The organism is Yoonia sp. BS5-3 (genome assembly GCF_038069655.2).
In the GTDB taxonomy this organism is placed as follows: Bacteria; Pseudomonadota; Alphaproteobacteria; order Rhodobacterales; family Rhodobacteraceae; genus Yoonia; species Yoonia phaeophyticola.
On record NZ_CP150951.2, the window covers coordinates 1446893 to 1503019 of the forward strand.

Annotated in this window: 57 protein-coding genes (2 of these 57 only partly in view); 26 read left to right on the top strand and 31 right to left on the bottom strand. The window is 55.4% G+C overall.

From position 1 onward, the window contains the following. From AABB29_RS07370 to AABB29_RS07385, 4 genes are all read left to right on the top strand, one after another. A protein-coding gene (locus AABB29_RS07370) for a redoxin domain-containing protein (protein ID WP_341367553.1) crosses the window boundary here: on the top strand, window positions 1-39 show its end. 480 nt of this gene lie to the left of the window's left edge; the window shows 39 of its 519 coding nt (coding positions 481-519); the start codon falls outside the window, past its left edge; it ends in the stop codon at window positions 37-39. A gap of 282 nt (window positions 40-321) precedes the next feature. Next, on the top strand, window positions 322-1305 hold the full coding sequence (locus tag AABB29_RS07375) for a TRAP transporter substrate-binding protein (RefSeq protein WP_341367552.1): 984 nt from the start codon (window positions 322-324) through the stop codon (window positions 1303-1305). 92 nt (window positions 1306-1397) lie between these two features. Then, the gene (locus tag AABB29_RS07380) at window positions 1398-1940 is read left to right on the top strand and encodes a TRAP transporter small permease (protein WP_341367551.1); all 543 of its coding nucleotides are present in this window, start codon (window positions 1398-1400) and stop codon (window positions 1938-1940) included. 1 nt (window position 1941) lies between these two features. Then, complete coding sequence (locus tag AABB29_RS07385) at window positions 1942-3225, top strand: TRAP transporter large permease (RefSeq protein WP_341367550.1); 1284 nt, start codon at window positions 1942-1944, stop codon at window positions 3223-3225. A gap of 35 nt (window positions 3226-3260) precedes the next feature. On the opposite strand, the gene AABB29_RS07390 is transcribed toward AABB29_RS07385, so the two are convergent. The 9 genes from AABB29_RS07390 to AABB29_RS07430 all read right to left on the bottom strand — a co-directional run bounded on the left by AABB29_RS07390 (window position 3261) and on the right by AABB29_RS07430 (window position 13988). Beyond that, window positions 3261-4691: a mannitol dehydrogenase family protein gene (locus tag AABB29_RS07390; RefSeq protein WP_373636851.1), complete on the bottom strand. Its 1431-nt coding sequence runs from the start codon at window positions 4689-4691 to the stop codon at window positions 3261-3263. Between the two features lie 42 nt (window positions 4692-4733). Continuing rightward, window positions 4734-6140, bottom strand: coding sequence for a glucuronate isomerase (gene uxaC, locus AABB29_RS07395; RefSeq protein WP_341367547.1), 1407 nt, complete (start codon window positions 6138-6140; stop codon window positions 4734-4736). Between the two features lie 149 nt (window positions 6141-6289). Beyond that, a complete protein-coding gene (locus AABB29_RS07400) occupies window positions 6290-7435 on the bottom strand; it encodes an iron-containing alcohol dehydrogenase (RefSeq protein WP_341367546.1) in 1146 nt (381 codons plus the stop codon). Between the two features lie 3 nt (window positions 7436-7438). Next, on the bottom strand, window positions 7439-8806 hold the full coding sequence (locus tag AABB29_RS07405; RefSeq protein ID WP_341367545.1) for an aldehyde dehydrogenase family protein: 1368 nt from the start codon (window positions 8804-8806) through the stop codon (window positions 7439-7441). A gap of 3 nt (window positions 8807-8809) precedes the next feature. Continuing rightward, complete coding sequence (locus AABB29_RS07410) at window positions 8810-10174, bottom strand: glutamine synthetase family protein (RefSeq protein ID WP_341367544.1); 1365 nt, start codon at window positions 10172-10174, stop codon at window positions 8810-8812. A gap of 102 nt (window positions 10175-10276) precedes the next feature. Then, the gene (locus AABB29_RS07415) at window positions 10277-11308 is read right to left on the bottom strand and encodes a TRAP transporter substrate-binding protein (protein ID WP_341367543.1); all 1032 of its coding nucleotides are present in this window, start codon (window positions 11306-11308) and stop codon (window positions 10277-10279) included. Between the two features lie 45 nt (window positions 11309-11353). After that, entirely contained in the window at window positions 11354-12679 is a 1326-nt protein-coding gene (locus tag AABB29_RS07420) for a TRAP transporter large permease subunit (RefSeq protein ID WP_341367542.1), read from the bottom strand. Further along, window positions 12679-13248 (bottom strand): TRAP transporter small permease subunit, encoded by a 570-nt coding sequence (locus tag AABB29_RS07425; protein ID WP_373636852.1) that lies wholly within the window; start codon window positions 13246-13248, stop codon window positions 12679-12681. The genes AABB29_RS07420 and AABB29_RS07425 overlap by 1 nt, the downstream gene beginning before the upstream one ends. Further along, a complete protein-coding gene (locus AABB29_RS07430) occupies window positions 13236-13988 on the bottom strand; it encodes an N-formylglutamate amidohydrolase (RefSeq protein WP_341367540.1) in 753 nt (250 codons plus the stop codon). Before AABB29_RS07430 ends, AABB29_RS07425 begins: the two co-directional genes overlap by 13 nt. Before the next feature lie 114 nt (window positions 13989-14102). Between AABB29_RS07430 and AABB29_RS07435 the strand changes: the two genes are divergently transcribed. The 5 genes from AABB29_RS07435 (at window position 14103) to AABB29_RS07455 (ending at window position 19081) form a co-directional block, all read left to right on the top strand. Then, complete coding sequence (locus AABB29_RS07435; protein ID WP_341367539.1) at window positions 14103-14975, top strand: MurR/RpiR family transcriptional regulator; 873 nt, start codon at window positions 14103-14105, stop codon at window positions 14973-14975. 151 nt (window positions 14976-15126) lie between these two features. Further along, window positions 15127-16188: an extracellular solute-binding protein gene (locus tag AABB29_RS07440; RefSeq protein WP_341367538.1), complete on the top strand. Its 1062-nt coding sequence runs from the start codon at window positions 15127-15129 to the stop codon at window positions 16186-16188. Window positions 16189-16248: 60 nt separating this feature from the next. Continuing rightward, window positions 16249-17367: an ABC transporter ATP-binding protein gene (locus tag AABB29_RS07445; protein ID WP_373636853.1), complete on the top strand. Its 1119-nt coding sequence runs from the start codon at window positions 16249-16251 to the stop codon at window positions 17365-17367. Then, a complete protein-coding gene (locus AABB29_RS07450; protein WP_341367537.1) occupies window positions 17367-18233 on the top strand; it encodes an ABC transporter permease in 867 nt (288 codons plus the stop codon). Before AABB29_RS07445 ends, AABB29_RS07450 begins: the two co-directional genes overlap by 1 nt. Continuing rightward, window positions 18230-19081, top strand: a complete 852-nt coding sequence (locus AABB29_RS07455) for an ABC transporter permease (protein WP_341367536.1) — start codon at window positions 18230-18232, stop codon at window positions 19079-19081. The genes AABB29_RS07450 and AABB29_RS07455 overlap by 4 nt, the downstream gene beginning before the upstream one ends. A gap of 10 nt (window positions 19082-19091) precedes the next feature. Here the strand turns inward: AABB29_RS07455 and AABB29_RS07460 are convergent, their stop codons facing one another. Then, window positions 19092-19871 carry a metallophosphoesterase gene (locus AABB29_RS07460; RefSeq protein ID WP_341367535.1) on the bottom strand — a complete coding sequence of 260 codons (780 nt, stop codon included), beginning with the start codon at window positions 19869-19871 and terminating at the stop codon, window positions 19092-19094. A gap of 92 nt (window positions 19872-19963) precedes the next feature. On the opposite strand from AABB29_RS07460, the gene AABB29_RS07465 reads away from it, so the two are divergent. The 5 genes from AABB29_RS07465 (at window position 19964) to AABB29_RS07485 (ending at window position 24277) form a co-directional block, all read left to right on the top strand. Further along, on the top strand, window positions 19964-21031 hold the full coding sequence (locus AABB29_RS07465) for an alcohol dehydrogenase family protein (protein WP_341367534.1): 1068 nt from the start codon (window positions 19964-19966) through the stop codon (window positions 21029-21031). Between the two features lie 45 nt (window positions 21032-21076). Then, window positions 21077-22312 carry an Hsp70 family protein gene (locus tag AABB29_RS07470; RefSeq protein WP_341367533.1) on the top strand — a complete coding sequence of 412 codons (1236 nt, stop codon included), beginning with the start codon at window positions 21077-21079 and terminating at the stop codon, window positions 22310-22312. Between the two features lie 37 nt (window positions 22313-22349). Beyond that, window positions 22350-23258: a rhodanese-related sulfurtransferase gene (locus tag AABB29_RS07475; protein WP_341367532.1), complete on the top strand. Its 909-nt coding sequence runs from the start codon at window positions 22350-22352 to the stop codon at window positions 23256-23258. After that, window positions 23255-23656 (top strand): NUDIX domain-containing protein, encoded by a 402-nt coding sequence (locus AABB29_RS07480; RefSeq protein WP_341367531.1) that lies wholly within the window; start codon window positions 23255-23257, stop codon window positions 23654-23656. Before AABB29_RS07475 ends, AABB29_RS07480 begins: the two co-directional genes overlap by 4 nt. 348 nt (window positions 23657-24004) lie before the next feature. Further along, a complete protein-coding gene (locus tag AABB29_RS07485; protein WP_341367530.1) occupies window positions 24005-24277 on the top strand; it encodes a hypothetical protein in 273 nt (90 codons plus the stop codon). Window positions 24278-24312: 35 nt separating this feature from the next. Here AABB29_RS07485 and AABB29_RS07490 read toward each other — a convergent pair whose 3' ends face one another. Beyond that, window positions 24313-25044: a class I SAM-dependent methyltransferase gene (locus AABB29_RS07490; protein ID WP_341367529.1), complete on the bottom strand. Its 732-nt coding sequence runs from the start codon at window positions 25042-25044 to the stop codon at window positions 24313-24315. A gap of 60 nt (window positions 25045-25104) precedes the next feature. On the opposite strand from AABB29_RS07490, the gene AABB29_RS07495 reads away from it, so the two are divergent. Together AABB29_RS07495 and AABB29_RS07500 are read left to right on the top strand one after the other, a co-directional pair. Beyond that, window positions 25105-26148, top strand: a complete 1044-nt coding sequence (locus tag AABB29_RS07495) for an AbrB family transcriptional regulator (RefSeq protein WP_341367528.1) — start codon at window positions 25105-25107, stop codon at window positions 26146-26148. 24 nt (window positions 26149-26172) lie between these two features. Beyond that, on the top strand, window positions 26173-28275 hold the full coding sequence (locus AABB29_RS07500; RefSeq protein WP_341367527.1) for a S9 family peptidase: 2103 nt from the start codon (window positions 26173-26175) through the stop codon (window positions 28273-28275). Window positions 28276-28361: 86 nt separating this feature from the next. Here the strand turns inward: AABB29_RS07500 and AABB29_RS07505 are convergent, their stop codons facing one another. The 3 genes from AABB29_RS07505 to AABB29_RS07515 all read right to left on the bottom strand — a co-directional run bounded on the left by AABB29_RS07505 (window position 28362) and on the right by AABB29_RS07515 (window position 32422). Next, complete coding sequence (locus tag AABB29_RS07505; protein ID WP_341367526.1) at window positions 28362-29153, bottom strand: RDD family protein; 792 nt, start codon at window positions 29151-29153, stop codon at window positions 28362-28364. A 168-nt stretch (window positions 29154-29321) separates the two neighbouring features. Next, complete coding sequence (gyrB, locus tag AABB29_RS07510) at window positions 29322-31736, bottom strand: DNA topoisomerase (ATP-hydrolyzing) subunit B (RefSeq protein ID WP_341367525.1); 2415 nt, start codon at window positions 31734-31736, stop codon at window positions 29322-29324. A 95-nt stretch (window positions 31737-31831) separates the two neighbouring features. Beyond that, complete coding sequence (locus AABB29_RS07515; RefSeq protein ID WP_373636907.1) at window positions 31832-32422, bottom strand: NAD(P)H-dependent oxidoreductase; 591 nt, start codon at window positions 32420-32422, stop codon at window positions 31832-31834. An 80-nt stretch (window positions 32423-32502) separates the two neighbouring features. On the opposite strand from AABB29_RS07515, the gene AABB29_RS07520 reads away from it, so the two are divergent. Then, window positions 32503-33117, top strand: a complete 615-nt coding sequence (locus AABB29_RS07520) for a TetR/AcrR family transcriptional regulator (RefSeq protein ID WP_341367523.1) — start codon at window positions 32503-32505, stop codon at window positions 33115-33117. On the opposite strand, the gene AABB29_RS07525 is transcribed toward AABB29_RS07520, so the two are convergent. From AABB29_RS07525 to mutM, 8 genes are all read right to left on the bottom strand, one after another. Then, window positions 33110-33730 carry a LysE family translocator gene (locus AABB29_RS07525; protein WP_341367522.1) on the bottom strand — a complete coding sequence of 207 codons (621 nt, stop codon included), beginning with the start codon at window positions 33728-33730 and terminating at the stop codon, window positions 33110-33112. The genes AABB29_RS07520 and AABB29_RS07525 overlap by 8 nt on opposite strands. Further along, window positions 33727-34158 (bottom strand): VOC family protein, encoded by a 432-nt coding sequence (locus tag AABB29_RS07530; RefSeq protein ID WP_341367521.1) that lies wholly within the window; start codon window positions 34156-34158, stop codon window positions 33727-33729. The genes AABB29_RS07525 and AABB29_RS07530 overlap by 4 nt, the downstream gene beginning before the upstream one ends. Further along, window positions 34155-35255, bottom strand: coding sequence for a DNA replication/repair protein RecF (gene recF, locus AABB29_RS07535; protein ID WP_341367520.1), 1101 nt, complete (start codon window positions 35253-35255; stop codon window positions 34155-34157). The genes AABB29_RS07530 and recF overlap by 4 nt, the downstream gene beginning before the upstream one ends. Window positions 35256-35316: 61 nt before the next feature. Further along, entirely contained in the window at window positions 35317-36435 is a 1119-nt protein-coding gene (gene dnaN, locus AABB29_RS07540) for a DNA polymerase III subunit beta (RefSeq protein WP_341367519.1), read from the bottom strand. A 125-nt stretch (window positions 36436-36560) separates the two neighbouring features. Beyond that, complete coding sequence (dnaA, locus tag AABB29_RS07545) at window positions 36561-37907, bottom strand: chromosomal replication initiator protein DnaA (RefSeq protein WP_341367518.1); 1347 nt, start codon at window positions 37905-37907, stop codon at window positions 36561-36563. Window positions 37908-38500: 593 nt separating this feature from the next. Further along, window positions 38501-38764 carry a 30S ribosomal protein S20 gene (gene rpsT, locus AABB29_RS07550; protein WP_341367517.1) on the bottom strand — a complete coding sequence of 88 codons (264 nt, stop codon included), beginning with the start codon at window positions 38762-38764 and terminating at the stop codon, window positions 38501-38503. Between the two features lie 169 nt (window positions 38765-38933). Continuing rightward, window positions 38934-39710 (bottom strand): enoyl-CoA hydratase, encoded by a 777-nt coding sequence (locus AABB29_RS07555; RefSeq protein WP_341367516.1) that lies wholly within the window; start codon window positions 39708-39710, stop codon window positions 38934-38936. Window positions 39711-39773: 63 nt separating this feature from the next. After that, window positions 39774-40625: a bifunctional DNA-formamidopyrimidine glycosylase/DNA-(apurinic or apyrimidinic site) lyase gene (gene mutM / locus AABB29_RS07560; RefSeq protein ID WP_341367515.1), complete on the bottom strand. Its 852-nt coding sequence runs from the start codon at window positions 40623-40625 to the stop codon at window positions 39774-39776. A gap of 179 nt (window positions 40626-40804) precedes the next feature. Here mutM and ubiE point away from each other — a divergent pair, with 179 nt between their 5' ends. Together ubiE and ubiB are read left to right on the top strand one after the other, a co-directional pair. Next, window positions 40805-41557, top strand: coding sequence for a bifunctional demethylmenaquinone methyltransferase/2-methoxy-6-polyprenyl-1,4-benzoquinol methylase UbiE (ubiE, locus tag AABB29_RS07565; protein ID WP_373636855.1), 753 nt, complete (start codon window positions 40805-40807; stop codon window positions 41555-41557). Between the two features lies 1 nt (window position 41558). Next, window positions 41559-43088, top strand: a complete 1530-nt coding sequence (gene ubiB, locus AABB29_RS07570; protein ID WP_341367514.1) for a 2-polyprenylphenol 6-hydroxylase — start codon at window positions 41559-41561, stop codon at window positions 43086-43088. 39 nt (window positions 43089-43127) lie between these two features. On the opposite strand, the gene AABB29_RS07575 is transcribed toward ubiB, so the two are convergent. The 3 genes from AABB29_RS07575 to AABB29_RS07585 all read right to left on the bottom strand — a co-directional run bounded on the left by AABB29_RS07575 (window position 43128) and on the right by AABB29_RS07585 (window position 45751). Next, a complete protein-coding gene (locus AABB29_RS07575) occupies window positions 43128-43538 on the bottom strand; it encodes a 1-deoxy-D-xylulose-5-phosphate synthase (RefSeq protein WP_341367513.1) in 411 nt (136 codons plus the stop codon). A gap of 151 nt (window positions 43539-43689) precedes the next feature. Beyond that, window positions 43690-44352 carry a flagellar hook capping FlgD N-terminal domain-containing protein gene (locus tag AABB29_RS07580; protein ID WP_373636856.1) on the bottom strand — a complete coding sequence of 221 codons (663 nt, stop codon included), beginning with the start codon at window positions 44350-44352 and terminating at the stop codon, window positions 43690-43692. Between the two features lie 10 nt (window positions 44353-44362). Beyond that, window positions 44363-45751, bottom strand: a complete 1389-nt coding sequence (locus AABB29_RS07585) for a flagellar hook-length control protein FliK (protein ID WP_341367510.1) — start codon at window positions 45749-45751, stop codon at window positions 44363-44365. A 16-nt stretch (window positions 45752-45767) separates the two neighbouring features. Between AABB29_RS07585 and AABB29_RS07590 the strand changes: the two genes are divergently transcribed. From AABB29_RS07590 to AABB29_RS07615, 6 genes are all read left to right on the top strand, one after another. Continuing rightward, window positions 45768-46061 (top strand): rod-binding protein, encoded by a 294-nt coding sequence (locus AABB29_RS07590; protein WP_341367509.1) that lies wholly within the window; start codon window positions 45768-45770, stop codon window positions 46059-46061. Further along, window positions 46054-46395 carry a hypothetical protein gene (locus AABB29_RS07595; protein WP_341367508.1) on the top strand — a complete coding sequence of 114 codons (342 nt, stop codon included), beginning with the start codon at window positions 46054-46056 and terminating at the stop codon, window positions 46393-46395. The genes AABB29_RS07590 and AABB29_RS07595 overlap by 8 nt, the downstream gene beginning before the upstream one ends. Before the next feature lie 204 nt (window positions 46396-46599). Beyond that, window positions 46600-48156, top strand: a complete 1557-nt coding sequence (locus tag AABB29_RS07600; RefSeq protein ID WP_341367507.1) for a flagellin — start codon at window positions 46600-46602, stop codon at window positions 48154-48156. Between the two features lie 91 nt (window positions 48157-48247). Beyond that, window positions 48248-48622, top strand: coding sequence for a flagellar biosynthesis regulator FlaF (flaF, locus tag AABB29_RS07605; RefSeq protein WP_341367506.1), 375 nt, complete (start codon window positions 48248-48250; stop codon window positions 48620-48622). Next, window positions 48622-49026, top strand: a complete 405-nt coding sequence (flbT, locus tag AABB29_RS07610) for a flagellar biosynthesis repressor FlbT (protein ID WP_341367505.1) — start codon at window positions 48622-48624, stop codon at window positions 49024-49026. Before flaF ends, flbT begins: the two co-directional genes overlap by 1 nt. Next, complete coding sequence (locus AABB29_RS07615; RefSeq protein ID WP_341367504.1) at window positions 49023-49817, top strand: DUF1217 domain-containing protein; 795 nt, start codon at window positions 49023-49025, stop codon at window positions 49815-49817. Before flbT ends, AABB29_RS07615 begins: the two co-directional genes overlap by 4 nt. A gap of 664 nt (window positions 49818-50481) precedes the next feature. Here AABB29_RS07615 and AABB29_RS07620 read toward each other — a convergent pair. The 3 genes from AABB29_RS07620 to AABB29_RS07630 all read right to left on the bottom strand — a co-directional run bounded on the left by AABB29_RS07620 (window position 50482) and on the right by AABB29_RS07630 (window position 53549). Then, window positions 50482-51615: a TRAP transporter substrate-binding protein gene (locus AABB29_RS07620; protein WP_373636857.1), complete on the bottom strand. Its 1134-nt coding sequence runs from the start codon at window positions 51613-51615 to the stop codon at window positions 50482-50484. Window positions 51616-51816: 201 nt separating this feature from the next. Continuing rightward, window positions 51817-52371 (bottom strand): hypothetical protein, encoded by a 555-nt coding sequence (locus AABB29_RS07625; protein WP_341367502.1) that lies wholly within the window; start codon window positions 52369-52371, stop codon window positions 51817-51819. A gap of 104 nt (window positions 52372-52475) precedes the next feature. Beyond that, window positions 52476-53549, bottom strand: coding sequence for a LysM peptidoglycan-binding domain-containing protein (locus AABB29_RS07630; protein ID WP_373636858.1), 1074 nt, complete (start codon window positions 53547-53549; stop codon window positions 52476-52478). 342 nt (window positions 53550-53891) lie between these two features. On the opposite strand from AABB29_RS07630, the gene AABB29_RS07635 reads away from it, so the two are divergent. Next, entirely contained in the window at window positions 53892-54776 is an 885-nt protein-coding gene (locus tag AABB29_RS07635; protein ID WP_341367500.1) for a helix-turn-helix domain-containing protein, read from the top strand. Between the two features lie 18 nt (window positions 54777-54794). On the opposite strand, the gene fliP is transcribed toward AABB29_RS07635, so the two are convergent. The 3 genes in view from fliP to AABB29_RS07650 are tightly spaced (at most 1 nt apart) and all read right to left on the bottom strand, a layout consistent with a single transcriptional unit that may run on beyond the window. After that, entirely contained in the window at window positions 54795-55523 is a 729-nt protein-coding gene (gene fliP, locus AABB29_RS07640) for a flagellar type III secretion system pore protein FliP (protein ID WP_341367499.1), read from the bottom strand. 1 nt (window position 55524) lies between these two features. Beyond that, window positions 55525-55818 carry a FliM/FliN family flagellar motor C-terminal domain-containing protein gene (locus AABB29_RS07645; protein ID WP_341367498.1) on the bottom strand — a complete coding sequence of 98 codons (294 nt, stop codon included), beginning with the start codon at window positions 55816-55818 and terminating at the stop codon, window positions 55525-55527. Further along, window positions 55811-56127: the 3' portion of a hypothetical protein gene (locus AABB29_RS07650; protein ID WP_341367497.1), read on the bottom strand. The gene runs 244 nt beyond the window's last position; 317 of the gene's 561 nt are visible here — the last part of the coding sequence; its start codon lies beyond the right edge, outside the window — the gene reads right to left on this strand; it ends in the stop codon at window positions 55811-55813. Before AABB29_RS07650 ends, AABB29_RS07645 begins: the two co-directional genes overlap by 8 nt.

The window sequence follows — 56127 nt, forward strand, 5'->3', positions numbered from 1 at the left end:
ACCAAAAACAATGATCGACCACCACGCGGCACCGTCTAAATGAACAGCGCTCCGGCCCATTTTGACCATGGGCCGGGCGAATTTGGAAAAATTTGTAAATCCTTAAAGAATCGTTAAAGTGATTTTTGCCTGTCCTTTTGGCAAAAATGCTGCGCAAAATTTACAGCGAAATCAAAGGCAAAGTTAATTTTTTGTGCAGTGCAGAAATCACAGGTTTGACAGGTCGCGGCCGGGTGAATACTAGTATACCGGTTAGCGATCTTTTCCAGATGATTGATCTGGGCTGAGGAACGCGATTTTATATGTATCTGGGAGGATCAAATGAAACATACATTCACGATGCGCGGTGCGCTTGTTGGCGCCTGCATGGCCGTTGCGGCGGCCCCTGCGGCAGCTGAAGAACTGCGCGGCTGGAACATTCACGTCGAAGACTACCCATTGTCCATCGCAATGGAATCTTTCGCAGAAGAAATCGCTGAAAAGACAAATGGCGAGTATACGCTGCAGGTTTTCCACAACGGCGTTCTCGGCTCTCAGCCCGACGCGATTGAGCAGGTTCGCCTGGGCGTGCTGGACATTGGCGGCTTCACATTGGGCCAGATGGGTACATCTATCCCCGAGACCAACGTCGTTTCCCTTCCATTCATCTTCAGCAGCATCCCACAGATGTATGAGCTGATGGACGGCGAAGTTGGCGAAGCGATTGGTGAAGGCATGAAAGCCCGCGGTATCGTGCCTTTGGGCTGGTATGACGCCGGCGCACGTTCGTTCTACAACTCTGTGCGTCCGATCAACACGCCTGCCGATGTTGAAGGTCTGAAAATCCGCGTCATGAACAACAACCTGTTCGTGGACATGGTTGAATCGATGGACGGTAACGCCACACCAATGGCATTTGCCGAAGTCTATCAATCGATCCAGACTGGCGTTGTGGACGGTGCGGAAAATAACCCGCCATCCTACGAATCCACAAGCCACTTTGAAGTTGCAAACTACTACTCACTGACAGAGCACCTGATCATTCCAGAGTGCCTGTGCATGAGCGTTGCAGCTTGGGACAAGCTGACACCAGAGCAGCAGGACATCTTCAAAGAAGCTGGCCGCAATAGCGCTAACCTGCAGCGCGAGCTGTGGCAGGCCCGTGAAGCTGCCAGCATGGAAGTGGTTCAGGCCGGTGGTACAGTTGTAAACACCATCGCTGACAAAGGACCTTTCCAGGCTGCTATGACACCTGTTTACGAAGGCTTCCTGGCTGAAAACCCAGAGCTGACTGACCTGGTCAACATGATCCGCAACGCGGAATAAGCCAGCCCATACAATCTGATCGCCCGAGTGCTTGTGTCGCTCGGGCGGTTTTACAAACTGCCCCCCTTAAATTGTAGTTTAACGAGGCCCCCATGAGCGGTCGCAACGCCCTGATCCATTGGATCGAAAAAACGCTTGATGCCATCCGCACCGCTTGCATCCTTGTCGGGTCCATTGGCGTCATTGTCCTGATCGTCACCCATGGTTGGCTGGTCTTTGGCCGCTACGTGATGAACGACACGCCAACCTGGGTTGAGCGGCTTGGCCTTCTGCTGATCTTCTATGTCGTCTTTTTGGGGGCCGCTGCGGGTGTTCGCGAAGAATCACATCTGGGCGTGACCATGTTCCGCGACATGCTGCCCGCACCTCTGCAGAAAGTCGGGATCATTCTGATCGATCTGATTATGGCCGGCTTTGGCGCCATCATGTTCCTTGCCGGGGTTGAGCTGGTGCAATTTGGATGGGACTCGCAAGTGCCCATGCTGAATATCCCCGAAAGTTTCCGCACCCTGCCGATTACGATCTTTTGCGCTCTGGTCTGCCTGATCTGCAGCGCACGCGCGCTGGTGCGCGTTCTGACCTTTGTTGAATGGGATCCGAACGCCACCGCCAAACAACCAATCGAGGAAAGCTAAGATGGGCCTGACTCTTCTTCTTTGCGTCTTTGCAGGCGCAGTTGTCGTCGGCCTGCCCGTTGCCTTTGCGATGGGGATCGCCGCTGGCGTGGCGTTCTGGTACGAAGGCTTCCCCGCACTGATTACCGTGCAGCGAACCCTTGGCGGCATCGACGTTCAGTCGCTGTTGGCGATCCCTTTCTTTGTTTTCGCCGGTGAAATCATGCTGCATGGCGGGATCGCCCGGCGTCTGGTGCGTCTGGCCTCTGCCCTTGTGGGGCACTTCAAGGGTGGCCTGGCGATGGTAAACATCTTCTCAAGTATGCTGTTCGGCGGCATATCGGGTTCTGCTGTTGCGGATATCTCGGCGCTGGGCTCAATCCTTGTGCCTGTGATGAAAGAGCGCGGCTATCGCCCAGACTTTGCGGTGAACGTTACGGTTACGTCGTCCATCGCTGGAATCGTCATTCCACCAAGCCATAACATGATTATCTTTGCCGTTGTTGCCGGTTCGGGCATCTCGGTTTCGGGTCTGTTTTTGGCGGGGGTTATTCCCGGTATTCTGATGTGTTGCAGCCTTGCCGTGGCCGCCTATATCCTGTCGGTCAAACACAACTACCCCGCCGAGCCTTTCCCAGGGTGGGGCACCGTCGCCCGCGCCTCAGCCGAAGCGATCCCGGGCTTCATGACCGCTGTGATCATCGTGGGCGGAACCTTGTCGGGCATCTTTACAGTCACTGAATCCGGTGCCTTCGGCGCGATCTATGCGGTGATCCTGACCTCGGTCTTTTACCGCAGCCTCAGCTGGAAGTCCTTTATCACAGCCGTGGCCGGGACCGTGCGCACCACCTCAATGGTGATGATCCTGATCGCCTTCGCCGGTGCCTTTGCCTATCTGTTGGCCTTTTATCAGGTACCTGCAAAACTAAGCGCGGCACTGGTGACTGTGTCAGAGAACCCGATCATCATCCTCTTGATGATCAACATCATCCTGCTGATCCTGGGCATGATCATGGATATGGCTGCGCTGATCCTGATCTGCACACCAATCTTCCTGCCAATCGCCATTGGGCTGGGCATGGACCCGACGCAATTCGGGATCATGATGCTGATGAACCTTGGGCTGGGCCTGTGCACCCCGCCGGTGGGCACCTGCCTGTTTGTCGGCTGCGCGGTCGGCAAAATCAGGATCGAAGAAGCGCTGAAATCGATCTGGCCGTTCTATCTGGCGATGTTCTCAGCCTTGATCTTGGTCACATATGTACCAGCGATCTCGCTTTGGTTGCCATCGATCCTGGCGAACTAAGGTATACGGGGCGGCACACTGTGCCGCCCTTCACCTTACAGGACAGCCTTTCGAACAGCGGCCATCGCCCCTTCCGACATCAGCATCGCGTAAGCATCCTTCACCGCACGGCTGAATTCAGGATTTTGTGCAAGCGCCGGATCAAAGACATCCCGGACGGCCAGCAAGCCAGTGACTTGATCCTCGGTATCAGCAGCGGCCTTCAGCTGCTGCGCCAAGGGATCACGCACATCAATCACCGCGCCCTTTTCATCAACGCCCTGCACGTAGCGCATCCACCCAGCCACAGCCAGCGCAAGACAAGGAAACGCGCGGCCTGCTTCAAGACAATCAGCAATTGTGCCAAGCAGCCGCTGCGGCACTTTTTGCGAGCCATCCATGGCAATTTGCCATGTGCGATGCTGGATCGCCGGATTTGCAAAACGGAGGTTCAAATCGTCGCAATAACTTGCAAGGTCTGTGCCTTCTGGCGGCGGGATCGTCGGCAGGACCTCTTGCGTCCAAAGGGCGCGGATGAACCGGGCAAAGCCTTCATCGGCAACGGATTGCGAAATGGTCTCAAACCCCGCCAGATAGCCTAGATAGGCCAGCGCCGAATGGGCGCCGTTCAGGCAGCGCAGTTTCATGCTTTCAAAGGCGGCGACATCAGTCACAAATTGCGCCCCTGCTGTATCCCAGCCAGGGCGTAAACTACCGACAAAGGTATCTTCGATAACCCATTGCCGGAATGGCTCATGCATGACGCAAGCCCTATCCAGATAGCCCTGCCGTGCGGCTAAGGCATCGATATCGGCGTCAGTCGTGGCCGGGGTGATCCGGTCAACCATTGTGCTGGGAAAGGCCCCGTATTGGGCGATCCAATCCGCCAGGTCGGGCGATACCTGCCGGGCAAAGGCCAAAACGACCTTTCGGGTCAGCGCCCCGTTATCCGGCAGGTTATCGCAAGGCAGCACAGTAAAGGGCGGGTGCCCCGCAATTCGTCTGCGCGCCAAGGCAAGCACAAGAAACCCAAGCGCACTTCGGGGGGCGTCAGGATTTGCCAGATCATGGATGATATCCGGATGATCAGCCCGCAAATCGCCCGTCGCCGGATTATGGCAATATCCTTTTTCCGTGATCGTCATGGAAACGATTTTCACCGCAGGATCTGCCATCGCGACCAGCACAGCATTGGGGTTTTCGGGGGCAACTAAGACACTGTTGATCACCTCAACCACGGTGTCTTTCGGCCCCTCAGGGCCAAGCATCACGGATGTGTAAGCGCAATCCTGTGGGCCTAACTGGTCCCGGACAGAGGGGCTGCGCAGACTGACCGCGCAAACGCCCCAATCACCACCCCCAGCTTGCATCGCATCAGCTGTATATGTCCCGCAAAACGCTCGAAAGAAGGCACCGGGCCCTAGATGAACGATACCGGTCTTGGGGCGGGGGGCAGGTGATCTGCGCAGGCGCGGTGTATCGGGCAAATCAGCCTTCCTTAGATGATCAGCAATAAGCGCTGGCGTGCGTCACAACCGATAGGCCTGCTTGGCCAGACGGTAGGTCAGATCATAGGCGACCTCATGCGCTTCGGCCAAGCCAAGCCGCCCGGTGGCGACCAGATTGGCAAGATAGGCACAGTCTGACCGACGGGCCACATCGTGCCGTGCGGGGATCGAACAGAACGCGCGTGTGTCATCATTGAAGCCAACGGTGTTGTAAAAGCCGCAGGTCTCGGTCGTGGCTTCGCGGAACCGCTTGATGCCTTCGTGACTGTCAAAGAACCACCAAGGCGGGCCAAGGCGCAACGCAGGATAAACCCCGGCCAGCGGTGCCAGTTCGCGGCTATAGCTTGTCTCATCCAAGGTGAAGAGGATGATCGTCAGGTCAGGTTCCATCCCGACCGCATCCAGCATTGGCTTGAGCGCTGAAACATATGAGGTCGGCGATGGGATATCAAAGCCCTTGTCCCGCCCATGCGATGCAAAAACCTTGGCCGAGTGATTGCGCCGACTGCCCGCATGGATTTGCAAAACCAGACCGTCATCAAGGCTCATCTTGGCCATCTCGGTCAGCATTTGGGCGCGGAATACCTCAGCCTCGGCAGTAGTGCAGGCGCCGCTACGGACTTTGGCATAAAGGGCGGCGGCGTCGGCCTTGTCCAAATCTTCGGTCCGGGCCGTTGGGTGGCCGTGATCGGTGGCAGTGGCCCCATATTTCTTGAAATAGGCACGGCGAATGCGATGCGCCTTCAAATAGCCCGCCCATGTCGTGGTATCTTCGCCGGTGACCTTGCCGAAGGCTGCCAGATTATCGCGGAATCCTTCATATTCGGGATCAACAACGGCATCGGGCCGATAGGTTGTAATCACACGGCCGGTCCACCCGCTGGCCGCGATTTCCCGGTGGCAGCTCATGTCATCCATCGGGCCTTCGGTGGTTGCCAAGACCTCAACATTGAACCGATCATAAAGGGCGCGGGGCAGGTAGGCATCCTGGGCCAATTTCGCGTCGATATGATCATATATCGCATCGGCCGTATCGGCGTTCAGCCGTTCATTGACGCCAAAGACATGCTCAAAGGAATGATCTAGCCACATTGCAGACGGGGTGGCGCGGAACAGATGGTAGTGCTCGGCAAAGCGGCGCCAGATATCGCGGGGGTCTGTGTCAGGGACACTGCCATCAGCGCGGGGAATGCCCAGATCGTCCATTGATACGCCCTGCGACACAAGCATCCGAAACACATAGTGATCAGGCACCACGAAAAGCTGCGCAGGATCGGGAAAGCGGGTGTTTTTGGCAAACCAGCTGGCGTCGCAATGGCCATGCGGACTGATGATCGGCAACTCCGCAATCGGTTCATAAAGCGCGCGCGCCAGGAACCGAATACGGGGTTCTGCAGGAAAAAGCCGATCAGGGTCCGTTAACTTCATGTAACTTCCTTGCCGAAAATGATCTGTAACCACAGCAGTTCTAACATCAATTAAACGTACGTTCATATGCCTTTAAGACGCCGCCGCGACATTGTCTATCAGACGGCTGCCAAGACGGATTTTCCCTGCCGATGCCAGGCTAAAACCCCTTAAAGACACGCCTCCAACAGCGCTGTTGTATTCTCTTTGTTCATTTCAACAGGGTTGCCACCAGTGCTCGGGTCGGCAAGCGCGCCAGTGACGATACGATCAATGTCGGGATTTTCCACGCCAAGCGCGGTTAGCGTTTTCGGCACCCCAAGACGGGCATTCAGGTCATCCACATAGGCGCAAAACCCGTCAAACCCACCGGAAATTCCCAGATAATTGGCGGCATCAGCCAAAACCGCCGTGATCGCCGGTTTGTTGAATTGTAGGACTGCAGGCATGCAAACCGCGTTCGTTGTGCCGTGATGGGTGTGATACATCGCGCCAATCGGATGGGACAGCGCATGGATCGCACCAAGGCCCTTTTGAAACGCAGTTGCCCCCATCGCGGCGGCGGACATCATATGGGCGCGCGCCTCAAGGTCTGTGCCGTCATCATATGCGCGTGGCAGATATTCCTTTACCAGCCGCATCCCTTCAAGCGCCATGCCTTGCGACATCGGGTGGTAATGGGGCGAACAATAAGCCTCGACACAATGGGCAAAGGCATCAAGCCCGGTGCCCGCCGTGATGAACTTGGGCATCCCAACCGTCAGCTCGGGGTCGCAGATCACGACAGTTGGCAGAAATTTGGGATGGAAGATGATCTTTTTCTCTTCCGTTTCGGAATTGGTGATGACGCTGGCGCGCCCCACCTCGGATCCGGTTCCGGCCGTGGTGGGCACGGCTACGATGGGGGCAATGGCATCGGCATCGGCGCGGGTCCACCAATCGCCGATATCTTCAAAATCCCACAAAGGCCGGGTTTGCCCGGCCAGGAACGCCACCAGCTTGCCCAGATCAAGCCCCGATCCACCGCCAAAGGCCACGACACCGTCATGCCCGCCTTCCTTGAAGGCCTGCACACCCGCGGCGGCATTCTTTTCATTGGGGTTGGGATCCACATCCGCAAAGATGGCGCGGCCCAGACCAGCGGTCTCCAGCAGGTCCAGCGTTTTGGTGGTGATCGCCATGTCGGCCAAACCGCGATCTGTAATCAAAAGCGGTTTCTTGATCCCAGCAGCAGCGCAGGCATCCGCGATTTCGGCAATGCGTCCTGCGCCAAAGCGCACGGCAGTTGGATAAGACCAATTGGCAGTCAGGGTCATGTGTCAGGCCTTCTTCAGGTGGTATGATTTTGGACGGGTCAGATTGTGATAGCCGATTACAGACAAACCGCCGCCGCGCCCGGTATCCTTGCAGCCGGTCCAGCACAGGCCCGGATCAAGATAATCTGCGCGGTTCATAAAGACAGTGCCGGTTTCGATCTGGTCGGCGATGGCCTCTGCCCGGGCGACATCCTGGGTCCAGACCGAGGCCGTCAGACCAAAATCGCTATCATTCATCATGGCAATGGCTTCGGCGTCATCCTTGACGGGCATAATCCCGACGACAGGCCCAAAGCTCTCTTCGCGCATTACGCGCATATCATGGGTGACATTGGTCAGGATTTGCGGGGTCAGATAGGCACCGCCATCGTCGGCTGCAAAAGGGGCGATATGGGCCGTGGCCCCAGCTGCAACCGCATCAGCGATCTGGCCGCGCACCTCATCGGCAAAACGTTTATGGGCCATGGGGCCCAGCGTCGTTTCGGGGTCGAGGGGGTTGCCGAGCTTATATCCCTTCACAATCGCGACCGCCTTTTCGACAAAGGCGTCAAAATGCTGTTCGGCCACGTAAATCCGTTCAATCCCGCAGCAGCATTGGCCCGAATTGAACATCGCGCCATCGATCAGTGTCTCAACGGCGACGTCCAAATCGGCGTCATCGCAGACATAGCCGGGGTCTTTGCCGCCCAATTCCAGCCCAATGCCCGTAAACGTGCCCGCCGCCGCGGTTTCCATCGCGCGCCCGCCGCCGACAGAGCCGGTGAAATTGACAAAACCAAAGCTCTTGGCTGCGATCAGGTCGGACGTGGTTTGATGGTCCAAAAAGACGTTCTGGAAAACGTCCGCCGGAATGCCCGCGCTATGAAAGGCTTCGGCCAGATGTTCGCCCACAAGGGGCGTCTGGCTGGCATGTTTTAGCATAACGGTATTCCCGGCGATCAACGCTGGGGCGACCGTGTTGATTGCGGTCATATAAGGATAGTTCCAGGGGGCAACGACCAGCACCACACCATGAGGGACACGCTTGATAACGCGACGAAAGGCAGTGCTGTCTTCCACAACGATATCAGCCAGGGCATCTGCCGCAATATCGGCCATATGGCTTGCACGCTCATTAAAGCCGCCGAACTCGCCACCATAACGGATGGGACGGCCCATCTGGCGGGCAAGGTCGGGCACAATCTGGTCGTTCATAGCACCGATTTGGGCAACACCTTCGCGAACCAACGCGATACGCTCGGCCAGCGGGCGGGCCGCCCAATCGGCCTGCGCGGCCTTGGCGCGCGACACGGCATCCTTCGCGGCGGCAGGGGTCAGCACGGCGCGTTCGGCAAAGACCGAACCGTCGATAGGTGAAATACAGCGGATCATTCCTTAAGCCCTTTCAAAACCGCGCGCGATTTCCCAATCGGTGACAACGCGGTCAAATTCTTCTTGTTCCCATTCGGCGCAGCGGGTGTAGTGATCGATCACATCATCGCCCATCGCGGCACGCAGAAATGCAGAGTTGCGCAGCGTCTCAGTCGCCGCGCGCAGGGTCTGCGGGATGTCCTGTGCCTTGGCGTCTTCATAGACGTCACCCCTCGTTGGTGGGGCAAGTTCCATCTTATCCTCAATTCCCTTGATGCCAGCGGCCAGCATCGCGGCCTGTGCCAGATAGGGGTTCAGATCAGACCCGCCGATGCGGCATTCGACCCGAACGCCCTTGGTGCCATCCCCACAAAGGCGAAAGCCCGCCGTGCGGTTATCGACAGACCAGACGGTTTTTGTGGGGGCGAAGGTCCCCTTTGCAAAGCGCTTGTAGCTGTTGACATAGGGGGCCAGGAAAAAGGTGTAATCGGGCGAGTAAGCGATTAGCCCGGCCATGTAATGTTTCATCAACGTGGACATGCCCAGATCGGCATCGGGGTCAAAAAAGGCGGGATTGCCATCCACCCAAAGCGATTGATGGACATGAGATGAGCTGCCTACCTTGTCATGGTGCCACTTGGGCAGGAAAGTCGCAGCATGGCCCTGCTGCCAGGCGATTTCCTTAATGGCATTTTTGGCAATCGTATGATGGTCCGCGCAATCGATGGCGGCGGCATAGCGAATGTTCAGCTCTTCCTGACCTGTTTCGGCCTCACCCTTTGAGTTTTCGATGGGCAGACCCGCGGCAAACAAATGATTGCGGATCGGGCGCATGACGCCTTCTTCCTTGGTGGTCTGCAGAATGGCATAGTCTTCATTATAGCCGCTGATCGGGGTGAGATCACGAAAGCCCGACCGGCGGATATCATCAAATGACTTTTCAAACAGGAAAAATTCCAGCTCAGTGGCCATCATGGCGTCAAAGCCCAGCGCCTTTAGCCGATCGACCTGGCGTTTCAGCACCTGACGTGGCGCATGCGGCACCGGTTCATGTGTGTGGTGGTCCAGAATATCGCAAAGCACCATCGCGGTGCCCTCAAGCCAGGGTAATTCGCGGATCGTGGCAAGATCGGGGGCCATGATGTAATCGCCATAGCCCTTTTCCCAACTGCTGGATGCGTAACCATCCGGGGTGGCCATCTCAAGATCGGTGGCCAGCAGATAGTTGCAGCAATGGGTTTCTTTGAATGAGGTCTCGACAAAGTTCACGGCGTGAAACCGTTTCCCCATCAAACGGCCCTGCATGTCGGGAAATACAGTCAGAACCGTGTCAATTGATCCCTCTGCGACACGGGCTTTGAGGTCATCGAAGGTCAGCAATCCGGGCATTTCGGTTTCCTTTATCGTGACGGCGCCCCGGACGTGATCCGGGGCCTCCAATTGCGTTCTGTTTGAGGTCCCGGGTCAAGCCCGGGACTGCGTCGCGCGGTATTAGCCGTAGCGATATGGCCGGCCAGCTTTGACCATGTCGGCATTGTATTTCTTGAAGATATCAACAACCCGGCGCTTGGTGTCGCTTTCGGCTGCGATTTCTTCCCAGAAGACTTGCGCCGCATCTTCGACCTGGGCCCATTCTTCATCTGGGATGGTTGTCAGCTCCATCTTGGTGCCGTTGACACGCAGGTCAGCCTCGCCGCCCCAATACCAATGCTGGCGGTAGTAATGCGATTGCTCGCAGCAGACCTGGAAAAGCTTTTGCAGATCTTCGGGCAATTCGTTCCAGCGGTCCATATTAGCAAAGAAGTGTCCAATCCACGCGCCTGAGATATTGTTTGTCAGGAAGTAGTTGGTCACATCGGCCCAGCCCACGGTGTAGTCTTCGGTGATCCCCGACCAGGCAATCCCGTCCAGTTCACCTGTTTGCACGGCGACTTCAATGTCTTCCCAAGGCAGGTTCACCGGGACGACCCCGAATTGCGACAGGAACCGGCCCGCAGTTGGGAAGGTAAAGATGCGCTTGCCTTCCAGATCAGCAAGGCTGCGGATCGGGTCTTTGGTGGCGAAATGGCATGGGTCCCAGGCACCTGCGCTGACATGCTTGACGCCAACGGCTTCATATTCTTCGGCCCAAATCTCGTTCAGCCCGTAGCGGTTGAACAGCACAGGAACATCCAGCGAATAGCGCGACCCAAACGGGAAATAGCCGCCGAACACGGTAACCTCGGTGGGTGAGGCCATGCTGTCATCATCAGATTGCACGGCGTCAATTGTGCCGCGCTGCAAGGCCTGGAACAGCTCGCCCGTGGGGACAAGCTGGTCTGCATAGAACAGCTCAATCTGCATCCGGTCGCCCGCGATGGCGTTGAACATTTCAATGGCCGGGTCGATCACCTCTGCGGCCAAAGCTGCACCCGCATAGGTCTGCATCCGCCACGTGATCGTGCTTTGGGCCAGCGCCGGGGCAGCCAGGGTGGCGGGTGCGGCAACAGCGGCACCCTGGATAAACTTACGTCTCGTCGTCATTTGTTTTCTCCTTGTTGGTTGATGCCGGTTACCCCGGCTATTGCTTTAATTTCCGTAGACATAACTGGGCAACCAGGTGGCGAGGCCGGGAAAGATCATCACCAACGCCAGGGCCAGAACCATGACCAGCACAAATGGTGTGATTGAACCATAGATGTCGCGTAGTGAAATCTCGGGCGGGGCCATCGCGCGCATCAGGAACAGGTTGTAGCCAAATGGCGGGGTCATGTAGGCGATCTGCGTCGTGATCGTATAAAGGATCCCATACCAGATCAGATCAAAGCCCAGCGCACCGACCAAGGGGACGTAAAGCGGGGCAACAATGACCAGCATGGCCGTGTCATCCAAAAAAGTGCCCATCACGATAAAGCTCAGCTGCATCAAGATCAGGATCATCCAGGGGCTGAGCGACAAACGCTCAGTAAAGAGCCCCTCAATCGCTTTCACGGCGCCCAACCCGTCAAACACCGCGCCAAAGGCCAGTGCGGCCAGAATGATCCACATGAACATGCATGTAATGCCCAGCGTGTTACGGACCGAGTTCTCGAACACCTCGCGGGTCATCCGTCCTTTTAGAACCGCTGCCAAAAAGGCCGCCAGCGCCCCAATGGCCGAGCTTTCGACCAGCGATGTCCAGCCATTCACAAAGGGCACCATCATGGTGGCAAAGATAATCAATGGCAAAAGGCCCGCCCGCAAAAGGCGCAGCTTTTCGGCGCGGGGCAGGTTGCGGTCTTTGTCGCTTAGGATGGGGCCCAGATCGGGGTTCATCCGGCAGCGGATCACGATATAGGCCACAAACATCGCGGCCATCATCAGCCCCGGCACGATCCCAGCCAGCCAAAGCTGGCCGACAGGCTGGCGGGCGATCATCGCATAAAGCACCAGCACAACAGAGGGCGGCACCAGGATCCCCAGCGATGACCCGGCCTGGATCACGCCGGTGACCATCCGCTTGTCATAACCGCGCTTCAGCAGCTCTGGCAGCGCAATCGTGGCTCCGATGGCCATGCCTGCGACGGATAACCCGTTCATTGCGGAAATCAGGACCATCAGACCAATTGTTCCGATCGCCAAACCACCGCGCAGCCCACCCATCCAGACATGGAACATGCGGTACAGATCATCGGCAATCTTCGATTCCGATAGGACATAGCCCATGAAAATGAACATCGGCAAGGTCAGCAGCGGATACCAGTTCATCAGCTTCATTGCCGCGGAAAACCCGATATCGTAGCCGCCCCGATCTCCCCAAAGCAAAAGCGCCGCAATCACCGCAATAAACCCAATCGCGCCAAAGACACGTTGCCCGGTCAAAAGCATCAGCATCATGGTCGAAAACATCAATGTGGCGATCATTTCGTAAGGCATCAGATATCCGTCCCCTTCAGGCGCAGAATGTCCTTGAACAGCTCCGAGATGCATTGCAGCAGCATCAAAAAGAAGCCGACAATCATGACCGCTTTGATAGGCCACATATAGGGGCGCCAAGCAGAAGACGATTGTTCGAGGCGGCCGACGTCTTCTGTGCCCAGGATGACACCAAACAAGTATGAAATGGGCGCGTCCCGCCAATAGCCCAGTGAATAGGCGGTCGATGCAATCGCCCCGTATAGCAAAACGCCCAGATAGAAGATCAGGAACAGGACCGTGAAGGCGTCAAACCAGGCTTTGCGCCGGACGGACCAGCCACCATAAAGCAAATCCATCCGCACGTTTGACCCAAGCTGCAATGAATAGGGCCCGCCCAGAATGTAATAGCCAACCATTACGAATTGGGCCATTTCCAGGGTCCAAAGGGATGGCAGGAAAAACGTCTTGCTGATTGAGGACCACAGCAAAATCCCCATCAAAACAAAGATGCCATACATCATCACCCGGCCCAGCCGGTAATTCACTGCGTCAACGACGCGGATATATCCGCGCATCACCGCTTGCATGGGTCTGCCATGGTTTTCTGTAAGGCCTGGGCAACCCAATCAGCCAGTTTCTGACCCATGGCCAGCTGGGCGGCCTCGGTTTGGATCAGATCATTGCGAATCTCTATCATGACATTCAGATGGCCATGCGAAATAGCATGCAGACGCAGGGTATGCGTCACACCATCTTCGGGGCCATAGGGGGCGTTGCGCTGCACATTAAACCCGTCGGCCACGTCCAAAAGAACATCGGCAAAGCGTTGGTCGGTATCGTGCAAAATTCCGATTTCCACGTCACGCTTGGCGCCATGATAAATGGGGGTAAAGCTGTGAATGGTCACGATGACGGCTTTGTCCTTACGGGCGATTTCACCGGACAGGGTTTTGCGAAAGGGCTCGTAATACTGGCTGACACGGGCCTGGCGCGACGCATCGGACAATGCGACATTGCCGGGCACTTCAAAGGCCTCGCTCTTGGCAGGCATGGCGTCGGGGGCCTCGGGCGGGCGGTTGCAGTCATAGACAAGACGCGACACCGAGGCGGCTACAAGCGTGGCATCCAGGACCTCTGACATGGCACGGGCAACACCCAATGCGCCGGGGTCCCAGGCAATATGGCTAAAGCGGGCCTCATCGCTCAGTCCCAGTGTACCCAATTCCGTTGGAATATGATGGGCCGCATGTTCGCACACCAGGACCACGGGCGAGAGCCCGTTTTGCCGCGAAACACGCGTAATGCTATCTTGGTTTTGTTGTTCCATGCACATCCTTCGCAACAAATAGCTTGCCAAAACTGTGCGATGTCAACAGTATTGTGAAAAATTCATAACAGCGCTGGGCGCGTTGATAATTTTTTGAACAACTCGGGTGACAAGATGACGGAAGTGGAAAAAACGATCTCAGATCGCATCCATGATATGTTGGATAGCTTTACCCGTGCGGAACGCCAACTGGCGCTATCTGTACTTGAAAATTACCCCGCTTCGGGGCTGGGACCGTTGACCGCGCTTGCCAAAGATGCCGAAGTTTCGGTGCCCACCGTGGCCCGTATGGTGCAAAAGCTGGGCTTTAACGGTTATCCTGAATTTCAGGCCGGTATCCGGGATGAGCTTAGCGCGCAAATCAAAACCCCCATCGCCAAACATGACACCTGGGCCGAGGCGGCACCGTCGGAACATATCCTGAACAGGTTCACCCAGGCCGTGATGGAAAACGTGCGGCTGACATTGGGGCATATCGACCCCGATGATTTTGATCAGGCCTGCGCATTGATGGCCGATGAAAAGCGGCATCTTTACATTGTCGGGGGGCGGATCACCCATACGCTTGCGGAATATATGTTTCTGCATATGCAGGTCATCCGGCGGAACCTGACGCAGGTGCAATCTTCGGCCAATACATGGCCGCATTACCTGTTGAACGCGCAAGAAGGCGATGTCTTTTTGATCTTTGATGTGCGGCGTTATGAAAACAACACGCTGAAATTGGCCGATATGGCGCGCGAACGCGGGGCGCGGATTATTCTGATGACGGATCAGTGGCGCTCGCCCATTCATCAAATCGCCGAGGTCTGTTTTTGCAATCGGATCGTGGCGCCGTCGGCTTGGGATTCGATGGCAACCGCGCTCTTGCTGCTTGAGACGATGATTTCAGCGGTGCAGACGCTCAATTGGGGCGAAACGCGCGAACGCGTGGAAGAGCTTGAAGGCATGTTTGATCAAACCAAACTGTTCCGGAAATTCACATGATGGGTGCTTTGCATTCAACATCCGGTTGCGCGTCCGGCTGGCTTGGCAAGGCCAGGGCGCAAATGACCACAGGCGCGGCACCGCGACTTAATACTGTTACAATAATGGTGTCCGCGTCTTCTTGCCACTTTATCCAAACAGGGAGAAACCCATGAAATATCCAACACTTGCAACTGTGATTGCAGCCTCTGCCTTGACCGCGCAAATGGCCCATGCGGACACATTGCGTTTGCTGACTTGGGGCGGTTACGCACCCGAGGATGTGATCGCGATGTTTGAAGCCGAAACCGGCCATACGGTCGAAGTGACCACCTCGAACAACGAAGAAATGATCGCCAAGCTGCGCGCAACCAATGGCGGCGGGTTTGATCTGGCCCAGCCCAGCCAAGACCGGATCACCAGCGCGCAAGAAGAATTCGGCATCTACAAGCCCATGGATATGTCCCGGATTGAGGCCGATCTGTTCATCCCGTCCATGCTGGCGGCCACCGCAGCAAACACCACCTATGAGGGCGAAGTTTACGGGCTTCCACATGTCTGGGGCACCAGCGGGCTGGTCGTGAATACAGCCATGGCGGGTGAGGTGACTGACTACCTTGATCTTTGCGATGCCGCGTTTGCGGGCAAGGTATCCTACCGTCTGCGCCGTCCGACATTGATCGGCTTTGCCTATGCGATGGGGCTTGATCCTTTTGCGGCTTATGATGACACCGCCGCTTATCAGGAAATCCTTGATGCGGTTGAGGCCACGCTGACCGAATGCAAACCCAATGTGAAAACCTATTGGGAAGGCGGCGATGAAATCCAGAACCTGCTGCGCTCGGGCGAGGTTGTGGCATCGATGGCGTGGGATACCGGCGGCTGGCAGCTGAATGCCGATAACCCTGATATCACATTCGTCGCACCCGAGGCCGGTGCGCTGGGCTGGATCGATACATTTGTTCTGCCTGCGCGCGGACGGGCCGATGATGCGGCTTATGATTGGATCAACTTCGTCATGCGCCCGGATATCGCGGCAATGATCACCAATAATGCGGGTAACTTTACGGCCGCCGTGGATGGTGATGCCGGTGTCAGCGCTGATCTCAAAGCGCGTTATCAGGGCAGCTTTGATCAGGCGGCCATTGATAACATCAAGTGGTATCCACCTGTGCCCGCAGGTCTGGAAGCGCTGGAAGGCGCCACACTGGACCGGATCAACGCCGCAAACTAAACCGCAATTTGCGGGTCAGTAAGGGGCGCGGCTGCGCGCCCCTTTACCGAAGCGAAAAGGATGCCCCCTTTGGCACAGACACCCCCCGACCTTGAATGCCGTGACCTGATCAAGGATTTCGACAGCTTTCGCGCCGTGGATCAGGTCAGCTTTGATGTTCCGCAAGGATCCTTCTTTTCCATTCTGGGGCCGTCGGGCTGCGGGAAAACGACACTGCTGCGGATGATCGCAGGGTTTCAGGCCCCATCGGGGGGCGATTTGCTGATCAAAGGGCGCTCCATGATCGGGGTGCCGCCGAATAAGCGGCCCGTCTCTATGGTCTTCCAGCATCTGGCGCTGTTTCCGACAATGAATATCGGGGATAATGTGGGCTTTGGGCTGCGTCAGCGGGGCGTTGCAAAAGCCGAAATCAAAACCCGCGTGACCGAGGTGCTGGCCCGTGTGGGGTTACCCAATGTGGCGGAACGGCGGGTGGATCAATTGTCAGGCGGGCAAAGACAGCGTGTCGCCATCGCCCGCTGCATGGTGCTGGAACCTGATGTTCTGCTGCTGGACGAACCGCTCGGCGCGCTTGATCTGAAGCTGCGCGAACATATGAAGGTTGAGCTGAAAACCCTGCAATCTGCGTTCAACACGACCTTCGTTTACATCACCCATGATCAGTCCGAAGCCCTGGTGATGAGCGACAATATCGCCGTGATGAACAATGGCCGTTTCGAACAGATCGGCACGCCGCATGATGTCTACCACGCGCCCCAAACCGCCTTTGTGGCGGGATTTGTGGGGGATGCGAACAAGATCGACGCGCAGGTGACAGCCGTGACGGATGGCATGATGACACTCTCAACGCAAAACGGTGCATCGATGCGGGTGGTGGGCGCGGATAGGGCGCTTGCCGAAGGGACGCCGGCGCAGCTTTTCCTGCGGCCCGAGGCGATTGCACTCCTGCCCAGCGGTGCGGATGCGCCAGAGGGTGCAAATATACAAAACGGTACGGTTGAAACGGTGCTGTTTAACGGTGCCAACAGCACGGTGACGGTCAAAGACGTGCAAGGCGGGCTTTTGACTGTGGCATTGCCGCAAACGGGGGGCTTTGCCAATTTGCAAAAGGGCGACGCTGTGCGCACCAGCTGGCAGCCTGATCAGGCGCGCTGTTACGCGGCGGCAGGGGCGGGCTGATGCGATCTGACGCCTCTCGTCTTGGGCTTTACCTGTTGCTGGCGCCGATCCTGCTTTGGCTGACGGTGCTGATCATCTTGCCGCATATCGGGCTGTTTCTGGTGTCGATCAGCGAAAAGATCGGGCCGCGGGAATATGAGACAGGGTTCGACAATTACGCCGCCTTTTTTACAGAGCCACTTTATTGGCGGACCTTCGGACGGACAGCGATCATGTCTATTCTGGCGACGGTGCTGACATTGCTGATCGGCTTTCCGATCGCCTATTACATCGCAAAATTGACCAAGGGACGCACGAAAACCACCTTGTTTTTGATGTGCATGATCCCGTTTTGGGTCTCTGAGCTGGTGCGGACCTTCGGCTGGATGATCCTGTTGCGGGAAACAGGTGTGTTTTCGAACCTGCTGCAATCGCTTGGGCTGGTCAGCGGGCCGGTTGAGATGCTGTATAATGATGCCGCGATCATGGTGGGGCTGGTCTATACCTCAATCTTGTTCATGGTTGTGCCGCTGGTGACAACGCTGGACAGCCTGGACGATAGCCTGATCGAGGCGGGGTATGACCTGGGCGGGACCAGCACATCGATCTTGCGGGAAATCGTGATCCCCCATGCGATGCCGGGGATCGTGTCGGGATGTATCGTGGTGTTCATGCTGTCGCTGGGCAATTACCTGACGCCAATCCTTTTGGGGGGCAAAGACAGCCTGTGGTTCACGGGGATGATCTACACGCAGTTCATCACGCGCTTTAACTGGGAACTCGGCTCTGCCTTCGGGTTCCTGCTGCTGGCATTGTCATCACTTGTGGTCTTTGCAGGGCTGAAACTGTCGGGGCAATCGCTGTCGAACACGATGGGGCGGTCATGATCACAAGCATCCCGCAACGCGCATTCACCAAATGGTGCTACCGGGCCTATGTGGCGACATTCTTTGTCTATCTAGGGCTGCCTTTGGTAGTGGTTTGCGTCTTCGCGTTCAACAACAGCGTTTTTCCGTCCCTGCCGTGGGAAGGGTTCACCCTGGCCTGGTTTTTCGGCAATGAAGCCCCGTTTATCGGAGTATTCAACGAACGGGCGATCATGCGGTCGATCGGGACGTCGGCCTTTGTGGCGGCATGGGTGTCGGGGCTGGCTGTGTTGGTTGGCACCTGTAACGCGTTTCTCTTCGTAAGATATAATTTCAAAGGAAAAGCGTTTCTATACATGCTGATGCTGCTCCCGCTGATCATTCCAGGGGTGATCCTGGGGATCTCTATTCTGGTGTTCTTCAGCTCAGTGGCCAACACGCTCGAAGATGCGACGGGCATGTGGTTTGACGGGCTGCGCCCAGGGCTGCCGCTGGTCATTCTGGGGCAGTTTTCATTCATCACGACCTTCGCGACACTGGTGATTTCGGCGCGATTGCAAAAATTCGACCCCAGCCTGGAAGAGGCCGCGCTGAACCTTGGGGCCAGCAAATGGGGGGCGATCCGGCAAATCACATTGCCTTTCCTGCTACCTGCAATTGTGGCCTCGGCCGTGGTGGCGATGTTGATGAGCTTTGAAAATTTCAACACCACGCTGATGCTGGTGGGATCAGATTCGCCCCTGACCATCACGATGTTTGATAAGCTCAAACAAGGCTCGACCCCGGTGCTGAATGCCGTGTCGCTGCTGTTGATGGTTGTCTCGGCGATATTGGGGCTGCTGTCACTTCTGTTCCAGAAAAAGCGCTAGGGTCCTGACCCTAGCTCTCGATCCCCGTCTCATAGGGGCAAAACTGGGTATATTGCAGGGTCACATCCCCATGCTCGACATATAACACCCCGTAATGCGGGGCCTCTGCTGCGGGGGTGAAACTGTCCCAATCCCAGGCGGGCTGCGGCGCCGGGGCCTGAAAGGAAATCGCCCCCAGCGTGGCAAATGGAATGCCGCGCACCGTGCCACAGGTGGGCCGGTGGACATGGCCAATGAACAGATATTTGACCTGCCCTTCATTGCAGATCAGATCAAGAAAGGCCGCATCATCGGCCAGCTTGATCTCATCCTGCTTGGGTAAATGCAGGGCCAAGGGCGGGTGATGCATAAAGACATAAGTCGGCTTATCGGTCAGGTTTCCGCGCAGCCAATCCAGCCGGGCCTGGCAAAATTGCCCTGCATGACTGCCAACCATATGGGTATCAAGGCATAAAAACACGGCTTCAGGCGTGTCGATGCGATATTGGATAAAGTCAGCCATGGCAGTTGGCGGCAGGGACAATTGGGCGCGAAACCCTTGCCGGTCGTCATTATTGCCGACCATTGGATAAACGGGGATGCGGGATTGGGCCAGATATTCGGCCAGCATACGATAATCACCGGCGATATCATCGCCGACCAAATCACCACTTAGCACCATAAAATCCGCATCTGCATGATGGGCGTTCATATGATCAATGGCGGCCTTCAGACGGGTGCGCGGATTCAGGCCGCGTATCGTGCCGTCGTTTTGGAAATGCGGGTCGGTCATCCAGATAATTTTGGTCATGCTGCAACGTTAGCATGGGGCGCGGCATTTGCCAGTGGTTCTGGCTGGTCGGATTTGCGATGCTAGGGTCAGTTGACCAAAGGACCGGCCTCATGCGCATACCCGCTACCATGTTTGCAATCGTGACAACCGGGAATGGGGGTTATGACAAGCTTGAGGCGCAACAGGTCCCAACACCGGTCCCGGCCGCGGGCGAGGTTCTGATCAGGGTTGGCGCGGCTGGGGTCAACAACACGGAAATCAACACGCGCTTGGGCTGGTATTCGAAAACAGTCACGTCCAGCACCGACGATACCGCCGCATCTACCAGCGATGATCAAAAGGCAGACGGCGGCTGGAACGCCGCTACGCCCTTTCCGCTAATCCAGGGGACCGATTGCTGCGGGACCGTTGTGCAAGGCCCGCCTGAATTGCTGGACAAGCGGGTGATTGTGCGGGCCTGTATGCGTCCAGACGGGTTCGACACATATGACAATATCTGGATGGCATCCGATTTCGATGGGGCCTTTGCGCAATATGTCAAAGTTCCGCTAACCGAGGTTTTCGCCGTCAATTGCGACTGGACCGACGCAGAGCTGGCGACGATCCCCTGCGCCTATGGCACAGCCGAGACGATGCTTGAACGGGCCAAGGTCAGCGCGGGGGATCGGGTACTGGTGACCGGTGCCTCAGGCGGCGTGGGGTCGGCAGCGGTGCAATTGGCCAAACGGCGTGGGGCCCAAGTTGTGGGCGTAGCCAGCGGGGCAAAGGCGGATCTTGTGGCCGGGATTGGGGCGGATCAGGTTTGCGACCGGGGCAGCGATCTGATCGGGCTTTTGGGTGAAAACGCCGTTGATGTTGTGATCGACAATGTCGGGGGCGAAGGGTTCGGACAAATGCTGCAACTGCTGCGGCGGGGCGGGCGTTATGCATCCTCGGGGGCGATTGCAGGGCCGATCGTCGCGCTTGATCTGCGGGATATGTATCTCAAAGACATCACGCTTTTTGGCAGCACGGCCTGGGACGCGCCGGTTTTCCCCAATCTGATCCGTTATATCGAGGCGGGCGAAATCCGCCCATTGCTGGCCAAGACATTCGATCTGGCCGACATCGCCCAGGCGCAGGACGCGTTCCTGCAAAAGGCGCATTTCGGCAATTTTGTCTTGATCCCGCCCGCCTGATGGATTAGCCCGCGCCCCTTTCTGATATGGATAAGGAGGCAAGACATGGCGACATTGGGTATCGACTTTGGGACCTCCAATACAGCAGCCGGGGTGATGGTTGCCGGGCGTCCACATTTGATCGCGGTTGAACCGGGGCGCACGACGCTGCCGACATCGGTGTTCTTTGACTATGATCGCAAGGTGACAACCTACGGGTCCGTGGCAAATGCCGCGCTGATTGATGGGCGCGAAGGGCGGTTCATGCGGGCGCTCAAATCCGTGCTGGGAACCGCGCTGATGCGCGAGAAACGGCAAATCGCCTATGAACGGCTGACCCTGATCGAAGTGGTTGCGCGGTTCTTGCGGATGATCCGGGAACGGGCCGAGGCGGAAACCGGCGAAACCTATGATCTGGCGCTGTCGGGGCGGCCGGTGCGGTTTCATTCCAGTGATGACGCGCGCAACGCCCAAGCTGAAATCGACCTGCGCGAGGCTTACATGGTGGCCGGTTTCAAAGATGTGTCATTCATGTATGAACCCGACGCCGCAGCGCTGGCCAGCGGGCCTTTGGATAAAGGTGATCTGGGGCTGATCGTGGATATCGGGGGCGGGACGTCTGATTTCTCAATCTTCGAACGGGACGGTAATGCGACCCGGATTATCGCCAGCCACGGGGTGCGGGTCGGCGGAACCGATTTTGACCGGGCGATTTCAATCGCACGGGTCATGCCGCTTTTGGGACGGGGGGCCGAGATACGCAATGCGATGGGCGCAGGGCGACATATCGCGCCGAATGCGATCTTCAACGATCTGGCGACATGGCAGAAAATCCCCTTTGTTTACACAGCCGAAAACCGGCGTATGGCGGCAGATTTCGCCAAGCTGGGCATTGATCCCGCGCTTTTTGAGCGGCTGAAAACAGTGCTTGAGATGGAGCTGGGGCACGACATGGCCTTCGCCGTCGAAGCGGGAAAAATTGAGGTGAACAAGACCGGTATCAGCGATGCGGCGATTATGCTTGATGTGATCGAACGGGGGCTCGCGGCGCCTTTCACGGAACAGGCCATGGCGGCGATATTGGAAGATCAGGCCAGGCAAATCGGGACCTGCGCAGCGCAAACGCTTGATTTGGCCGGGATCACAGCGGACCGGATTGGTAAAATCGTTTTCGTGGGGGGCTCAAGCCTGCTGCAAGTGGTGGAAAAGACGATGGTCGATATGTTCCCCAAGGCCGCGCTTGAACGGACCGAGGCGTTTACGGCCGTCGCCGATGGTTTGGCCATTGCAGCGTCAAGCTGACTTGCCCCTTTGATCAGACAGGCGTAAATCGAGTCCCATGTTTACAGTTGCTGCCCTTTACCACTTTACGCGGTTTGACGACCCGCCTGCGCTGCAAGGCCCTTTGCAAGAACTGTGCAAATCGCGGGGGATCACCGGCACACTGCTCTTGGCTGGCGAAGGGATCAACGGCACAATTGCCGGGGACCGGGCGGGTATTGACGCAGTGATCGCGCATATCCGGGCACTGCCGGGATGTGCTGATCTGGAATGGAAAGAAAGCACGGCAACCACGCCGCCATTTCACCGGATGAAAGTCCGGCTGAAAAAGGAAATCGTGACCATGGGGCAGCCGGATGTTGATCCGGTTGCGCAGGTTGGGAACTATGTGGATCCAGCCGATTGGAACGCTTTGATCAGCGCGCCCGACGTGGCGGTGATTGACACGCGCAATGATTACGAAGTGGCGATTGGCACCTTTGACGGGGCGGTCGACCCCGAAACCAAAAGCTTTGGTGAATTCCCCGCCTGGTGGGAAGAAAATAAACACCGGTTCCACAACAAGAAAATCGCGATGTTCTGCACGGGGGGTATCCGGTGCGAGAAATCAACGAATTATCTGATGGGTCAAGGGGTTGAGGATGTGTACCACCTCAAGGGCGGCATCCTGAAATACCTTGAAGAAGTGCCGCAGGAAGACAGCAAATGGGACGGCGAATGCTTTGTCTTTGATGCGCGGGTCAGCGTCGGGCACGGGCTGAAAGAAGGGCCGCATATCCTATGCTATGCCTGCCGCCGACCGCTGATGCCCGAAGACCGCAACCACCCCGCGTTTGAGGCCGGTGTGGCCTGTCATCAATGCGTGGACGAAACGACCGAAGACGACAAAGCCCGTTTCCGCGAACGCCAAAAACAAATGGCCTTGGCCAAAAAGCGCGGGACGCATCATATCGGCGGCTCATCGTGATCCAGGCGGCGATTGCTGTCTTGGTTCGCGACAATAAGGTTTTACTCGCGCGCCGGGCGCCGCATCGCAAGGATTATCCGAACCGCTGGGATTTCATCGGTGGCCGGATTGAGACGGGCGAAACACCCCAAGCGGCACTGGCACGCGAACTGGGCGAAGAACTGGCGATATCACTGAAAAATGCGGTGTTTCTGAAAAAGATGTTGGACCGACACCTACGGCCCGATGATCCGCCAACCTACTGGTTCTTTAAGGTGACTGAGTGGGTTGGGACACCGGTGATTGCGAACGATGAACACAGCGCGCTGAACTGGTTTACGCTTGCGCAGATGCAAGTACTGCCTGATTTGGCAGACCGGGCCTATCTGGATTTGGCGACCGAAGCGCTTTCAAGTTGAAGATTTTGGCGTGTCTTCGCCACAGCTAGCTTGACCCTAGGACAAGCCTGTTGATTTTTGCTTTCGCTCGTGTATGACGTCCGCATCGCAACCATAAATGAAGGAGGCTGTCGATGACGATTTATCAATATCAGACCGCCGCCGCCTGTGGGATGCGATCGGTGTTTGGCGCAGCCGCCCTTAAGGGTCCTTGGTTCGGCTAAAGACACCCCCGTCGCCCCGGCGACATCCTTCCACCCTTTTATCTGACGTTGCTGACCACACACGCATTGCATTTGCGCGTTGGCCGATTTGTCAAAACCTCATTCGTAACAGGCAATTTTTGCCTCTTTTTAGGGAGATAGTGTGATGAATGCACTGCCACTTGATACAAGCCAAACGCCGCGCGAGGTGATCGATGATCTGGTTGCCAGTTTTGGTCTGCGCCGGGTTTTATTGGCCGTCCTGACACGGGTTTTCCGGCGTAGCCGACCACCGGACGCACCCAGTTTCCCAAACCTGCATTGGCAGCCGGACGTAGACAATCTGTCCGCGCATCTGCGCCAGGACTTGGGACTGCCGCCAGAAACGAATACCTTTCTGGTTGATCACATCACGCTGCGTCCCGGCGGGCTTTTGTAATGCGGCGTCGCCCCGGATATCGGGGCGACTGCCATTCACGGCTTTTCATAGACCGAGATATGCACCCGGCTATTTGCTGTGAAATCCGATTTATCCCAACCGCCCCAGCGATGCTTGGGCTGCAAGCCTGCCAGACGGGCCATCAGATCAATCTCGGGCGGATAGGCATAGCGCAGGGGCAATGGCACCAGCTTCATGCCATCTTGGGTGATACGAACGCGCTGGTAGGCCAGGCGCTGGGCGACCGGGTCATGCGTTACCGCCTCAAGCCAAAGCCGGGACATATCCAGCTTGCGCGTCTTGACCATTTGATGATCAACGAAATCAGCAAAATCCGGGACAAAGGCCTCTATCAGGAATGTCCCGCCCGGTTTCAATTGTTTGGCGACATTGGCAAAGCAGGTGATCTGATCTTCTTGACTGGGTAGATTGAAAAGCGTGTTGAAAACCAAAAAGACATGGTCAAAGGGGCCATCGGCTGCCACGTCTTTCATATCGCCAATGGTGACGGGAATGGCATCACCGCCGGGTTTTTCGCGTAGCTTGGCAATCATATCGGGCGAGGCTTCGATCCCATGAATGTCAAAACCCATCCGGGAGAGGGGCAATGCGACGCGGCCCGTTCCAATCGCTAATTCCAGCAGGCGTTTGCCCGGCGCCAGCGCAGCAATCAGGGCAACGGTTTGATCCGTGGTGCCCGGATCATGCATGGCGTCATAACCGTCCGCGTTCAGCGTGCCGAATGTCGCGGGGCCAAATTCATCCATATCGCGATCCTCCCACCGAATGCGCTAGCGGTTCATCGGGGATAATGCAAATCTGCAGCCATGTCAGAAGGATATCGGGAAACAGGGCTCGCCGTCATGATCGGGTTGATCTGCGCGGGTGTGGCCTATGGGGCTGGGCTGCCTTTGCCATGGATGCTTGGGCCCATGATCGGGAACACGGTGGCGGCCATGATGCGGTTGCCCATCCGGGGGCCGGACCGGCTGCGGCCATTCGTGATCCCGGTGATCGGTGTGATGCTAGGGTCCGGGGTCTCGGCCGAGATGATCGGGCTTTTGGGCAGCTGGGTGATGACACTGGCGATCTTGCCGGTTTTCCTGGGCACAGCGGCAGGGCTGTCATTCCTCGTCTATCGCTATCTTGGAAAATACGACAGCGTCACGGCCTTCTATGCGGCAATGCCGGGCGGCTTAAACGAAATGCTGATCCTGGGCGGGGCGGCCGGGGGAAGTGAACGGAAAATCGCATTGGCCCATGCATCGCGGATCCTGATCGTGATCATCTTTGTCGCAATCTTCTTTGGGTTGGTGCTGGGGGTGTCCAGCGGCGGGCAAGGGGCGACAACTTGGGTGGGGCTTCAGGTGCCCAGCCTTCAGGATTACATCATCTTAGGGGTCTGCGCGGTGGCTGGGTTTTGGCTGGGGCGAAAGGCTGGATTACCGGCAGCACCGGTCTTTGGGCCAATGATCTTAAGCGGGATTGCGCATATCGCAGGCTGGGTGGTCGTGGCGCCGCCCTCGGTCTTTGTGATCGCAGCGCAAATCACGATGGGAACGATCATCGGCACGCGGTTTGTCGGGGCGACGGTCACGGAAATCAGGCGTGATCTGGGGCTGGCGATCCTGGCATCCTCGGCGATGCTGGTTGTGGCAATCATGTTTGCAGAGATTATCGCGATCAGCGGACATATCCCGCTGAGCCAAGCCTTCTTGGCCTATTCGCCGGGCGGGCTGACGGAAATGTCGCTGCTGACCTTGGCGCTTGATCAGGATGTGGCCTATGTTTCGGTGATGCATATCGTCCGGATCACGCTTGTGATTGCGATTGCGCCTTATGTCTTTAAGCTGCTCATGCCACGACGCTAACCCGCCCATGCAAAGGTCCTTCTGATGTCGCCAAAATTCCCCGCCCTGCCAAACGCACCCATTGCGCGCCAAAAGCCAAGCCAAGCCACGTTTCACGGGGTCACGCTTTGCGATGATTACGGGTGGCTGCGGGCCGATAACTGGCAAGAGGCAATGCGCGACCCTGATAAACTGCCCGCCGATATCAAAACCTACCTGCAAGAGGAAAACGCCTATTACGACGCGGCGATGAAGGACACCACCGGACTCCAAGATAGGCTCATCGGGGAAATGCGAGGACGGATCAAGGAAGATGACGAAAGCGTGCCGGTGCGCAACGGGCCTTACTCCTATGTGATGCGCTACAGCCAAGGGGATGAGCATCCGCGCTATGTGCGGATGCCGCGGGAAGGGGGCGATGAAACCGTCCTGATCGATGTGAATGCCGAGGCTAAAGACCAGGACTATTTTCACCTGGGCGGGATCGTCACATCACCGGGGCACAGCCTGCTGGCGTGGTCTGCCGATACAAACGGATCGGAATTCTACCGGCTGCGAATCCGCGACACGCAGACAGGTCAGGACCTTCCGCACATGCTCGAAGATGTGGGGTCTATCGCCTGGGCGAATGAAAAAACGCTGTTTTACGTGCGGGTTGATGAAAACCACCGGCCGAACAAAGTGTTCAAACATGTGATCGGCAGGGATCAGGCCGATGACGTGCTGGTCTATGAAGAAACAGACAACCGGTACTATGTTGGGCTCGGGCGGATGCGGTCAGGGGCATTCATCGAAATCGAAACCGGGATGAATGACGAAACAGAGGTCTGGGTGATCCCCACTGACGCGCCCGATACGCCGCCGCAATTGATCGAAGCGCGCAGCGAAGGGATCGAATATAGTATCGAACATCAAGATGACCGGTTCCTGATCCTGACCAATGCAGATGATGCGCTGGATTTCAAAGTGATGGAGGCGCCCATCGCAACGCCCTCGCGTGCGCATTGGAAAGACCTGTTGCCCCATCAGGCAGGGCGCATGATCATCAGCATCTTTGCCTACAAGGATTGGATGATCTGGATTGAACGGGAAAATGCATTGCCGCGCATCCGCTTTGTCCGCAAAGGGCAGGATATCGGCGGGGCCGAAAGCATCGCCTTCGACGAAGAGGCATATGGGCTGGGCGCCATGCCCAGCGTGGAATATGACACAGGCAGTTTCCGCTTCAGCTATACGTCGCCCACCACCCCGGCCGAGATTTACGATTATGATCTGGCCAGCACCAAACGGGTGCTGCGCAAGACCACTGAAATCCCCTCAGGGCATGACCCGTCCGATTACGTCACGCGGCGGATTATGGCGCCATCGCATGATGGGGCCGAGGTGCCGGTGACGCTGCTTTATCACACATCAACAGCGCTGGATGGGTCCGCGCCATGTTTGCTTTATGGGTATGGCTCTTACGGGGCCAGCATGCCGGCGACATTTTCAAGCAACCGGCTGTCGCTCGTGGACCGGGGCTTTGTCTACGCGATCGCGCATATCCGCGGGGGCGAAGAAAAAGGGCGGGCTTGGTATGAAGAGGCCAAATTCGGCAAAAAACCGAACACGTTCCATGATTTCATCGGCGCTGGGGAAAAGCTGATTGCGGATGGCTATACAGCCAAGGGCAATATCGTGATCTCGGGCGGTTCTGCTGGCGGGCTACTGGTCGGGGCGGTTCTGAACATGCGCCCCGATCTTTTGGCGGGGGCCATCGCTGATGTGCCTTTTGTCGATGTGCTGAACACCATTCTGGACGACACATTGCCGCTAACGCCTGGCGAATGGTCCCAATGGGGGAACCCGATCGCCAGTAAAGAGGCCTTTGACGATATCCGGGGCTATTCGCCCTATGACAATGTCAGCGCGCAGGACTACCCGGCGATGCTTGTCACGGCAGGGGTCTCGGATCCGCGCGTGACCTATTGGGAACCGGCCAAATGGGTGGCCAAGCTGCGGGTCACCAAGACCGATGACAACATCCTGATGCTAAGAACGAACATGACTTCGGGACATTTTGGAAAATCCGGACGGTTTGCAGCACTCGAAGACGCAGCCCGATCCTACGCTTTCGCAATGAAAGCGGTGGGGATGGATGTAAGCTAGGATCTTGGCCCTAAAGTGATTTGATCAGTTGTCAAAAACACTTGGACTGACACAACGTTTTCAGCGGGTGTGGGCCTGCAGTCTGTTCAAGCGGTTTTGCGGCGGGTTACGAGACCGGCAAATCGATCCCAGAAGGTGCGCCCGCGCCAAACAACAAAAGACCCGAATGTGAATATCAGGGCAGCCACAGACAGCACCACATAAACCATCAGAATTTTTGCAGCGGCACTTTCGCGGCCCTCCGTTTCAAACGATTGTAGGAATGATGCGGCGTCATCATCTGTCCAATTATTGGCCACGACGGTAAAAATCAGCGGCAGCAGACTAAAGATAATGCAGAATATCGCCTTGAAGTACTCTCGCTTTAACGCCGCGACAGGCGTCGGCTTCACACCTTGATCATCCATGACATATAGCCGGACCAAGCGCTTGCCCGGGGTGGTGCCCCATTTCCAAAGGGCGAAAGCCAATAGAAACGGTGCGAAAAAGTAGAAATACCCACCGACAAAGATATATTCCTGCGACTCTCCAGCGGCGTTGGTTGTATAGTGCAAGGTGTAAGCGGAACGGCCGTTTTCGGTCATACCGACCTTTTGCAAACGCGCGACGTAGTAGCTTGTCAGGAATGTATTCGTCACCCGGCAAAGCTGTTGAGCATGAACTTGGCCCTCTTCAAGCGGAAGAAGCGCGTTCATGCGCTCGGCCGTTACAAGATCGTCACGCTGCTGGCAGACCGTTGATTGGATGATCTCAGGTGCGAGCAACCGGCCAGAATATAATGGGTTCAAAGCGACAATGACGACAGCACAAAGAACGCTGATCAACGTCAGGTCAATCAAGGTGGCCAATACCCGGCGCCAGAAAAACTTAGGTTCCACTTAAATCTCCAAAAATTCCGGCAACGGATCGTGGTTCTGTGCCAATGCGCAGGTGTTCAAATTGTCTTCCAGCGTAATGCATAAGCAATCATGAGGCGAGCGCTGAATAACGCCGCAGGCAAGATCATATGTACAGGTTCTGTACGCGGTATGTACGCCCGCTGTACGTCAGAAATCCAAGTTTTCGACGTTCAGCGCATTGTTCTGGATGAACTCGCGGCGCGGCTCAACGACGTCGCCCATCAGCTTGGTAAACAGATCATCGGCCTCCGCCACATCATCTACCTTGACTTGCAACAGGGTGCGGGCATCGGGGTCCAATGTGGTCTCCCAAAGCTGGTCTGGATTCATCTCGCCCAGGCCCTTATATCGTTGTAAAGAAAGGCCTTTTTCGCCTTCTTCCAGGATCGCTTTCAGCAGATCAAGTGGGCCGTGGATCAGTTGGCTCCTGTCCTTTCGGACCAGCGTGGCAGGCAGATTGTAGACATCTTGCAGGCTTTGGGTAAACGTCCCGGTCTTGCGCGCCTCGCCCGAGCGCAGCATCGGTCCATCCAGCGTGCGGACTTCTTCAACCCCGCGCAAAATCCGCGCCAACCGCATCCCCTTATCCTGCGTAATCCGCCCCTGCCAACCGCGTTCCCATTCGAGTGCGATGAGGTCCAAACGGGCGGCGACGCGGTCGGCTGTGCCTTGCAAATCGCTGTCGACAACGCCCGGCACAAAGGCCCCGGCGATCGCGGCTTGTTCCAGAATATGGCGCGGGTAATGCGTTGGAAAGGCTTCCAAAACCCGTTTGAGCTGGCGGGCTTCGTCAACCACCCGGCGCAGGTCTGCACCAGTGATTTCTTCGCCGTTGCCCTGCCGCAGCAACGCGCCTTCGATCCCTTGTTCGATCAGGTATTCATCCATTGCGGCCTGATCTTTCAGGTACACTTCGGATTTGCCGCGCGACACCTTATAAAGCGGCGGTTGTGCGATATAGAGGTACCCGCCCTCGATCAATTCGGGCATTTGACGGAAGAAGAATGTCAGCAGAAGGGTGCGAATATGCGCGCCGTCGACATCCGCATCGGTCATGATAACGACCTTGTGGTAACGCAGCTTTTCGATGTTGAATTCGTCCCGGCCAATCCCGGTGCCCAGCGCCATCACAAGGTTGCCAACCTCCTGGCTGGACAGCATCCGGTCAAACCGCGCGCGTTCTACGTTCAGGATTTTCCCGCGCAGGGGCAAAATCGCCTGGGTTTTCCGGTCGCGCCCGGTTTGGGCAGAGCCACCGGCGGAATCCCCCTCGACGAGGAAAACTTCGGTCTTGGATGGGTCTTTTTCAGAACAGTCTTTCAGTTTTGAGGCGTTAAAATTCACGTCCATTGCCGATTTTCGGCGGATTTCACGTGCTTTGCGCGCGGCCTCGCGGGCAGCGGCGGCTTCGACGATTTTGGTGATGATCGCCTTGGCCTCATTGGGGTTTTCTTCGAACCATTCGTTCAGCTTTTCGCCCATCAGGTTTTCAACAGCAGGGCGCACTTCGGAACTGACCAGCTTGTCCTTGGTCTGGCTTGAGAATTTCGGATCAGGCACCTTGACCGACAACACGCAGGTCAGACCTTCGCGTGCGTCATCACCTGTCAGGCTAACCTTTTCCTTTTTGGTGATGCCGGTTTCGGTCGCGTATTTCGCAATGGCGCGGGTCAGCGCGCCCCGGAAACCTGCCATATGCGTCCCGCCATCGCGCTGCGGGATGTTATTGGTGAACGGCAAGACCATTTCATTGTAGCTGTCATTCCACCACATCGCGACTTCGACGCCGATATCGTCCCGCTCGCCCGCGACATAAATCGGGGCATCCATCAAAGGCGTTTTGGACCGGTCGAGGTATTTGACGAATTCTTTCACGCCGCCTTCGTAGAACAAGTCCGCCTTGAGCGGCTCAGCCGGGCGCAGGTCTTCCAAAATGATACGCACGCCAGAATTCAGGAACGCCAGCTCGCGCAGGCGCTTTTCGAGCGTGTCAAAGCTGTAGTCGCGGTTGCTGAAAGTGTCGGTGCTGGCCAGGAAAGTAACCTCGGTCCCCTTGCGCCCGTTTGCTTCGCCTTCAACACGCAGATGTTCGGTTGTAAAGCCGCCCTCAAAACGCGCGTAGTGTTCTTTGTCGTCGCGCCAGATGCGCAGCTCAAGAAAATCGGACAGCGCGTTCACAACAGAGACGCCAACGCCGTGCAGGCCGCCTGAGACTTTATAAGAGTTGCTGTCGAACTTACCGCCAGCGTGCAATTGGGTCATGATGACCTCGGCGGCTGAGACGCCTTCTTCGGCGTGGATATCAACGGGAATACCGCGCCCATTGTCGCCCACTGTGACCGAGCCGTCGGCATTGATTTTCACGTAAACATGGTCCGCGTGGCCGGCCAAAGCCTCATCAATGCCGTTATCGACAACTTCATACACCATATGGTGCAGACCCGAGCCGTCGTCTGTGTCCCCGATATACATGCCGGGACGTTTGCGTACCGCTTCTAAGCCCTTGAGAACTTTAATAGAATCGGCGCCGTATTCTTCTTGGTTTTGATTGTCATCGGCCATGTGTTTTGTCCCGTGTCTTTATCCGCAAAATATATGCGTTTTCAGGGGGTTTGTCACGCAATTGGCACAATATTTTGTGGTTTTTGGGGAACTGGTTAGGCCGTCAATTTCCCTTGCTTTTCTACCTTGTCAATCCATCGGGCAACGGTGGCAGCAGTCGCATCGCTCGCGCCGGAAAAATAAGTGTAGCGGGTCAGCTTGATCCCGACGAAACCAAGGATCTGTTTCTTCAATTGATGGATGATCGCGCTTTTGTAGATGAGCCGCTGAAACCAGCGCGGGGTGTCGGATGTCATGATCACATGCCCGGTTTTCCCGGTCAGCATCGGCGTCGGCATACCCATCTTTGTAACGCGTGTATCAAACGCCCGCCCTGGCAAGAGAGCCCGATCAAACAAGCCTTTTAGTTTAGCGGGCAAACCACCCCACCACATCGGGGTCGTCAAGACGAAGTGGTTCGCCCATTCCAGATCGGCCATGAAACGGTCTAGCTGAGGCTCCAGAGGTTTGGTCTGTGAATAGTTTCCGCTGCCCATATCCATATCGAATTGCATTTCTGATAGATGATGTGTCCGAATTTCTGCCCCGGCCTGCTGCGCTGCTTTTGCATAGCTTTCTGCAAATTGGCGCGAAAGCGATGTTTGTCCGGGATGTCCATTAAGAATGAGAATGCGCTTTTGTGCCATATCGAAACCCATTAAATTGACTGCGGTCATTTTATAGTTCAAAAAATTGACCGTGGTCAATATCAAATTTGACCACGGTCATGAAAGATGCGAATTTGTGGCCCATGGAAAAACGCGCACCCCAGAAACGCCGTCAGGAAACCCGTGCCAAGCTGATCGCCGCAGCAGAAGCCATTATCGCAACAGACGGATTTTCTGGCCTGCGAGTGGAAGATGTCGTTGCCCGCGCGCAGGTGGCCAAAGGCACGTTCTTTTCTCACTTCGCGGACAAAGATCGGCTGATGGCCCTTATCATCGGCCAGGAGATGGAGCGCATTCTTGGGCAAATGGCCGACGCCCCGCCTCCAACCGACATCGACACATTTGCAGTCAGGTTGGCTCCGCTGATGGACTACATGGCGCAGGATCGGTTTGTCTTTGATGTCGTCATGCGGTTTTCCGGGGCGGGGGCCATTGAAACAACAGAGCTGATATCGCATAACTTCATGCGCCAGGTGGAATTGTTCGTCACGTGGATCTACGCGTTGCAAGGGACGGTGATCCGCACCGATGTAGACCCGGTGTTATTGGCCGAAGGTATTCAGGCATTTGCGGTCCAGGCGATGGCCTTGAAACTCTGTGCTTTAGATAACACCAACAAATCCCATGAACGGCTGGTCACTTATTTGAAACCGTGGCTCGCCGCGCCTAAGTGAGCGCGATAACAATTCCTACAGCGATCAGTAGCCAGCCAGCTGTCAGGTTCATCCGTCGCACTGCGCTGGGCGACTTGAGCAAGCCGCGCACCCGATCGACTGAGGCAGCAAGCACCAGATTGCCGAGCAATGGCACAACGAAGCTGAGCATACAGATGACGATCAGATCTGCGGTCGTCACATGGCTGAGGTCAAAGAAACCCGGCAAAATTCCCATGTAGAACAGCGCAGCCTTGGGGTTTCCGATAATCACCGCGAGCCCCGCCACAAACCCCGCCCACATTCCCGGCCGCGTCAACCGGCTATTTGCGTTCAGCGCGTGATTTGCATTGCGGATCAATGCGATGCCCATCCCCAGAAAAACAATCACCGCGATCCATTGCAGCGCCGTCATGAACCCGGCAAAAACCGAGACCAGCCATGTTACCCCTAATGCCGCGACAAGTGGCCAGACAATGTCACCGATGGCGACCCCGATCGCCAAGGGCCAGGCCGCCTGAAACCCACCCGACAGGGACCGCGCCAGCAGCGCCACCCAAACCGGCCCGGGCGTCATGAAAAGCACGACAAGCGCCCCGGCATAAAGCAGCATTTCAGTCAAGGTGATTGTCATGATGTTGGCAATGTCAGGCTGCCATCATCATTCAGCGACCAAAACGGGTTCTGCGCGACTTCCCAGACATGTCCGTCAGGATCTGCGTAATAGCCTGAATACCCGCCCCAGAATACTTTTTCCGGCTTCTTCAAACCCTCAGCCCCTGCTGATATGGCCAATTCATAGGCCGCATTGACCTCGGCCTCTGTTTCGAAATTTTGTGCGAGTGTGATTGCCCCGGTCCCAAGTGTGGCATCCGGCCTGCCTTGGTCTGCGGCCAGCGCCGATTTCCCAAAAAAGCCCAAGGCCATGCCGTTGATTTGGTAAAAGACAACCTCTCCCGCGATTTCGCGGGTGGGCACCCAGCCCAGTGCTGCATAGAACGCCTTGGCGCGATCTAAATCCTCAACGCCGAGCGTGATTAGGGTCACGCGTTGTGGGGTCATGGCCTGTCATTTGTTGTCAGGGTGGAATGCCCATCGGTTTCGGTCACTTCGGCATATTGGGCCCGGGTGCCCAACTCGGCGAAAAGCTCGGGCCCGGTGCCGGTCATGAAGGCCTGCGCACCCAACCCGCAAATCTCATCATAAAGCGCGGCTCGGCGTCCTGCGTCCAGGTGGGCTGCGACCTCATCCAGCAAAAGGATCGGCGGGGCACCGAATGATTTGGCCAAAGCCCGGCCATTGGCAAGGATGAGCGAGATCAGCAGCGCCTTTTGTTCGCCGGTAGAACAGTCCTTGGCCGCCACGTTTTTTTCAACATAAACGGCATCCAGATCGGCGCGATGCGGCCCGATCAAGGTGCGCCCGGCGGCCATGTCCCGGTTGCGGTTATCCGCTAGCGCAGTTTGCAAGTCTTCGGGGATGGGTTCGGCAGATGTAAGCGACAAGGCCGCTTTGGGAAAAGCGGTGGTCGCGGCTTGCTGGGCGGCGGTCAATTCGGCAATTGCGGCCAAGCGGTTGCGCTGGATTGCGGCCCCGGATTCGGCCATCTGCAGCTCAATCGCCGCATACCAATGCGGATCGCGCACCATGTCTTTCAGCAGACGGTTCCGTTCACGCATCGCACGTTCATAGCTGAGCACTGCCTCGGCATGGCTTGGTTCAAAGCTAAGCGTGGCGCGGTCCAGGAAACGGCGGCGGCCTTCGGCCCCTTCGATCCAAAGCCGGTCCATCGACGGAACCAGCCACAACATCCGTGCGATACGACCCAAAGCGACCTGCGGGGCGGTTTTACCGTCGATCCGCAATTGGCGGGAATTACCGGGTTCGGCCCAGGTTTCAAGTTCGTGCGTGGTGTTAAGCGATTGCAGGTGGGCCGTGACCTTCCAACCCAGGGCCTCAGGCTTGCGTGATAGATCATCAGCACCTGCACGGCGCAAACCGCGTCCCGGCGATAAAAGCGAGACGGCTTCAATCAGGTTGGTCTTGCCGGCACCATTGGGACCAAAAATCGCAACAGGACGCGGATCAAGCGCAAGCTCCGCGCGCTTATGCGAGCGAAAATGTGACAAAGTCAGCGATGTTAGCGCAAGTTCAGTCATCCGCGCCAAACAGGATTTAGGTAAATCCTGCTTCCAAAATTTAGATAAATTTTGGCCCCCGTCACACGCGCATCGGCATGACGACATAGACTGCTGATGTGTCATTGCCTTCGCGCATCAGTGTTGGATCACCCGAAGAGTTGAACATGAAAATAGCATTCTCACGGTCAACTTGGCTGGCAATTTCCAAAAGATACTTGGCGTTAAACCCGATTTCCAAACGCTCATCATTATAGGCAACGGCCAGTTCTTCCTCAGCAGCGCCGCTATCGGGGGCATTCACTGACAAAACCAGCCGGTCCTCATCGAGCGACAGCTTTACGGCGCGGGATCGTTCCGACGAGACGGTGGCCACACGGTCGACGGCCTTCGCAAATTCGCTGGCATCCACCTCGAGCTTTCGCGTGTTTCCTTGTGGAATGACACGTGTGTAGTCTGGGAAAGTGCCGTCGATCACCTTGGATGTCAGCGTAATTGCGGGTGTTGCAAAACGGATTTTCGTCTCGGACACCGAGATAGCAATCTGCATGTCATCATCATCCAGCAGCTTACGCAGCTCACCGACCGTCTTGCGGGGGACAATCACGCCCGCCATATCTGTGGCACCTTCCGGCAAATCGGCATCGATCCGTGCCAGACGGTGACCATCGGTCGCCACGCAACGCAGCACCTTGCCGCCATCAGAATCGGCGATATGCATATAGACGCCGTTCAGATAATATCGTGTCTCTTCCGTCGAAATCGCGAATTTCGACTTGTCGAATAATCGGCGCAATACCGGGGCCGGAGCCGAGAAGTTGGCGGCATATTCCGATGAAGCCATCACCGGAAAATCCTCTTTCGGTAATGTCGCAAGCGAGAAGTTTGAACGCCCCGCCTCAATCGTCAGCCGCCCGGAGGCCCCATCTTCGGTGAGCGTAACCAAGGCCCCATCGGGCAATTTACGCACAATCTCGTTCAACGTCACAGCGGCAACGGTTGTGGCGCCCGCGCGTTCCACTTTGGCCGGGGCTTTGTCAACCACTTCGATATCCAGATCGGTCGCGCGGAAATGAACGTCGTCACCTTCAGCCTCGATCAGGACATTGGCCAAAATTGGTATCGTGTTGCGTCTTTCAACAACCGACTGCGCCTGGGCGACCGCCTTGAGCAGCACCCCACGTTCAATGCTGAATTTCATATCTCAATGCTCCGCATATCTTGGTGGCCCCCGCCGCCGGGACGCAAAATGTACTGCATTTTTCCGGTTGCTCAAGCGTTTTGTTGGACTGTTGACGATGCACCTTGCGCCGTCAAGCGCTGGTCTTATTCGGACAGCGCCCTGCGCAATAGTTCCAAGTCGTCTGCGATTTGACTATCAAGCGCTTTTAGCTCTTCAATCTTGCGTACGCCATGCATGACAGTCGTATGGTCACGCCCGCCAAACCGGCGCCCGATTTCAGGCAGCGAACGGCTGGTCATATGCTTGGCGAGATACATTGCCATCTGACGTGGGCGGGCATAATTGCGCACCCGCTTGGGGCCAATCATATCAGACAGACGGATATTGTAATGCTCGGATACTTTCCGCTGAATTTCCTCAACGGTGACCTTGCGATCGGAAGCTTTCAGCACGTCAGACAAGCAGTCTTGAGTCAATTCCAGCGTAATTTCCCGCCCGACAAGCGAAGCAAAGGCGAACAGGCGGGTCAACGCGCCCTCAAGCACACGCACATTGGTCGTGATGCGGTGGGCTAGGAATTCAAGAACGCCATCGGCGATTTGCAACCCGGGATATTGGGCTGCGTAATACGCGACCTTGGACTGCAGTACGCTAAGCCGCAGTTCATAATCGGTTGGGTGCAGGTCGACCACCAGACCACATTGCAGGCGCGATTTGATCCGCTCTTCAAGATCTTTGATTTCGCCTGGCGCGCGATCCGCCGAAATGATGATCTGTTTCTGGCCATCCACAAGTGCGTTGAATGTGTGAAAGAACTCTTCCTGAGTGCTGTCCTTGCCTGCGATGAATTGCACATCATCGACCATCAACACGTCAACCGAACGGAACAGTTGTTTGAAGTCCATCATTTTGCGTTCGCGCAGCGCCGTGATGAAGCGATACATGAATTGCTCGGCTGACAGATAAAGGACATTCAATCCGGGCGAGCGCTGTTTCAGCTCATGTGCAATCGCATGCATCAAATGGGTCTTGCCCAGCCCTACGCCGCCGTAAAGGAAAAGAGGGTTGAAAGTGATCGGGCCACCTTCGGCCACACGGCGAGCAGCGGCATGGGCAAGCTCGTTGGGTTTGCCAACGATGAAGGTGTCAAAGGTGAAACGGGCATCAAGGGGAGAGCCAGCAATTTCATCATCACCGCTTGGCTTGGACGCGACACGCTCTGTCTGCTTTTGCGCGGCCGGTTTCGTCAGTTTGGGTACGTCAAATTGTAGGCGCTGAACGTTCTGGCCATGTTGGTTGAGATGGTAGATTATCTGGTCGCCAAAGTTCTGGGACACGTAGTTTCCAATGAAATTGGTTGGTACGTGGAAGGTCGCAACCCCACCAGCCAATTGCGAAAATTCCAATGGCTCAATCCAGCTCGAAAAACTATTGGCGCCCAGCGCACCTTTGAGAGCTGTCAACACTTTTGCCCAGATATCGTTCGTCATCTTGTCCCTTTTTGCCCTACTCACTGCACGCGCCGCCTTGCCTTGCAGCGCGCCAATACACACACGAGACAGCCATATCCCGGGCAAAAAATATCGCGTCATCTGGGTAGCCCCACCCAAATGCACGGTCTTTCACCAAACCTATAGGCCAAAACATTCATCATCGCCAAAAGCGCGTTGATGAATGCCGAACGGCAGATATCGGGACATCAGACAACGACAACCGTCAAGGAGCAGACCCTGACCATCGCGCAGACACAAAAGTGGACTGGTTTCATAGCCGTACTATGAGCCCCGACACCACCATGCATGAAGTCCAACAAAGCTGCCGCATCTGTCCTTTATGCGGTGCGGTCTTGCTGGATCCTCTCCATGTTCCCCCCGGAACGACGTGAATCGCAAGCATAAGCTAGCAAGGCGTCAGCGCCTGCTTCAACACAACAACGCGCTTGACTCGGTGATTGTGGAAAAAGAATCTATGGACCCTTTGAAATGACAAGAAAACCTGCGCAAGGCTGCAACAGGTCCACAAAAAAAATGCGCCCGTCTGGACGCATTTTTCGATTCTCAAAACGCAAGAAATTGCCGGTCGGTTAACCGATGGCTTTGACCCGCGCAGCCAAGCGCGACATTTTCCGTGCTGCAGTGTTCTTGTGGTAGACGCCTTTGGTAACGCCGCGCATCAGTTCGGGCTGTGCGGCCTTCAATGCGGCTGCCGCAGCGTCTTTATCACCGGAGGCGATGGCCTCTTCGACGGCGCGCAGCGAAGTGCGAATCCGTGAGCGGCGCATTTTGTTGATTGCGTAGCGGGCCTCATTCTGGCGCGCGCGTTTTTTGGCTTGTGGTGTATTTGCCATGTCTGTGTTCCGTAGGTTGGGTCAATTCAAAATCTATCGCGCAAGAAGCCCAACCCGGGTTTTTAGAACCGGCTGTCTGGCCAAAGCGGGCCTCACACGCATGTACAGCGCGGCTGATAGGGGCTGACGGGTCTTGAGTCAACCGATCAAACGCAAAGGAGTACCATATCTACCGATCGCGGAATTGCGCTTCGCGTTTTTCCATGAAAGCGGCCATTCCTTCGCTTTGGTCCTCGGTTGAGAAAAGCGAGTTAAACAGCGTGCGTTCATATTGCAGCCCTTCGGCCAGCGTTGTTTCATAGGCTCGGTCAACAGCGCTTTTTGCAGCGGTCGATGCGATCAATGATTTCTCGGCGATCTTTTCGGCAGCTGCCTTGGCTTCGGCAAGTAGCTTTTTGACAGGCACAACGCGGCTGACCAACCCCGAGCGCTCAGCCTCGTCTGCATCCATGAAACGGCCCGTCAGATGCATATCCATCGATTTTGCTTTGCCGACAAAACGGGTCAGGCGCTGCGTGCCACCCAAACCGGCGATGACGCCCAGATTAATCTCGGGCTGGCCGAACTTTGCATTATCTGCGGCAATGATGAAATCGCACATCATGGCCAGTTCACAGCCCCCGCCCAGCGCGTAGCCCGCGACGGCGGCGATGATCGGTTTGCGGATGTTGTTGAAGCGCGTTGATTCTGCTTCGAAGAAACGGCTGGTGTACATTTCGACAAAGCTTTTGTCGGCCATTTCGCTGATATCCGCTCCGGCCGCAAAGGCCTTTTCCGATCCAGTGATGACGATACAGCGCACCTTCTCATTAACATCGGCTTCTTCCAGTGCCGTGCACAGCTCTGTGAGAAGCGTGCTGTTCAACGCATTCAGCGCGTCCGGCCGGTTGAGCGTGATCATCGCAATATTGTCCGCGATATCAACGATAATGGTTTCAAAAGCCATGCTGCCGTCCCTGTTGCCGCTGGTCAGGTCCTAGTGATTAGCAAAGCGGGCGCGCGGATCAAGCTATCTTTGGCATTGCGGACAGAAGAAGGATGAGCGTCCCGATTGTACGATTCGGCGGATTTGCATGTTACAAGAGGGGGTTACGCAGTCTGCACCCTCGCGATCATAGACCTGAAAAACATGTTGAAAGTAGCCAAGTTCACCATCCGATTGGCGGTAATCACGCAGCGATGATCCCCCTGCAACGATTGCTTCGGATAGCACATCGCGGATGATTGGGACCAATGCGGCCACCCGTTTCGCACTGATTTTACCTGCTTTGCGCGCCGGATGAATCCCCGCCCGAAACAGAACTTCGCACACATAGATATTGCCCAGACCTGCAACGATTCTTTGATCAAGCAGGGCCGACTTCACGGGTGTGTTCCGTCCTTTGAACTTCTCGATAAGGTAGGTTTCGTGAAATGCATTCCCCAATGGCTCTGGCCCTATATCGCGGATTAGCCAGTGATTCTCCTGCTCCGCTGTTTGCATCAAATCCATCGCGCCAAAGCGCCGTGCATCGTTGAACGTCACCCGCGCGCCGTTTTCCATGTGAAAGACAACATGATCATGTTTGGCGGGGGCGGGGTGGGGGTGATGGAACGCACCTATCTTTTGGCCGGACACCAACATGCGCCCAGACATGCCCAAATGGATCAACAGCGTTTCGGCGCTGGCCAAGTCAACCAGAATATATTTCGATCGGCGGCGTAGGCCCAGCACGCGCTGGCCCGACAATCGTGCGGCCATATCCGTAGGAAAAGGCCACCGCAGATCCGGACGGTTCACATCGGCGCGGGCGATCACCTGACCCTCCATGACCGGGGCAATGCCTGCTTTGACGGTTTCAACTTCGGGCAGTTCGGGCATTTATGCGGTTCTATTCCTTGCAATACCGGTCATCGCATACGCCAGAATTATGCAAAACCCCAACAGGTTTTCAGGCCCCTTTGTGCTGCTTGTTCTGTTGCCCGTGGCAGATTGCCCATTTGTTTCTGCCTGCGTCTGGGTATAACTGTGCGCTGACAGGATGCAGCCGAAGGCACGACATGACCGATACGTCAGACCAAACAACCCATTTCGGATATGAAACCATCCGCGAAGATGAAAAAGCGGGCCGGGTCCAGGGCGTGTTTTCATCCGTCGCCAACAAGTATGACATTATGAATGACGTCATGTCCGTTGGCATTCACCGGGTCTGGAAAGATGCAATGATGGATTGGCTGGCACCCCGGCCCGGGCAGCGTTTGCTTGATGTCGCGGGTGGCACAGGTGATATTTCATTTCGTTTTCTCAAACGGGCAGGGCATGGGCACGCGACTGTGCTTGATCTGACCGAACCGATGCTGGTTGAGGGCCGTAAACGGGCTGAAGCGGCGCAAATGTCGTCCAGTCTTGATTGGGCCGTTGGCGATGCGATGGCGCTGCCTTTTGATGCGAATAGTTTTGACGTTTACACCATTAGCTTTGGCATTCGGAACGTGACACGCCCGCAAGATGCGCTGCGCGAAGCTTACCGCGTGCTGAAGCCCGGTGGTCGGTTGATGGTGCTCGAATTTAGCCAATTGCCAAATCCGATGATGCAGGCCGCCTATGATGCCTATTCGTTTAATGTGATCCCGCGGATGGGCCAAATGATTGCGGGGGATCGGGACAGCTATCAATATCTGGTTGAGTCGATCCGTAAATTCCCCGATCAGGACAGCTTTCTTGGAATGATCCGCGAGGCGGGTTTTGGGAACGCGAAATACCGCAATCTTAGCATGGGGATCGCTGCCCTCCATTCCGGATGGAAGCTCTAACTTGCGGGGCCCACACAATATTATCCGCCTGATCCGCACGGGCGCCACGTTTGAACGCACTGGCGCGATGGGTGTGATCCTTGACGCCTTTGACGCGGGTCCGCTGTTGCGGATCACGTTCCGGGCGGTGGTGTGGCCGTTTAAATGGCTGGGCTACAAAGGCGATACGACGATGCCGCCCGCACCTCGTGCCCTGACTGCGCTGGGCCCGGCCTACATCAAATTCGGGCAAGTTCTGTCGACGCGACCCGATGTTGTCGGCGATGAACTGGCGGCCCAACTGCGTGTTTTGCAGGACAAACTACCCCCCTTTTCAATGGAAGAGGCCAGACAATCGCTTCAGGCGGAACTTGGCGTCACAGTGGACAGTCTTTTCGCGTCTTTCTCCGAGCCGGTTGCGGCCGCATCCTTGGCTCAGGTGCACAAGGCCCATTTGGCTGACACTGGTGAACCGGTTGCGGTGAAAATCCTGCGGCCTGGCATTGAAAAGGCTTTCCGCAAGGATATCGACGCGTTCTATTTTGCGGCCCGCGCGATTGAAGTATTGTCGCCTGCCTCGCGCCGGCTGCGCCCAATGGATGTGATCACCCATTTCGAGGGTGTCGTCATGGGCGAGCTGGATTTGCGTTTGGAAAGCAGCGCCGCCGCCGAATTTGCCGCCAACACGGCCGAAGATGCCGGATTTGCCGTACCGCAGGTGCGTTGGCATTTGTCGGGTCGCCGCGTGATGACATTGGACTGGGTCGAAGGCATCGGCATTGGTGATAACGAACTGCTTGATCAGGCGGGGCATGACCGGCGCGCATTATCGGCGCGTGTTTTGCAATTGTTTCTGAACCAAGCGCTGCGCGATGGTTATTTTCATGGCGACATGCATCAGGGCAATCTCAAGGTCGGTGCCAATGGTGATATCGTCGCTTATGATTTTGGGATCATGGGCCGGATCGACGAATACACACGGCGCGTCTATGCTGAGATTTTGTTCGGCTTTATCCGCAAAGACTATCAACGTGTCGCCGAGGTTCATTTTGAGGCAGGCTATGTGCCTGCGGATCGTGATGTTGAGGAATTTGCCCGTGCCCTACGGGCTGTCGGTGAGCCGATTTTCGGCATGGATGCCAGCCGTATTTCGATGGCCCGTCTGTTGGCTTATCTTTTCGAAGTGACCGAACGCTTCGGCATGGAAACCCGGACCGAGCTGATCTTGCTGCAACGCACCATGGTGGTTGTCGAAGGGGTGGCCCGGTCGCTGGACCCGCATATGAATATCTGGGAATCCGCCAAGCCAATCGTCGAAAATTACATCAAGGAAAGCATTGGTCCCAAGGCTTTGCTACGTGATCTTGGGCGAACGGCAATGATCCTGACTCGGTTCGGTCCGCATTTGCCGCGGCTTGCCGAGGACGCTTTGATCCGCCTGAACAATCCTGCACCCGAACAAAAGCCGCGGACCAAGCTGGCAGGGCTGTTTTGGATGTTTGTTGGCGGTGCAATCGTGGGCGGCGCGGTTTGGATCAGCAGCCTGCTTTGACCTGTTGCGAACGGGCTGTTTTCTAGTAATTCGGCTTTTTCACCCGAAAATCTCAAATTTGGACTGACCCGAGGTCTTTGATGGATTCGATCGTGAAATGATTTTCACGTATTCATCGCGGATATCTTCATCAATTTCAACGCCGCGCTGGCCGCCATACAAACGATCATTCTGATCTTTCCGCGGCCCGGAAATCCAATAGTGATCCCCGCTCGCGATTTCGAAATAGTTTGCTTTGAAGCCCCTGCCTTTTAGACTCTGAAATTTCAGCCCCTTATAATGGAGCGTTTTTCCAGACTTTGAAAAATGGACACGCCCAATGACTGCGGGGCCGCTAAGTCCTTGTGATTTGTTTTCAATATACATGATCCGGGAACGCGGCTTTCGAAACTCGGCCGGCTGCCTGTCATCAGCTGGCAGCTGGTGCCGTGGCAGGTCGTCCTGTTCCATTTCAATACCTTTGCAGCACTTGGTCATAGGGTTGCCACTGTTTGCGTAAGCTAGGGAACGACTACCATCTTTTCAAAGTGATATAGAGACAATGCTGTTCTGCTCAACGTATTAGCTTTAAACCGTCGTAGAAAACACTGATTGAAAAGTGTCAGTATCCAGCATCACGAAGCGCGCTAACTTGATTTGTGGCAATGGCGGAGCCGCCCTCTAGTATAAGCAGCGTTTGTCCATCTTGGGCACGTACCTCTGTGACGGTGCTATAGACCTCAGCAGTTTCCTGCGTGAGGATTTCACCCTCCAGACTACTAATCAGTTCGAATGTATACATGCCACTGGGATATGCTACGCCCCCTGGCGCCACCCCCGCCCATTCAACCGGTTCTGCGCTTATCGGCACATCGAAGCGCTGTACCTCGACACCATATTCGTCATGCACCACGATCTCAGCATTATCTGCTAAAAGCGCGGGGTTTGGTGAGATCGTTATGGGCGTTCCATCGAAATAGGCTGGTGTGGCTGCACGCGCTTCTTTCCCGACCCACGCGGCCATGTCGGCTAAACCACTCGAAACGAGTTGAGAGCTGAGAGCCTGCAGCAAATCGTTGGTGAGCACAGCCTGTTCAACGCCCGAGAATGTCGCCAACTGGGTCGCATAATCAGTCGAATCGACGGGGTTTAGCGGGTCCTGATTTTGCATCTGGACCGTGAGCATTTGGAGGAAGGTTTCGAAATCAGATGTAATTGCAGCTGAAGAATCCGCAACACTTGTTGTGCTGGCTGCAGTGGTCGTTGTCGTTTGCGCGATTTCCATATTCAATTCCTCATAAACGCAGGTCCAGCCCCGTTAGAGGCTGTGTTGGGGCTAGGATGTCTTGTTCTTCAGTCAGAGCATCATCGGATGTGTCAAAGACAGGTTTGCCCTCATCCCCAGCTTCAGTCGTGCCGTCTCCGCCAAATGAAAAGTTAATGTCATCATAGCCTAGGCTGCGAAGTTCTTGTGCAAGCGCATCGATGTTTCTGCGCAGGAGATCAGTCGTCTCAGGTCGTTCGGCGACGACATTTAGTGTGATTGTTGTATCTTGGGCTGTCATGCTGAGACGCACACGCCCCAACTCTTCTGGGTTCAAACCGATCTCGGTCACCCGACCGCCATTTTGCATCATCGCCGTGGCGATTTGGTTGACAACCTGTTGCCCGACCTGCGCTGGGCCTGCAGACGGCGTTGTGGCACCAACGGGTGTTGTACCTAAGCCGCTACGTTCGCCCAATACTGAGGTTGTAGCGATATCCGCATCGACCGTCGGTTGTTCCGCTATCTGCTTTTGCAAATCCGGCATGATGTTTGATGCATCTGCTACAAATTGTGGGATTGCTGTCGCCGTAGTCTGAGGCATTGCTGACGGCGTTGCATGCGTCATTGGCCGAAGCTGTTCGACCTTAATCCTGTGTTTTTTTGACTCAACATCAACGTCCAAATCAATTGGAATGCCATTGTTCTGTGCGGCATTTACCTCCGCTTGTTTGGGTATCGTCTGTAGGGGCTTCGCCTGCACCTTTTCGATGTTTTGCGACCCGCGTGGGAAATCCGCCGCTTTTTCAGCGCGCGGTGCCGCAATTCTATCATCCCCGGCCATGAGTGCGGCAACCTTTGCATTAGTTTCTGGCCGGGAGTAAGGCATTTTACTTTCAAAAATCGTTTGGGCCGATGAATGCCCCGAAATTGCTACCCGACTTGGTTTCGTATCAGTTTCAGTCGCAGCTGCATCTTGATCTGCGTCTGCTTTTTGTTTGGCTTGGGGCTCAGGATCAGTCGCTACTTTGGTCACGATGTCGGGACGTGTGAGCGATGGCCGATCTGTATCGAGGATATTGGAATTTTGCGTTGGTTTCTGCAACGGGTCCAAAGGCGCCAGAACAAGATCAGGATTTTCGACGTTCTGTTCAGGCGCGACCTCCAGTCCCTGATCATCCGCCGGGGTATCTACCAACCCTTCTTCAGCTGTTTGTTGTTCGAGAAGATCAACAAATTCCCCATCGCCTTTCGGCGTCGGTTCATTGGCAATCGCAGCAGGGGGTACACCAGCAGTGCTGTGGGTTTCTATCATTGGCAAAGGTGTCATCGGTTCTCCGACAGAATCTATATGACCGTTCTTTTGCAGCAGAAAAATTACTGAATGTTTAGGACTGTCCGCCAAAACAAAGAAAATCATGAAAACGGAGAATCCGATGACTGCAATACCGGTTTTGCCTGCACCACGCCCCATGACTGCGATACCTGACTACATAAATGCGGACGGGCAATTGCGCGATGCCGCCGACAAACTCGAAGCAACATTTCTTGCTGAAATGCTGAAATCCGCCGGTGTCGGTAAGCCGCGCGATTCGTTCGGAGGTGGTATCGGGGAAGAGCAGTTTTCCTCGTTCTTACGAGAGGCGCAGGCAAAGGAAATGGTGGAAGCTGGCGGGATCGGGCTCGCCGAAGCCCTGTTTGAAGCCATGAAGGTACGTTTGGATGCCTGATCATGTTTCCGGAAAGATGATCGAGCTTCTGGATCGTGAACGAAGCGCGATACGTACCGCAGATTTTGATGCGCTTGGGGCGATTTCTGACGAGAAAGTCGCATTATTTGATTCTTTGGCGACAAGCGGCGCGTCGCGGCAGAACCTCGCGCAAATCAAGCGAAAGGTCGATGAAAATCAGACCTTACTGAGCGCCGCGATCTCTGGTGTCGCGGCGGCGCAAGATCGGCTAAGCGCTGTGCGACATGTCCGCGAAGGGCTGAGTATTTATGACAAGTCAGGGCAAATGGCGAAGGTTCCTACGACGCGTCCTGGTTTGGAAAAGAAGGCGTAATTTAGATAAAATACGTTGGATTTGTCCATCTGGCATTAACGCATTGTTCAGCGCCAATAGTATTTGTTGGGGCCATCGCCATAAGGCTAAACCACCTCGGATAAACGGGTGGTGATCCCGTCAGAATGACGCTTAGTTCGCCCGGAAATGGGCGATTTCCTGAATCAACGCGGCGCAAAGCGCCATTTAAAAGGACCACGAAATATGTCCAGTATTCTGACAAACAATAGCGCGATGGTCGCGCTTCAAACTCTCAAATCCATCAACAGTGACCTGTCCAAAACGCAGGCGATGATCTCAACAGGTAAAGAAGTCGGATCAGCCCGCGACAATTCTGCCGTCTGGGCGATTTCCAAGGTTATGGAATCCGATGTCAAAGGCTTCAAGGCGATCTCTGAAAGTTTGTCTTTGGGTGCTTCCTCAGTTGCCGTGGCACGTAACGGTGCTGAGACAGTGACTGATCTATTGACCGACATGAAGGAAAAGATCGTCGCTGCGCAGGGTGAAAACGTTGACCGCACCAAACTGCAAGCTGATGTGGAGGCCATTACCAACCAGATCGCATCTGTCGTGGGCGCCGCTCAGTTCAACGGGCTTAACATGCTCAAAGGCCAGGATTCCGTAGAAGTTCTGGCGTCACTTGATCGTGCGAGTGATGGTACTGTTGCATCGTCTAACATCACGGTGGCTCGCCAAGATCTTAGCTTCGATGCGGGTGCATTTGGTACTGGTACCGACTTGTCCGGTAACATTGCTGTCACGGCTGGTGCTGGGCAAGATGCTGCGGGTGCCGGCGCTGAATTCTCTGCAGCTGGCAACGAGATGACCCTAACCTTGGCCACAAACGCCAATGCGGATGAAACGTACAATGTGCAGATCGCTGGCGAAACCGTCAGCTTTACAACAGTCACCGGTGCATTGACACCGAACGACGTGGCGACTGGCTTGACGGCAGCTATCAACGCAGCCGGGCTTGAAGGCATCAGTGCGGAATTGACCGGTGCTGGTGAAATTACGTTGACAAACACTCGTGCGTTTGAAGACGTGGAAGTAAACACCTCCGGACCAACCACAACATTCGCACTTGCTGCTGGTGACAACGCCGGCGGTACGGTGACATCTGCGGCAGCAACAACAAACAGCCTTTCGGTTGGTTCACGTGCGACTGACGTCACATTCTCTGGTACAGCCGGTGTCAATGAGGGTGACGGCTACCGTGTCACTGTTGGCGGGAACAACTACGATTATATTGCCGGAAATGGTGAAACTTTCGAAGATGTTGCGAAGGGTCTGAAAACCATCATTGACGGTGCGGGTGTTGCTGGCTTGACAACCAACGCTGTTGAAAAAGCCGGTGGTTGGACACTTGAAATCGATACTGACAGCGCAACAGCCGTAACGATTGCTGTTGATGGTGCTGCCGGTGGCGAAGCCACAGGTGGACTTGCCGGTCTCGACAACATTGACGTGACGAACGAAGACAGTGTCGCCGCTGCTTTGGCCAATATCGAAACGTTCATTGATACAACGATCGATGCAGCTGCCGACTTTGGTTCAAGCCAGGGACGGATTGATACGCAGTCATCGTTCATATCGAACCTGACTGATAGTCTGAAATCCGGTATCGGCGCATTGGTGGATGCGGACATGGAAGAGACCTCTGCACGTCTCCAGGCGCTGCAGGTTCAGCAGCAGCTGGGTGTTCAGTCACTATCTATTGCCAACCAGGCACCGCAGACAATCCTGTCGCTGTTCCGGTAATATCACTGAGCGGCGCCAACGACTTGGCGCCGCCTTCATGTTGTCGCGGTAAAACCGCGTCTCGTTCAATATTGTCCCGGAAGGACCTCTCGTGAACGTCATAGAACAAGCCCGGCAAGCATATGCCCCGACCCAAGCAGCAATTCGATCTGATCGATCAATCGAAGCGCAGCTGATCAGCCAAATCACAGCCCGGATGCGTCAAGCCAACGCATCAGCTCCGTCGAACTTTCCTGCATTGATCACGGCTGTTCACGAAAACCGCCGGATGTGGACGGCTCTCGCGGCAGATGTTGCCGATCCGGACAATGGATTACCCAACGCATTGCGGGCGCAGATATTCTATTTGGCTGAATTTACGGAACATCACAGCCGTCTCGTCCAACAGAAAAAAGCCGACATTACAGCCCTTATCGAAATCAATACTGCCATCTTGCGCGGTCTGAACGGGCAAGGGACAACGTGATGTCAGGCCTGGTGCTAAAACTGAATCCAAAGGAACGGGTACTAGTCAATGGCGCGGTCATTGAAAATGGTGACCGGCGCAGCAGGTTGTCGATTCTCACGCCGAATGCGAACATTTTGCGGTTACGAGATGCGATCCGGCCAGACGAAGCGAACACGCCTGTCCGGCGGGTCTGCTACATCGCGCAGCTGGTTCTGTCGGGCGATGTCTCTGAAGAAGATGCGCAGTTTCAACTTTTGCGTGGTATTGAGCAACTCAGTCAGGCTTTACGGGATGAAGACAGTCGAACGCATCTCGATACTGCGACGGAGCATGTCAATCAGCATGATTTCTACCGAGCCTTAAAGGCATTGCGAAACCTCCTGCCGCGTGAAACTCGGCTCCTTTCTGGACGTATGACATGAGCTTTCAACCTGTTGTTCCCCTCACCGGCTATGTCGGTTGGCGTTTTCTTGAGCGCACGATTGAAGCGCAGCAAACAGCTTTTGCCGAAAGCGCACCGGTCGAAAGGGCAACGAGTTATTTCCGAGAAAATATTGGAAACGTTGTGACGGCCGAAGAACTTGTAAGCGATCGCCAACTCTTATCAGTTGCATTGGGTGCATTTGGGCTGGATGATGACATTGATAACAGCTTTTTCATCAAAACGATCCTTGAGGAAGGCACCTTGGATGATGACGCGTTGGCCAATCGCTTGGCGGATACCCGTTATTCCGACTTTAGCCGCGCATTTGGTTTTGGCGACCTGGGTATTCCACGTACAATCCTTAGCACATTTGCCGATGAGATTGTTGATCGTTTCGAAGATCGCCAATTCGAAGCAGCGGTTGGTGAACAAGATAACGACCTTAGGCTTGCCATGAATGTTGATACTGCTGTCGGTGATGTACTGGCAAATGCCAGCACGACCGAAGGTCAGTGGTTCGCCATCATGGGTAATGCTCCGCTGCGAAGCGTGATTCAAACTGCCTTAGGCCTGCCCGACAGCATCGCCAGCATCGACATCGACAAGCAGCGGGAAATATTCCAGGAACGGGCTACATCGGTTCTGGGAACCGATGATGTATCCGAACTTATCGATCCCGACATGCAAGAGAAGTTGATACGGCTGTTCCTTGTCCGATCCGAGGCGGCGGCGATCAATATTTCATCCGGTTCCTCGACGGCCCTTACATTGTTGCAGTCCGCTGTTTGATGCTTGAGAAAGCCGGCCGCTTTGACGTAATTGAAGTCCGAGCTTCTTGATGTCCTTATTTTGTGTCAGTTACATGACGAACTCTAAGTTTCATAGACTACCAAAATTCCTCTCGCTGATCAGTTTGGAGGCCTTAGACTGCTAATTCTTGCATGGAACGTCCGTGCCTCTCTAGGGCAGCACTCTTTGTTCTGTGGTGGATATCACGGTACAGGCCGGAGCGTTCAAAGCTCCCGACCTGATCTCGATAGAGTCCGCCAGTTTAGGCCAGCTCTGCTCAAATTTTCGTCTTCCTTTGATAGGCTCGCATATTCCACGCGTCCCACCCGCACGAGGCCTGAATGCGGTCCGCTGTATGAAATCTCATAGCGTATCTATTTTCGAGCACGAATCTGTGGCCATCGCCAAGGGCATTAAACCAGACATTCGATATGCGCAGCAACGGAGCTGGTGATTGGCTTGCGGTCACCCTTGTTGCCTTAGCTGATGTCTGGAAACTGGCAGCGAGGAAACAATTGGTGGGCCGGTAGCCAATACTAATCCAAACGACAATCTAGTCGGCGTTTAAGTCAGTTATTTCCAAAGTCGATAATTATGTCTCGTTTGGACACAGCATAGGCCTTAAGGGAGAGCCTGACCATGTTTGGCAAGGCTCTCACACCTCTTACTGTCTCGTGTATTCGGCGATCATCGTGCGCGCACTACCAAGAAGGGCCTCTGCATCGATACCAACAACGCCTGCTTCGTCGACCCAACGCTGGACGGTGGCATCAAATGGTACCGTAAGCGCGGCGGTCGCTTCGGGGGTCATCTGCGTTACGTCGTTCCCAGCGTCCAAAGCGCGTTGGATGCCAATGGGTTCGATATTGTTCCAAGCCTCGCCCATGTCGGCTGCAATCGCGGCGCCTGAATGATCGTCGATTATCTTCCGGAGGTCGTCGGGCAGCGAGTTGTATGCATCAAGGTTCATTGCGAACAGAAAAGTCGACGTACCAAAGCGTGCCCCGTCTGCCATTTCAACTGATGTGGACGTCAAATCGGCAAGCCCGAGAGGGATAGCAACTTCGAAGGGGACAAGACCGGCGTCGACGGCTCCTCTTGATAATGCTTGTGGCAATGCCGGCACTGGCATGCCAACTGGCTCTGCGCCCATTTCCTCTAGCATCCACGCACCCGTCCGCGAGGGGCTACGTATTTTGAGACCGTCAAAATCAGCAAGGCTATTTACAGTGCCATCACCAAAATGAAGGGCATTCCCTGCGTGAACATGCACCAGTAGCGGGTGAATACCAACGTAATCGGGCAACAGGATTTCCATCAAGTCTTGGATCGCCAAGTTGGTGGCGCGAGCATCGCTGAGATGGATGCCCGGTAACTCAAAGACTTCGGTACGAGGGAAGGTGCCGGGTGTGTACCCTGGCAGTGTCCAAACTATGTCGGCAACACCATCGCGCACCTGGCTGTAAAGTTCTGGCGGCGTTCCCCCCAACGACATGGCAGGAAAGATCTCAAAAGCGATACGACCGTTTGAGGCCTCTTCAATAGACTGCGCCCATGGCTCAATCAAAACTGTCTGAGCTGGGGCTTGTGGGCTCAGAAAGTGGTGGATCGAAAACGTGAACTCTTGTGCATAGGCTGCAGTAGAAAGAGCAAAAGTCGCCATGCCGACGTTTGCATATACAGCCAAGCGTTTCAAAATATTCATCTTTTTCTCCATGATATTTGCCGTCATGATCGCGCTGCAATCGTGTTTGAGAGTTTGCGCGGCATCGCCGCGGATACTGTATGGTCTTTTCATTCTATGATGCTCTCATGGGAAAGGCGGTCGTGTCAGATAGCCGAAACCAGAGGCCAACGCCACACTCGCATGTGGGATACTCGTTTCGCATCGTTGAGTAGGCGCCCTCGCCGTTAAGATGTTGGCCTTGTGACATTCCGTTTTCCTCGATCAACCCCATCAAAGCCCAGTTAATCCAACCAAAGCTATGGCGTGTTCCTCTTAGGGACATGCATCCCCGTCACAATCAAATATGCTGGCATCCACCCGAATCTCTCCGAGCTGATCGACATTAACGATGTATGCGCCATTTTCCATGCGGACTAATTTCCCCTCAATCGTTGTCGCTCCGTTTGTCAGGGTTACGTCGCGGCTGAGTGGTGGTTGAGGTACAACACAGCCGTCACCGTCGCATGTTGCTAAGGTCGCATCGATGCGCACCTCACCGATATCTGTTGCCAAAACATATTCGTTGTCGACAAAATCGATGAGATTGCCCGACACGCTGAACGCGCCGTCAAGCGCGGTGAGCCTGACCGGAGCGCTCGGCACTTCAAGCACTGTCTCCTCCGGACAGGCGCTGCCGATGCATGATACATCCTGCGCAGGTATTGCAATCAGTCCAACCGACGCTTGTATACGAAAAACGTCGTTTTCGAATGCAATGAGCTCGCCTGAGACGCCACTCCCATCATCATATTTTAGGGTTACTTGATTGATCCCTTGCGCTGCTCCCGTCGTCGCCAGCATAATAGACGCGAAAACTAATGTTCGCATTGTTGAACCCCTGAGTAGTCCTGCGGCTGGTCGTTTTCAGCCCTGTTTCGCAGATTGCTAGCCCTCACTTGGGCGCACGATATTATTGGTGAGACGGCAAGCCACTAACCAGCGGCTTGCCTGAACTCGACCATGTGGCGTCTAACGGTTTGAAACCAAAGACCAGATTCCTTGATATTTTTTAAGCCGCTGTTGATTGATGCGAGAATGTCTGCGCCGTGCGGATTATCCTTCGCAATTGTTGCGTGAAAGAAGTCGATATATGACAAGTCATCATGCAGTTGAACGTTATCTTCTACGCCCAACGCGGCAATATGTGCGTTCGCAACTTCAACGGCGACCAGCGCCACATCGACATTACCTGACGCGAGTAATTCAATACAGCCCTTTGCATCAGTTGCGCGTATGATTTCAACTTGCGGCTCGACGAGATTGACGGCTTCAAGTGGCACCAATGTGTAACCTTCTGCACGGCAAATTGTTTTGCCTAACAGCTCTTGGTGATCCTGATAGCCCGGGTTACTGGCCGCTGAATAGTAGCCGAAAATCTCTTCATACATTGGGTCGCTGAAGTCAAATTTGCTGCACAGGAAATCTGACTCTGCGCCAAGTTGTCCAGCATTTTCGCAATCGGGCCGGAGTTGCCCAAAGCTGACGTCGTATGCTTGCTTTGTTAGCAGCGGATCGAGATGCGCCCCGACATCATTGATGAAATCAATTTCGTATTCGACTTGATCGTCGGAATTAACCAATGCCAACTCGATAATCTCGGTTAACAACCCACCCTGTGGGTTATCCTCGTCGAGAAACGGCCGCCATCCGCCTGCCGCGACAACTTCGATAGGCGTGTCCTGTTGGTCGCCAGGAGTTTCAGAAGCAGCGCCATCGGCCGCTCGATCAACCGCACCTGCATCGCCCAGACATGGAATATACAAGCGCTGCCCGATGCGGATGATGCCGGGGTTTGGACCAATCACGTCACGATTGGCATCGTATATAACATTGAAACTGTTCAAATTGCCGTAAGCACGCTGCGCGATTCCCGAAAGAAAATCGCCACCGCGGACGGTGTATTCTGTATCGCAGCTGATGCTTTGTGCGCTCGCGGATGTTGTGAGCGCACCCACGGCTGCTCCGGCTACCAAAACTGTTAAACTTCGCATTTGGTCAAACCTCATGGCGTTCAGTTAATCCCTTTTTCCCGGAAGGACATCAATCACAATACCAAACTGACATTGCACGATTATCCACCCATTCTCTGATAGAGCGAACCAATCACGGAACAGCCCCTTCCAACAGCCCCCACTGCCCCAGAAACAACTCTGGACTTCGCCTTTCAGAAGTTTCGACGCAAATCTTCTAGGCAATAATAAACAACCCAACTACGGGTTTATCGATACCCTCTGAATTGATCCCCAACGTATCTTTCGACCATTGTTGAAACAGTGGCGTTTCACGCATTGTGTTGTACTATCCGATCATTTTGAATAGAGTTTCAGAACGATAGCAAAGGTTAAAAAATGCAGCGCGGCATCCCCAATTACGAGTTATATGGTGAGTTGCTCGCAGGGCAGGCACCTGATCCGATCCATTTGGAACCGATCCGTGAACGTAGCAGTAAGCATGATTGGACCATCAACGTTCACGCCCATAGGCGGCTTGCCCAGATTTTCTTATTCCGCACAAGCGGCGTATATTTCAATGTTGGCGAAGTCAGACATTTAACGTCTGAGCCCGCCCTGCTTGTCGTTTATCCGGGTATTCCCCACGGTTTCCGTTTTACCGAAGACGTTGTTGGGGATGTATTAAGTATTCAAACGGATCGGATGCCCAGTGTGTTGTTGGATCGCTTGGCAAGGTTTGCGAATCCAACGGGGGCATTCTTCTCCGGGCCGGAAACACAGTGCTTTGAGGACATCGTTATCCTATTCGATCAACTTCGTAAAATATATCACCGATGGGAAAATCAACGTGCCGCGATCATCGCGACCCTTGTTGATCTTATAACGCTGTATCTTGCGGGCCAACAGTGCGACAGTGTATCTCCAACGCGGGCAAAACCCGGGGATATCATCGTTAGGCAAGACAGCAGAGCGCAGACTTTTTGTGAGTTGCTAGAAGAGAATTTTCGCGACCATTGGACAGTGTCGGATTATGCATGCCGTATGGGATTGTCCGCCTCTCATCTCACCCGAATTTGTCGTGAATTGCTGCACGCTCCCCCGAATGCTCTTGTCCGACAAAGGCGCATTCTCGAAGCAAAACGTTTGCTGGAATATACCTCTTTACCACTTTCAGAAATTGCGCATCGCAGTGGGTTTCGTGACACAGCCTTCTTCAGCCGTACTTTTAAGTCTTTCGTTGGTGTGGCGCCAAATGCATATCGCTCAAGTTTGGATCGGTAAGCCTGCGAACGGCAGGTGCTAGCTATAGCTTTGCACGAGGCTCGATGCGATCAATCCCCATCCATCAGCAACCACGAAAAACGCCAGTTTGAACGGTAGTGATACGATCGCGGGCGGAACCATCATCATCCCCATCGACATCAGTACAGCGGCCACAACGAGGTCAATGATCAGGAAGGGAATAAAAATCAGAAAACCTACCTGAAATGCGCGTTCCATTTCGCTTAGCAAAAACGAAGGGATCAGCACTGAAAGTGGCGCGTCATCGAGTGTGACTTGGTTGTCCACATCCGGGCGGAGCTCTGCCAAGGCGATGAAGGTGTCAGCGGCGATACGTGATGACATAAAGGTTCGCAGCGGGTCCATGGTGCGAAAGAATGCCTCTTCTAATGGCATCCCATCGTTCAAAAGTGGGTCAATCCCGTTTTGCCAAGCCTCCAAAAAGACCGGCTCCATGACGAAATAGGTTAGGAACATCGCCAGGCTAATCAATAGCATATTGGGTGGTGATTGCTGTAGGCCAATGGCCTGACGCAAGATTGCGAATACTGTGACGATAAAGGGAAAGCACGTCACCATGATCGCGATCCCCGGCACGATGCTGAGCACGGTGATCAACACTAACAGCTGGACCGAGCGCGTCGCCAGTGAGCCTTCATCGCCGAAGGTTATGGCGACCTCTTGCGCGAAGACAGGGTTTGCCACGCAGACCGCAATAAGCCCTACAGCCAAGCCAATGGCGCGCATGCTAGTCAAGCTCACCTTGCTCGGATGCGACCTCAGTCAACCGAACAGCGAGCTGGCCTGGCTCGCCCCCTTCCATCTCTTGCAGCTCGCCTCTCGCGATGAGCCTTTCCCCGACATAGAGCTCGACCGGATCATCGATCCGTTTGTCCAACGGCAGGACGGCATTTTCCCCAAGGCTTAGCAAGTCACGGACCAGCGGGCGTGCCTTGCCGACGCAGACGCAGATTTCGATCGGAATCTTGTGCAGCGGATGATCTTCGCTGGCGCGGGGGATCTCATTTTCGGTGTCATCCATTGGTTTTTGTCCTGTTTTCTTCCTGATAAAAGGCCCCCAGCGTTTCGGTGATCGCCGACAATAGGCCATCAATATCCAGCAGCGTTTCCGTGCGCTGATGTCCGATCCAGGCGGCATGTTCGCTTAAGCTGGGGTCGTCATGTAGGATGACTTGGGTCGCTGTCTGCTCCACCGCCGTTTCCACTGCCGCACGCTGGCCGGGATGAACATGCAGATTGATTGCCGCTGACGCGTCTTGCTCTGCGGTCTGCATCAGCAAATCTGCTAGTTGACCTGCAAACCCTTCGGCAACGCAATGTGGTAGAACTT

What these genes read in the sequence shown, in the direction of transcription:
- flbT (WP_341367505.1), top strand. Translation starts at nt 48,622, where the DNA reads ATGTCAGGCCTGGTGCTAAAACTGAATCCAAAGGAACGGGTACTAGTC.
- AABB29_RS07530 (WP_341367521.1), bottom strand. Translation starts at nt 34,158, where the DNA reads ATGACCCCACAACGCGTGACCCTAATCACGCTCGGCGTTGAGGATTTA.
- dnaA (WP_341367518.1), bottom strand. Translation starts at nt 37,907, where the DNA reads ATGACGAACGATATCTGGGCAAAAGTGTTGACAGCTCTCAAAGGTGCG.
- fliP (WP_341367499.1), bottom strand. Translation starts at nt 55,523, where the DNA reads ATGCGCGCCATTGGCTTGGCTGTAGGGCTTATTGCGGTCTGCGTGGCA.
- AABB29_RS07555 (WP_341367516.1), bottom strand. Translation starts at nt 39,710, where the DNA reads ATGGCTTTTGAAACCATTATCGTTGATATCGCGGACAATATTGCGATG.
- AABB29_RS07420 (WP_341367542.1), bottom strand. Translation starts at nt 12,679, where the DNA reads ATGCCTTACGAAATGATCGCCACATTGATGTTTTCGACCATGATGCTG.
- AABB29_RS07380 (WP_341367551.1), top strand. Translation starts at nt 1,398, where the DNA reads ATGAGCGGTCGCAACGCCCTGATCCATTGGATCGAAAAAACGCTTGAT.
- AABB29_RS07400 (WP_341367546.1), bottom strand. Translation starts at nt 7,435, where the DNA reads ATGACCCTGACTGCCAATTGGTCTTATCCAACTGCCGTGCGCTTTGGC.
- AABB29_RS07600 (WP_341367507.1), top strand. Translation starts at nt 46,600, where the DNA reads ATGTCCAGTATTCTGACAAACAATAGCGCGATGGTCGCGCTTCAAACT.
- AABB29_RS07485 (WP_341367530.1), top strand. Translation starts at nt 24,005, where the DNA reads ATGAATGCACTGCCACTTGATACAAGCCAAACGCCGCGCGAGGTGATC.
- AABB29_RS07425 (WP_373636852.1), bottom strand. Translation starts at nt 13,248, where the DNA reads ATGCAAGCGGTGATGCGCGGATATATCCGCGTCGTTGACGCAGTGAAT.
- AABB29_RS07465 (WP_341367534.1), top strand. Translation starts at nt 19,964, where the DNA reads ATGCGCATACCCGCTACCATGTTTGCAATCGTGACAACCGGGAATGGG.
- gyrB (WP_341367525.1), bottom strand. Translation starts at nt 31,736, where the DNA reads ATGGCCGATGACAATCAAAACCAAGAAGAATACGGCGCCGATTCTATT.
- AABB29_RS07595 (WP_341367508.1), top strand. Translation starts at nt 46,054, where the DNA reads ATGCCTGATCATGTTTCCGGAAAGATGATCGAGCTTCTGGATCGTGAA.
- mutM (WP_341367515.1), bottom strand. Translation starts at nt 40,625, where the DNA reads ATGCCCGAACTGCCCGAAGTTGAAACCGTCAAAGCAGGCATTGCCCCG.
- AABB29_RS07470 (WP_341367533.1), top strand. Translation starts at nt 21,077, where the DNA reads ATGGCGACATTGGGTATCGACTTTGGGACCTCCAATACAGCAGCCGGG.
- AABB29_RS07645 (WP_341367498.1), bottom strand. Translation starts at nt 55,818, where the DNA reads ATGGATGACACCGAAAATGAGATCCCCCGCGCCAGCGAAGATCATCCG.
- dnaN (WP_341367519.1), bottom strand. Translation starts at nt 36,435, where the DNA reads ATGAAATTCAGCATTGAACGTGGGGTGCTGCTCAAGGCGGTCGCCCAG.
- AABB29_RS07415 (WP_341367543.1), bottom strand. Translation starts at nt 11,308, where the DNA reads ATGACGACGAGACGTAAGTTTATCCAGGGTGCCGCTGTTGCCGCACCC.
- uxaC (WP_341367547.1), bottom strand. Translation starts at nt 6,140, where the DNA reads ATGAAGTTAACGGACCCTGATCGGCTTTTTCCTGCAGAACCCCGTATT.
- AABB29_RS07575 (WP_341367513.1), bottom strand. Translation starts at nt 43,538, where the DNA reads ATGGAACAGGACGACCTGCCACGGCACCAGCTGCCAGCTGATGACAGG.
- AABB29_RS07475 (WP_341367532.1), top strand. Translation starts at nt 22,350, where the DNA reads ATGTTTACAGTTGCTGCCCTTTACCACTTTACGCGGTTTGACGACCCG.
- AABB29_RS07500 (WP_341367527.1), top strand. Translation starts at nt 26,173, where the DNA reads ATGTCGCCAAAATTCCCCGCCCTGCCAAACGCACCCATTGCGCGCCAA.
- AABB29_RS07435 (WP_341367539.1), top strand. Translation starts at nt 14,103, where the DNA reads ATGACGGAAGTGGAAAAAACGATCTCAGATCGCATCCATGATATGTTG.
- AABB29_RS07405 (WP_341367545.1), bottom strand. Translation starts at nt 8,806, where the DNA reads ATGATCCGCTGTATTTCACCTATCGACGGTTCGGTCTTTGCCGAACGC.
- recF (WP_341367520.1), bottom strand. Translation starts at nt 35,255, where the DNA reads ATGACTGAACTTGCGCTAACATCGCTGACTTTGTCACATTTTCGCTCG.
- AABB29_RS07455 (WP_341367536.1), top strand. Translation starts at nt 18,230, where the DNA reads ATGATCACAAGCATCCCGCAACGCGCATTCACCAAATGGTGCTACCGG.
- rpsT (WP_341367517.1), bottom strand. Translation starts at nt 38,764, where the DNA reads ATGGCAAATACACCACAAGCCAAAAAACGCGCGCGCCAGAATGAGGCC.
- AABB29_RS07580 (WP_373636856.1), bottom strand. Translation starts at nt 44,352, where the DNA reads ATGGAAATCGCGCAAACGACAACGACCACTGCAGCCAGCACAACAAGT.
- AABB29_RS07620 (WP_373636857.1), bottom strand. Translation starts at nt 51,615, where the DNA reads ATGAAAAGACCATACAGTATCCGCGGCGATGCCGCGCAAACTCTCAAA.
- AABB29_RS07495 (WP_341367528.1), top strand. Translation starts at nt 25,105, where the DNA reads ATGTCAGAAGGATATCGGGAAACAGGGCTCGCCGTCATGATCGGGTTG.
- AABB29_RS07375 (WP_341367552.1), top strand. Translation starts at nt 322, where the DNA reads ATGAAACATACATTCACGATGCGCGGTGCGCTTGTTGGCGCCTGCATG.
- AABB29_RS07625 (WP_341367502.1), bottom strand. Translation starts at nt 52,371, where the DNA reads ATGCGAACATTAGTTTTCGCGTCTATTATGCTGGCGACGACGGGAGCA.
- AABB29_RS07635 (WP_341367500.1), top strand. Translation starts at nt 53,892, where the DNA reads ATGCAGCGCGGCATCCCCAATTACGAGTTATATGGTGAGTTGCTCGCA.
- AABB29_RS07525 (WP_341367522.1), bottom strand. Translation starts at nt 33,730, where the DNA reads ATGACAATCACCTTGACTGAAATGCTGCTTTATGCCGGGGCGCTTGTC.
- AABB29_RS07590 (WP_341367509.1), top strand. Translation starts at nt 45,768, where the DNA reads ATGACTGCAATACCGGTTTTGCCTGCACCACGCCCCATGACTGCGATA.
- AABB29_RS07385 (WP_341367550.1), top strand. Translation starts at nt 1,942, where the DNA reads ATGGGCCTGACTCTTCTTCTTTGCGTCTTTGCAGGCGCAGTTGTCGTC.
- AABB29_RS07515 (WP_373636907.1), bottom strand. Translation starts at nt 32,422, where the DNA reads ATGGCACAAAAGCGCATTCTCATTCTTAATGGACATCCCGGACAAACA.
- AABB29_RS07460 (WP_341367535.1), bottom strand. Translation starts at nt 19,871, where the DNA reads ATGACCAAAATTATCTGGATGACCGACCCGCATTTCCAAAACGACGGC.
- AABB29_RS07490 (WP_341367529.1), bottom strand. Translation starts at nt 25,044, where the DNA reads ATGGATGAATTTGGCCCCGCGACATTCGGCACGCTGAACGCGGACGGT.
- AABB29_RS07520 (WP_341367523.1), top strand. Translation starts at nt 32,503, where the DNA reads ATGAAAGATGCGAATTTGTGGCCCATGGAAAAACGCGCACCCCAGAAA.
- AABB29_RS07440 (WP_341367538.1), top strand. Translation starts at nt 15,127, where the DNA reads ATGAAATATCCAACACTTGCAACTGTGATTGCAGCCTCTGCCTTGACC.
- AABB29_RS07585 (WP_341367510.1), bottom strand. Translation starts at nt 45,751, where the DNA reads ATGATTTTCTTTGTTTTGGCGGACAGTCCTAAACATTCAGTAATTTTT.
- ubiE (WP_373636855.1), top strand. Translation starts at nt 40,805, where the DNA reads ATGACCGATACGTCAGACCAAACAACCCATTTCGGATATGAAACCATC.
- AABB29_RS07410 (WP_341367544.1), bottom strand. Translation starts at nt 10,174, where the DNA reads ATGCCCGGATTGCTGACCTTCGATGACCTCAAAGCCCGTGTCGCAGAG.
- AABB29_RS07430 (WP_341367540.1), bottom strand. Translation starts at nt 13,988, where the DNA reads ATGGAACAACAAAACCAAGATAGCATTACGCGTGTTTCGCGGCAAAAC.
- AABB29_RS07450 (WP_341367537.1), top strand. Translation starts at nt 17,367, where the DNA reads ATGCGATCTGACGCCTCTCGTCTTGGGCTTTACCTGTTGCTGGCGCCG.
- AABB29_RS07630 (WP_373636858.1), bottom strand. Translation starts at nt 53,549, where the DNA reads ATGAGGTTTGACCAAATGCGAAGTTTAACAGTTTTGGTAGCCGGAGCA.
- AABB29_RS07445 (WP_373636853.1), top strand. Translation starts at nt 16,249, where the DNA reads ATGCCCCCTTTGGCACAGACACCCCCCGACCTTGAATGCCGTGACCTG.
- AABB29_RS07615 (WP_341367504.1), top strand. Translation starts at nt 49,023, where the DNA reads ATGAGCTTTCAACCTGTTGTTCCCCTCACCGGCTATGTCGGTTGGCGT.